Origin of the sequence: uncultured Photobacterium sp., from assembly GCF_947039875.1 — a bacterium.
Taxonomy (GTDB): domain Bacteria; phylum Pseudomonadota; class Gammaproteobacteria; order Enterobacterales; family Vibrionaceae; genus Photobacterium.
The window spans coordinates 1-57671 of sequence record NZ_CAMRAN010000019.1 but is presented as its reverse complement, the minus strand read 5'-3'; the positions used below and the strand labels follow the sequence as shown (position 1 = coordinate 57671).

At 40.7% G+C, this 57671-nt stretch carries 57 protein-coding genes (1 of these 57 running past the window's edge); 20 read left to right on the top strand and 37 right to left on the bottom strand.

Translation table 11 applies throughout. The annotated features are described in order from the left end of the window. The 3 genes in view from napA to napF are tightly spaced (at most 25 nt apart) and all read right to left on the bottom strand, a layout consistent with a single transcriptional unit that may run on beyond the window. A protein-coding gene (gene napA / locus Q0V26_RS08790; RefSeq protein WP_297480771.1) for a periplasmic nitrate reductase subunit alpha crosses the window boundary here: on the bottom strand, positions 1 to 1383 show its 5' portion. The gene continues 1104 nt to the left of window position 1, outside the view; only the first 1383 of its 2487 coding nucleotides appear in the window; it begins with the start codon at positions 1381 to 1383; its stop codon lies beyond the left edge, outside the window. Continuing rightward, entirely contained in the window at positions 1380 to 1652 is a 273-nt protein-coding gene (locus tag Q0V26_RS08785; protein ID WP_045039210.1) for a chaperone NapD, read from the bottom strand. The genes napA and Q0V26_RS08785 overlap by 4 nt, the downstream gene beginning before the upstream one ends. A 25-nt stretch (positions 1653 to 1677) precedes the next feature. After that, positions 1678 to 2160: a ferredoxin-type protein NapF gene (napF, locus tag Q0V26_RS08780; RefSeq protein ID WP_297480768.1), complete on the bottom strand. Its 483-nt coding sequence runs from the start codon at positions 2158 to 2160 to the stop codon at positions 1678 to 1680. 308 nt (positions 2161 to 2468) lie between these two features. Between napF and narQ the strand changes: the two genes are divergently transcribed. Both narQ and Q0V26_RS08770 read left to right on the top strand, forming a co-directional pair. Further along, positions 2469 to 4160 carry a nitrate/nitrite two-component system sensor histidine kinase NarQ gene (gene narQ / locus Q0V26_RS08775; RefSeq protein ID WP_297480766.1) on the top strand — a complete coding sequence of 564 codons (1692 nt, stop codon included), beginning with the start codon at positions 2469 to 2471 and terminating at the stop codon, positions 4158 to 4160. Between the two features lie 4 nt (positions 4161 to 4164). Then, complete coding sequence (locus tag Q0V26_RS08770; protein WP_297480763.1) at positions 4165 to 4791, top strand: response regulator; 627 nt, start codon at positions 4165 to 4167, stop codon at positions 4789 to 4791. Between the two features lie 61 nt (positions 4792 to 4852). Here the strand turns inward: Q0V26_RS08770 and Q0V26_RS08765 are convergent, their stop codons facing one another. After that, positions 4853 to 5134: a helix-turn-helix domain-containing protein gene (locus tag Q0V26_RS08765; protein WP_036795756.1), complete on the bottom strand. Its 282-nt coding sequence runs from the start codon at positions 5132 to 5134 to the stop codon at positions 4853 to 4855. A gap of 245 nt (positions 5135 to 5379) precedes the next feature. On the opposite strand from Q0V26_RS08765, the gene Q0V26_RS08760 reads away from it, so the two are divergent. The 4 genes from Q0V26_RS08760 (at position 5380) to Q0V26_RS08745 (ending at position 7845) form a co-directional block, all read left to right on the top strand. Continuing rightward, the gene (locus tag Q0V26_RS08760) at positions 5380 to 5733 is read left to right on the top strand and encodes an ArsC family reductase (RefSeq protein ID WP_297480758.1); all 354 of its coding nucleotides are present in this window, start codon (positions 5380 to 5382) and stop codon (positions 5731 to 5733) included. Positions 5734 to 5746: 13 nt separating this feature from the next. After that, positions 5747 to 6877: a succinyl-diaminopimelate desuccinylase gene (gene dapE, locus Q0V26_RS08755; RefSeq protein ID WP_297480755.1), complete on the top strand. Its 1131-nt coding sequence runs from the start codon at positions 5747 to 5749 to the stop codon at positions 6875 to 6877. 220 nt (positions 6878 to 7097) lie between these two features. Then, positions 7098 to 7310, top strand: a complete 213-nt coding sequence (locus tag Q0V26_RS08750) for a DUF2897 family protein (RefSeq protein ID WP_297480753.1) — start codon at positions 7098 to 7100, stop codon at positions 7308 to 7310. Beyond that, a complete protein-coding gene (locus Q0V26_RS08745) occupies positions 7303 to 7845 on the top strand; it encodes an NUDIX hydrolase (RefSeq protein WP_297480749.1) in 543 nt (180 codons plus the stop codon). Before Q0V26_RS08750 ends, Q0V26_RS08745 begins: the two co-directional genes overlap by 8 nt. A 63-nt stretch (positions 7846 to 7908) precedes the next feature. Here the strand turns inward: Q0V26_RS08745 and Q0V26_RS08740 are convergent, their stop codons facing one another. From Q0V26_RS08740 to Q0V26_RS08715, 6 genes are all read right to left on the bottom strand, one after another. Further along, complete coding sequence (locus Q0V26_RS08740) at positions 7909 to 9150, bottom strand: glutamate-5-semialdehyde dehydrogenase (RefSeq protein WP_080157194.1); 1242 nt, start codon at positions 9148 to 9150, stop codon at positions 7909 to 7911. A gap of 79 nt (positions 9151 to 9229) precedes the next feature. Continuing rightward, complete coding sequence (gene proB / locus Q0V26_RS08735; RefSeq protein WP_297480746.1) at positions 9230 to 10384, bottom strand: glutamate 5-kinase; 1155 nt, start codon at positions 10382 to 10384, stop codon at positions 9230 to 9232. A gap of 243 nt (positions 10385 to 10627) precedes the next feature. Next, complete coding sequence (gene crl / locus Q0V26_RS08730; protein WP_297480744.1) at positions 10628 to 11038, bottom strand: sigma factor-binding protein Crl; 411 nt, start codon at positions 11036 to 11038, stop codon at positions 10628 to 10630. A gap of 253 nt (positions 11039 to 11291) precedes the next feature. Continuing rightward, positions 11292 to 12551: an esterase FrsA gene (gene frsA / locus Q0V26_RS08725; protein ID WP_297480741.1), complete on the bottom strand. Its 1260-nt coding sequence runs from the start codon at positions 12549 to 12551 to the stop codon at positions 11292 to 11294. A 184-nt stretch (positions 12552 to 12735) separates the two neighbouring features. Then, positions 12736 to 13194, bottom strand: a complete 459-nt coding sequence (gene gpt, locus Q0V26_RS08720) for a xanthine phosphoribosyltransferase (RefSeq protein ID WP_297480739.1) — start codon at positions 13192 to 13194, stop codon at positions 12736 to 12738. A 68-nt stretch (positions 13195 to 13262) separates the two neighbouring features. Then, positions 13263 to 14552 carry an NCS2 family permease gene (locus Q0V26_RS08715; protein ID WP_297480736.1) on the bottom strand — a complete coding sequence of 430 codons (1290 nt, stop codon included), beginning with the start codon at positions 14550 to 14552 and terminating at the stop codon, positions 13263 to 13265. 1090 nt (positions 14553 to 15642) lie between these two features. On the opposite strand from Q0V26_RS08715, the gene Q0V26_RS08710 reads away from it, so the two are divergent. Then, positions 15643 to 17103, top strand: coding sequence for an aminoacyl-histidine dipeptidase (locus tag Q0V26_RS08710; protein ID WP_297480733.1), 1461 nt, complete (start codon positions 15643 to 15645; stop codon positions 17101 to 17103). A gap of 60 nt (positions 17104 to 17163) precedes the next feature. On the opposite strand, the gene dinB is transcribed toward Q0V26_RS08710, so the two are convergent. From dinB to Q0V26_RS08660, 10 genes are all read right to left on the bottom strand, one after another. Beyond that, the gene (dinB, locus tag Q0V26_RS08705; protein ID WP_297480730.1) at positions 17164 to 18252 is read right to left on the bottom strand and encodes a DNA polymerase IV; all 1089 of its coding nucleotides are present in this window, start codon (positions 18250 to 18252) and stop codon (positions 17164 to 17166) included. Positions 18253 to 18517: 265 nt separating this feature from the next. Then, the gene (nqrM, locus tag Q0V26_RS08700; RefSeq protein ID WP_036795773.1) at positions 18518 to 18739 is read right to left on the bottom strand and encodes a (Na+)-NQR maturation NqrM; all 222 of its coding nucleotides are present in this window, start codon (positions 18737 to 18739) and stop codon (positions 18518 to 18520) included. Between the two features lie 11 nt (positions 18740 to 18750). Then, positions 18751 to 19776: an FAD:protein FMN transferase gene (locus Q0V26_RS08695; protein ID WP_080157104.1), complete on the bottom strand. Its 1026-nt coding sequence runs from the start codon at positions 19774 to 19776 to the stop codon at positions 18751 to 18753. 160 nt (positions 19777 to 19936) lie between these two features. After that, positions 19937 to 21160, bottom strand: coding sequence for an NADH:ubiquinone reductase (Na(+)-transporting) subunit F (gene nqrF / locus Q0V26_RS08690; protein ID WP_080157106.1), 1224 nt, complete (start codon positions 21158 to 21160; stop codon positions 19937 to 19939). A 23-nt stretch (positions 21161 to 21183) separates the two neighbouring features. Then, a complete protein-coding gene (gene nqrE, locus Q0V26_RS08685) occupies positions 21184 to 21780 on the bottom strand; it encodes an NADH:ubiquinone reductase (Na(+)-transporting) subunit E (RefSeq protein ID WP_297480723.1) in 597 nt (198 codons plus the stop codon). Between the two features lie 7 nt (positions 21781 to 21787). Then, positions 21788 to 22420: an NADH:ubiquinone reductase (Na(+)-transporting) subunit D gene (locus Q0V26_RS08680; protein WP_065166531.1), complete on the bottom strand. Its 633-nt coding sequence runs from the start codon at positions 22418 to 22420 to the stop codon at positions 21788 to 21790. Beyond that, positions 22413 to 23204: a Na(+)-translocating NADH-quinone reductase subunit C gene (locus Q0V26_RS08675; protein ID WP_297480719.1), complete on the bottom strand. Its 792-nt coding sequence runs from the start codon at positions 23202 to 23204 to the stop codon at positions 22413 to 22415. Before Q0V26_RS08675 ends, Q0V26_RS08680 begins: the two co-directional genes overlap by 8 nt. Next, entirely contained in the window at positions 23194 to 24438 is a 1245-nt protein-coding gene (locus Q0V26_RS08670; RefSeq protein ID WP_199190769.1) for an NADH:ubiquinone reductase (Na(+)-transporting) subunit B, read from the bottom strand. Before Q0V26_RS08670 ends, Q0V26_RS08675 begins: the two co-directional genes overlap by 11 nt. A 3-nt stretch (positions 24439 to 24441) precedes the next feature. Continuing rightward, a complete protein-coding gene (locus Q0V26_RS08665; protein WP_297480718.1) occupies positions 24442 to 25782 on the bottom strand; it encodes a Na(+)-translocating NADH-quinone reductase subunit A in 1341 nt (446 codons plus the stop codon). A gap of 559 nt (positions 25783 to 26341) precedes the next feature. Next, positions 26342 to 26656 carry a BolA/IbaG family iron-sulfur metabolism protein gene (locus tag Q0V26_RS08660; RefSeq protein WP_297480715.1) on the bottom strand — a complete coding sequence of 105 codons (315 nt, stop codon included), beginning with the start codon at positions 26654 to 26656 and terminating at the stop codon, positions 26342 to 26344. Positions 26657 to 26809: 153 nt separating this feature from the next. Here Q0V26_RS08660 and Q0V26_RS08655 point away from each other — a divergent pair, with 153 nt between their 5' ends. The 8 genes from Q0V26_RS08655 to Q0V26_RS08620 all read left to right on the top strand — a co-directional run bounded on the left by Q0V26_RS08655 (position 26810) and on the right by Q0V26_RS08620 (position 33880). Then, the gene (locus Q0V26_RS08655; protein ID WP_297480712.1) at positions 26810 to 27934 is read left to right on the top strand and encodes a methyltransferase; all 1125 of its coding nucleotides are present in this window, start codon (positions 26810 to 26812) and stop codon (positions 27932 to 27934) included. 88 nt (positions 27935 to 28022) lie between these two features. Beyond that, positions 28023 to 28598 (top strand): YajG family lipoprotein, encoded by a 576-nt coding sequence (locus Q0V26_RS08650; protein WP_297480709.1) that lies wholly within the window; start codon positions 28023 to 28025, stop codon positions 28596 to 28598. Beyond that, positions 28598 to 29149 carry a peptidylprolyl isomerase gene (locus Q0V26_RS08645; protein ID WP_297480706.1) on the top strand — a complete coding sequence of 184 codons (552 nt, stop codon included), beginning with the start codon at positions 28598 to 28600 and terminating at the stop codon, positions 29147 to 29149. Before Q0V26_RS08650 ends, Q0V26_RS08645 begins: the two co-directional genes overlap by 1 nt. Before the next feature lie 48 nt (positions 29150 to 29197). Beyond that, complete coding sequence (locus tag Q0V26_RS08640; protein ID WP_297480704.1) at positions 29198 to 29566, top strand: hypothetical protein; 369 nt, start codon at positions 29198 to 29200, stop codon at positions 29564 to 29566. 184 nt (positions 29567 to 29750) lie between these two features. Further along, positions 29751 to 31139, top strand: a complete 1389-nt coding sequence (locus Q0V26_RS08635; RefSeq protein WP_297480701.1) for an MFS transporter — start codon at positions 29751 to 29753, stop codon at positions 31137 to 31139. A gap of 320 nt (positions 31140 to 31459) precedes the next feature. Further along, positions 31460 to 32266: an outer membrane protein OmpK gene (locus Q0V26_RS08630; protein WP_297480699.1), complete on the top strand. Its 807-nt coding sequence runs from the start codon at positions 31460 to 31462 to the stop codon at positions 32264 to 32266. A 107-nt stretch (positions 32267 to 32373) separates the two neighbouring features. Continuing rightward, positions 32374 to 33279: a 2-dehydropantoate 2-reductase gene (panE, locus tag Q0V26_RS08625; RefSeq protein ID WP_297480696.1), complete on the top strand. Its 906-nt coding sequence runs from the start codon at positions 32374 to 32376 to the stop codon at positions 33277 to 33279. Next, the gene (locus Q0V26_RS08620; RefSeq protein ID WP_297480693.1) at positions 33272 to 33880 is read left to right on the top strand and encodes a DJ-1 family glyoxalase III; all 609 of its coding nucleotides are present in this window, start codon (positions 33272 to 33274) and stop codon (positions 33878 to 33880) included. The genes panE and Q0V26_RS08620 overlap by 8 nt, the downstream gene beginning before the upstream one ends. 96 nt (positions 33881 to 33976) lie before the next feature. Here the strand turns inward: Q0V26_RS08620 and thiI are convergent, their stop codons facing one another. The 3 genes from thiI to pomA all read right to left on the bottom strand — a co-directional run bounded on the left by thiI (position 33977) and on the right by pomA (position 37321). Continuing rightward, positions 33977 to 35428, bottom strand: a complete 1452-nt coding sequence (gene thiI, locus Q0V26_RS08615) for a tRNA uracil 4-sulfurtransferase ThiI (RefSeq protein WP_297480691.1) — start codon at positions 35426 to 35428, stop codon at positions 33977 to 33979. 225 nt (positions 35429 to 35653) lie between these two features. Then, positions 35654 to 36550, bottom strand: coding sequence for a flagellar motor protein MotB (locus tag Q0V26_RS08610; RefSeq protein WP_297480807.1), 897 nt, complete (start codon positions 36548 to 36550; stop codon positions 35654 to 35656). Between the two features lie 9 nt (positions 36551 to 36559). Further along, positions 36560 to 37321, bottom strand: coding sequence for a flagellar motor protein PomA (gene pomA / locus Q0V26_RS08605; protein ID WP_080157137.1), 762 nt, complete (start codon positions 37319 to 37321; stop codon positions 36560 to 36562). A 357-nt stretch (positions 37322 to 37678) separates the two neighbouring features. On the opposite strand from pomA, the gene xseB reads away from it, so the two are divergent. Genes xseB through dxs form a run of 3 tightly spaced genes read left to right on the top strand, consistent with a single transcriptional unit; the run spans position 37679 to position 40706 of the window. Continuing rightward, positions 37679 to 37924, top strand: coding sequence for an exodeoxyribonuclease VII small subunit (xseB, locus tag Q0V26_RS08600; protein WP_045037567.1), 246 nt, complete (start codon positions 37679 to 37681; stop codon positions 37922 to 37924). Beyond that, on the top strand, positions 37914 to 38816 hold the full coding sequence (gene ispA, locus Q0V26_RS08595; RefSeq protein WP_297480686.1) for a (2E,6E)-farnesyl diphosphate synthase: 903 nt from the start codon (positions 37914 to 37916) through the stop codon (positions 38814 to 38816). Before xseB ends, ispA begins: the two co-directional genes overlap by 11 nt. Before the next feature lie 24 nt (positions 38817 to 38840). Then, on the top strand, positions 38841 to 40706 hold the full coding sequence (gene dxs / locus Q0V26_RS08590; RefSeq protein WP_297480683.1) for a 1-deoxy-D-xylulose-5-phosphate synthase: 1866 nt from the start codon (positions 38841 to 38843) through the stop codon (positions 40704 to 40706). 85 nt (positions 40707 to 40791) lie between these two features. Here dxs and pgpA read toward each other — a convergent pair whose 3' ends face one another. The 12 genes from pgpA to purL form a co-directional block, all read right to left on the bottom strand. Then, the gene (pgpA, locus tag Q0V26_RS08585) at positions 40792 to 41280 is read right to left on the bottom strand and encodes a phosphatidylglycerophosphatase A (RefSeq protein ID WP_297480682.1); all 489 of its coding nucleotides are present in this window, start codon (positions 41278 to 41280) and stop codon (positions 40792 to 40794) included. A 9-nt stretch (positions 41281 to 41289) separates the two neighbouring features. Beyond that, positions 41290 to 42273: a thiamine-phosphate kinase gene (thiL, locus tag Q0V26_RS08580; protein WP_297480679.1), complete on the bottom strand. Its 984-nt coding sequence runs from the start codon at positions 42271 to 42273 to the stop codon at positions 41290 to 41292. Positions 42274 to 42347: 74 nt separating this feature from the next. Next, positions 42348 to 42821 carry a transcription antitermination factor NusB gene (nusB, locus tag Q0V26_RS08575; RefSeq protein WP_297480676.1) on the bottom strand — a complete coding sequence of 158 codons (474 nt, stop codon included), beginning with the start codon at positions 42819 to 42821 and terminating at the stop codon, positions 42348 to 42350. After that, positions 42821 to 43291 (bottom strand): 6,7-dimethyl-8-ribityllumazine synthase, encoded by a 471-nt coding sequence (ribE, locus tag Q0V26_RS08570; protein WP_036795804.1) that lies wholly within the window; start codon positions 43289 to 43291, stop codon positions 42821 to 42823. Before ribE ends, nusB begins: the two co-directional genes overlap by 1 nt. Positions 43292 to 43493: 202 nt before the next feature. Then, the gene (gene ribBA / locus Q0V26_RS08565) at positions 43494 to 44597 is read right to left on the bottom strand and encodes a bifunctional 3,4-dihydroxy-2-butanone-4-phosphate synthase/GTP cyclohydrolase II (RefSeq protein WP_297480805.1); all 1104 of its coding nucleotides are present in this window, start codon (positions 44595 to 44597) and stop codon (positions 43494 to 43496) included. Between the two features lie 44 nt (positions 44598 to 44641). After that, on the bottom strand, positions 44642 to 45298 hold the full coding sequence (locus Q0V26_RS08560) for a riboflavin synthase (protein ID WP_297480657.1): 657 nt from the start codon (positions 45296 to 45298) through the stop codon (positions 44642 to 44644). Positions 45299 to 45321: 23 nt separating this feature from the next. Next, positions 45322 to 46446, bottom strand: coding sequence for a bifunctional diaminohydroxyphosphoribosylaminopyrimidine deaminase/5-amino-6-(5-phosphoribosylamino)uracil reductase RibD (ribD, locus tag Q0V26_RS08555; protein ID WP_297480654.1), 1125 nt, complete (start codon positions 46444 to 46446; stop codon positions 45322 to 45324). A 27-nt stretch (positions 46447 to 46473) separates the two neighbouring features. After that, positions 46474 to 46923, bottom strand: coding sequence for a transcriptional regulator NrdR (gene nrdR, locus Q0V26_RS08550; protein ID WP_045037560.1), 450 nt, complete (start codon positions 46921 to 46923; stop codon positions 46474 to 46476). 216 nt (positions 46924 to 47139) lie between these two features. Continuing rightward, positions 47140 to 48390 carry a serine hydroxymethyltransferase gene (gene glyA / locus Q0V26_RS08545; RefSeq protein WP_297480650.1) on the bottom strand — a complete coding sequence of 417 codons (1251 nt, stop codon included), beginning with the start codon at positions 48388 to 48390 and terminating at the stop codon, positions 47140 to 47142. A 298-nt stretch (positions 48391 to 48688) separates the two neighbouring features. Beyond that, complete coding sequence (gene glnB, locus Q0V26_RS08540; protein WP_006646656.1) at positions 48689 to 49027, bottom strand: nitrogen regulatory protein P-II; 339 nt, start codon at positions 49025 to 49027, stop codon at positions 48689 to 48691. A 105-nt stretch (positions 49028 to 49132) separates the two neighbouring features. Next, positions 49133 to 49537 carry a hypothetical protein gene (locus Q0V26_RS08535; RefSeq protein WP_080157161.1) on the bottom strand — a complete coding sequence of 135 codons (405 nt, stop codon included), beginning with the start codon at positions 49535 to 49537 and terminating at the stop codon, positions 49133 to 49135. 184 nt (positions 49538 to 49721) lie between these two features. Then, entirely contained in the window at positions 49722 to 53639 is a 3918-nt protein-coding gene (gene purL, locus Q0V26_RS08530; RefSeq protein WP_297480637.1) for a phosphoribosylformylglycinamidine synthase, read from the bottom strand. 396 nt (positions 53640 to 54035) lie between these two features. On the opposite strand from purL, the gene mltF reads away from it, so the two are divergent. Next, on the top strand, positions 54036 to 55523 hold the full coding sequence (gene mltF / locus Q0V26_RS08525; RefSeq protein ID WP_297480802.1) for a membrane-bound lytic murein transglycosylase MltF: 1488 nt from the start codon (positions 54036 to 54038) through the stop codon (positions 55521 to 55523). A 225-nt stretch (positions 55524 to 55748) separates the two neighbouring features. Further along, positions 55749 to 55919: a hypothetical protein gene (locus Q0V26_RS08520; RefSeq protein WP_297480634.1), complete on the top strand. Its 171-nt coding sequence runs from the start codon at positions 55749 to 55751 to the stop codon at positions 55917 to 55919. Between the two features lie 61 nt (positions 55920 to 55980). Here Q0V26_RS08520 and tadA read toward each other — a convergent pair whose 3' ends face one another. After that, positions 55981 to 56514, bottom strand: a complete 534-nt coding sequence (gene tadA, locus Q0V26_RS08515) for a tRNA adenosine(34) deaminase TadA (protein ID WP_297480632.1) — start codon at positions 56512 to 56514, stop codon at positions 55981 to 55983. A 12-nt stretch (positions 56515 to 56526) separates the two neighbouring features. After that, positions 56527 to 57417 carry a LysR substrate-binding domain-containing protein gene (locus Q0V26_RS08510; RefSeq protein ID WP_045037555.1) on the bottom strand — a complete coding sequence of 297 codons (891 nt, stop codon included), beginning with the start codon at positions 57415 to 57417 and terminating at the stop codon, positions 56527 to 56529. Positions 57418 to 57671 lie beyond the last annotated feature (254 nt).

The window sequence follows — 57671 nt, the reverse complement described above, 5'->3', positions numbered from 1 at the left end:
ATAACCCGGTTTAGGTGGAATCGTACCTTCAGGCAACTTCCAAATATTTTCAGCAATAGCACGGTGCTTAGGATTAGTAACTACTAGATCGGCGGGTAAACGGTGAGCAAACGTACCTACTTCACGGGCAGTACCACATGCTGAAGGCTGACCGGTTAATGAAAACGGACTATTACCTGGTGTTGAAATTTTACCGGTTAATAAATGCAAGTTATAAACCAAACTTTGCATCCATACACCACGAGTATGTTGGTTCATTCCCATGGTCCATAAAGACATTACTTTGAGTTTAGGATCGGCATAATATTTAGCTAACTCAACCAGCTTTTCAGGTTCAACACCTGACATTTGTGACGCTTTTTCAAGGGTATATTCCGCAACTGACGCTTTATATTCGTCAAATGTCATTGGGAATAATTCGCCAGAGTTAGGGTTTGTCGCTTGCTTTTGTAATGGATTATCATCACGTAAACCGTAACCTATATCAGTTTGAGCACGCTTAAAGTGGGTATGTTTATTAACAAAATCCCAATTAACCGCATCATTTTCAATAATGTAATGCGCAATATAATTCGCGATAGCTAAATCAGTTTGCGGGTGGAAAATCATGCCGTTATCAGCTAACTCAAACGAGCGGTGTTCATAGGTCGATAACACATTCACTTTGACATGAGGATGACTCAAACGACGATCAGTCATTCGTGTCCATAGCACTGGGTGCATTTCAGCCATGTTTGAGCCCCAAAGAACAAACACATCAGCATGTTCAAAATCATCGTAACATCCCATTGGCTCATCAATACCAAAGGTACGAATAAAGCCAACTACCGCAGATGCCATACAGTGACGAGCATTGGGATCGATATTGTTTGAACGAAAGCCTGCTTTCATCATTTTAGAAGCCGCATAGCCTTCCATGACAGTCCATTGGCCTGAACCAAACATACCAACACCTGAAGGGCCTTGCTTTTTCAGTGCCGCTTTCCACTTCTCAGCCATCACATCAAAAGCGTGATCCCATGAAATAGGCGTGAACTCGCCTTCTTTATGGTACTCACCATCTTTCATGCGTAATAATGGCGCTTGTAAACGATCTTTACCGTACATGATTTTCGATAAAAAATAGCCTTTAATACAATTAAGGCCTTTGTTCACTGGCGCTTGTGGATCACCTTGGGTTGCGACAACTCGCCCATTTTTAGTCCCGACTAACACTGAACAACCCGTACCACAAAAACGACAAGGCGCTTTATCCCATTTAATTTCAGTTTCATCAGAACTCACAATTAAATTCGTCGCTGATGCTGGTAACGAAATACCCGCTACCGCAGCCGCTGATGCTGCAGCATTTGCTTTCACAAATGCTCGTCTTGTCATTTTCATAGCTTACCCTCAGCTTGTAGCTCGTAATTCTCAATATGGTGATAGACCAAAAAAGTGATCAATACATGGTCTAAATTATTAATTTTATCAATTGCATCAGTTACGTAGCCTTGGTTCTCTGTCTCAAGTACTACGATAATTTTACCTTCTTCACTTGTCGCAGGAATTTCAGTGTTCGGTATTGCTAAAATCTGTTGGCTAATCGTTGCTAAATATTGTGGCTTAACGTGAACGATAAGGCTTGAGGTATGCACTTCATGTAATGTCATGTTTACTCTCTATAATTCTTTACATTTAAGGCGTTATCATTTCAATCGCAGCCACCGGACAGCCACTTATACATGCACCACATCCACTGCAATCAGCCTTGTTGATAACAGGCTGAGCAACCTTCGCTACTTGTAAAGAAAAGGTAATTGCTTGTGTTTCACATTGATCACCACAGCTACGGCATTCGACATTATTGAGTGCAATACACGATGAATTAATCGTAGCCACTTGCGTCCATGGAGGTTGAGATTGGGCCTCAAATAAAGGTTCAGGGCACACATCTGCACATTGATAGCAAAAACTACATTCGCCTTCTCCCTGATGAAAATCCACCACAGGAAAACCACCATCACCTTTTATAATCACCTTTGTTTGGCAAGCATCAATACAAGCATTACAACGCAGACAATGATCAGTGAAAGTGTTTTCGTCCTTTATCCAAGGCAAAACTTGCTGCTGGGATGGCTGTTTACGAGTAAATAATCCTCGACGGGAACGATTAATCACAGCCCTCTCCTTTTATGCTTAAACATTAAATAATGGCAAATCATTCTCTTTGTTACCATTCACTTTCTATTAATGTTCTTTTACGTTATTTTTAAATATCGTCATAACTGCGAACATACCCCCTTAGGGGTAATTGCTGATATACTTTGATCCAGATCAATAAAACATAGTGGATAATATCTAACATTTGCAAATTTATCGTTTAATCAGTCAGTGAAAAATTAGCAGACTCAATATAATCCTAATAAATAATACCTAGCATCCCTTTCCATTAATAATAATTCATATTTATAGGTTGGCGGCAATTCATGCAACAGCAAAAAGTTAATTCCGTTACCACCACCATTGGTCGTTCAATGGTGATTATTCTATTTTTAGTTGCGACAACGACGAGCTTAGCGCTATGTATGTTAGTTTCGAGTCTTAACGATGCGGCGGCAATCAACACAGCAGGCTCACTAAGAATGCAAAGTTATCGCTTGGCATTTGATATCGAAACTCAATCGCCATTACTGAACACCCACACCATTGAGTTTGATCAATCACTGACCTCACCAACAATGCAGGAATTACATCGCTGGTATATCCCTAAAACAATACAGCACCATTACACAGAATTACTCTTAACATGGCAGGCTGTACGTTCAGAATTAGATCAAATAGATAAGGATGGCTATTTAATTCAAGTCGCCCCTTTTGTAGAGCGTATCGATCAATTTGTATTTGAATTACAACAATCATCCGAAAACAAATTACATCTTTTAGCACTTATTAGTGCGGTCGGTTTATTACTTATTTTGATGGTCGTATTATTTACAATCCAATTTACACAGCGCCAAATTGTAGCCCCGCTCAATCAATTAATGGCGGGATGTAAACAAATTAAGCAACATCAATTTTCATTAACCATCAATAATAATAGTAAAAACGAATTGGGGATCTTGGCGCGCACATTTACTCAAATGACTGCAGATTTAAATAATTTTTATTATGATTTAGAACAAAGCGTCAATGAAAAAACCCACCGTCTGCGCCATGCTAATGAATCATTGAAAGTGTTATATAACTGCTCGCAACAACTATCAGTTAGCCGTTTAACTCATCACCATTTTCAACAGATGTTAAAAACCCTAATTGCGATTGATGGCTTAACAGCAGTAAAATTAGTTATTGAAGAATCAAATGGTACCACCACCGAAATTACCGTTGGTGAAGAACAATCAACCACTTGGCACCGACAACAATTATTAATTGATGGTGAAACAATGGGGCAACTATGGTGGCAATATCAGCTACCTTGCCCTGATCTGGCATTGATCGAAAATATCGCCAATATTTTAAGTCGTGGAATTTATTACAATCGAACTCAAAAACAGACCGAGCAGTTATTATTAATGGAAGAGCGAGCGACAATTGCTCGTGAGCTACATGACTCATTAGCACAGTCATTATCGTATCTTAAAATTCAATTAACGCTATTAAAACGACAACTTACTAATACCGATGATCGCCAGCAGCAAACCATACAGACTATTGATGAAGAGCTATCAAATGCTTATACCCAATTACGCGAGTTATTGAGTACCTTTAGATTAACCATCAAAGAAGCCAATTTCAGTGAAGCATTAACACAATTATTAATACCCTTACGGGAACAAACACCAGCGCAATTTAACATTGAAAATCACTTACCATCAATGGCGTTAATTGCACATAACCAGGTCCATTTATTACAAATTATTCGTGAAGCAGTATTAAATGCAATTAAGCATGCCGATGCTAATCAAATCAAAATTTCGTGTCATCAACAACACGGCATTATTAATGTTGAAATTGCTGATGATGGGGTTGGGTTTGATCCCTCAAACTCAAAACTTAATCACTATGGCTTAAACATCATGCAAGAGCGTGCTTCTCGCTTAAAGGGCGAATTAACCCTTTCCTCTCAAATCGGCGTTGGTAGTCAAGTTAAGTTACAATTCGCATTATCAGAAGGATAAAAAGATGACATCTTGGAAAGTAATGATCGTCGATGATCATCCATTAATGCGCAGAGGTATTGGCCAGTTATTAAGTTTCGATACTAAATTTGATGTTATTGGTGAAGCCAGTAATGGTAATGAAGCCATTGCCCTCGCCCATAAACTGCCCGTAGATCTAATTTTGTTAGATCTCAACATGAAAGGTATTTCAGGTTTAGATACTCTGATTACGCTTCGTAATGAAGGCATCGATGCTTGTATTGTGATCCTTACGGTGTCGGATAACCATGCTGATATTAAAACACTTATCGATGCAGGTGCTGATGGCTATTTACTCAAAGATACCGAGCCTGATGAATTAGTCGCTTTACTAAAAACCGCACTAACGGGAGGTAAAGCATACAGTGAAGTTGTAACGGCATTTCTTAATAACAATGGCACTGAAAACACATTATTTTCAAGCTTAACCGAAAGAGAAAATCAAATATTACAAGAAGTAGCCAAAGGCCATAGCAATAAGGTTATTGCAGATTCACTGTTTATTTCAGAAGCTACTGTAAAAGTACATATGAAAAGTTTATTACGCAAACTGCAAGTCAAATCTCGTACGGCAGCGACAGTACTTTATCTACAAACCTTAGGTTATTAAGTACATAAAAAACCGCAGTGATAAACACACTGCGGTCATTAATCATTATGATAGTGATAGCTTACAACGCTAAAGATGTAATTAAATCCTGTTCTCGCGATTCAACCCATTGCAGGTCAAAAGGTCCCCAGTCACTTAATTTATAATAACCATCATTATGACGTCGCCCATCTTGAATAAAAGTCAATTCAATACCAAGCCCAGGCAAAGCTTTTAATACATCTTGAATCGTCCGTCGGGGCCAACCTGTTTGCTCAATTAAACGAGGAACATTAGGACGTTCCGTGTGTTCAACAAGTAAAGCCAGATAAAGTCTACGGGCAAAAACCGGATTCAGTTCCATTGGGGCCTCCATAATATACTGTATCTATTATTGCCCGTTCTCAAACAAGGATGTTGCGTTTGATCAACGAGACATTCGGTTTCATCATTATGGATACAAATAAAGGTGAGCTTGCTCTCATTATTCTGATTATCATCGTTCAAGTAAGTTACCGTAAATACTCCCAATAAAAGTACAACGGTTGCGATAACCTAATAATCTCGCTATAAAAGATAATCTACTTATTATAAAAAAGTCAGTCAAATATGAATACTATCGCTTATGGCATTAAAAACTGCGACACCATCAAAAAAATGAAGCAATGGTTTACTGCTGAAAATATCGCTTATCAATTTCATGACTACCGTACTGATGGGCTTGAGCTTGCACTACTTGAAACCTTTGAAGCAGCACTTGGCTGGGAAGCCATGGTCAATAAACGCGGCACAACTTTCCGTCAATTAACCGCAGAACAAAAAGCCAACCTTAATCGAGAGACAGCATTACAATTAATGCTAGAACAACCCGCAATGATTAAGCGTCCGTTATTACAGCATAATAATCATTACTACTTAGGTTTTAAACCTGACCAATATAACGCTATTTTTCTTACTAAATAACAAGGATACAAGGATGTCTGACAGTCCCGTTATTGCACTAGCAAAAGATTTAATGTCTCGCCCTTCAGTCACACCTGAAGACGCAGGTTGCCAACAAGTTATGATCACGCGCTTACAAACATTAGGGTTTAATATTGAAACCATGGTATTTGAAGATACGGTAAATTTGTGGGCTCGTCGTGGCACTCAAGCACCATTGTTTGTGTTTGCAGGTCATACCGATGTTGTGCCTTCAGGTCCTGTCGAGCAATGGCATACTCCGCCTTTTGAACCCACCATTATTGATGGCTATTTACACGGACGTGGTGCTGCTGATATGAAAGGTTCACTGGCCTGTATGGTGGTTGCGATTGAACGTTTTATTGCCCAAAATCCCAATCATAATGGTTCGATTGCACTGCTCATCACTTCTGATGAAGAAGGCCCATTTATTAATGGTACCACTCGCGTAATTGACACCCTTGAAGCACGCAATGAAAAAATAGACATGTGCATTGTAGGTGAGCCATCAAGTACTGATACTGTTGGTGATATTGTCAAAAATGGTCGTCGTGGTTCTATTACAGGTGATCTGCTCATTAAGGGTATTCAAGGCCATGTTGCCTACCCACATTTGGCCAATAATCCGATTCATAAAGCCCTGCCCGCATTAGCTGAATTAGCCGCAACCCATTGGGACAGTGGTAATGACTTCTTTCCGCCAACCAGCTTTCAGATCCCCAATATTGCCGCTGGCACTGGCGCATCAAATGTTATTCCCGGCCAATGTGATATACAGTTTAATTTCCGTTTCAGCACAGAATTAACCGATGTTGATATTAAACGTCGCGTACATTCAATCCTTGACGCACATGGCTTAGACTACGATTTAAAATGGACCTTAAGTGGTCATCCCTTCTTAACTGACAGTGGTACATTAGTTGATGCGGTTGTTGCTGCCATCACTGACATTAACCATACTCCGCCACAATTGCTGACAACAGGCGGTACTTCAGATGGCCGTTTTATTGCTCGTACAGGCGCACAAGTGGTGGAACTAGGACCCGTTAATGCCACTATTCATAAAGTGAATGAATGCGTTAAAGTCACCGATCTTGAACGGCTAACTGACATGTACCAACAGATTCTAAACAATACTTTATAATTACGCTCCACCGACGTTCCTCATCATTAATGCTGTTCAGATAACACTATTGAACAGCTAATAATGCGATATTTGATAGATAATTATGCATTGTTATTATCATGAAACCATCGAAGCTTATCGACATTCTTGATACTCTATAACAATGATTTAGACTCATACTCAATCACGTATATAAGATGCAGTGAATTGATATAGACATTATCGTTGTGAGGTGAATATGGAATGGTTTTTTAATCCTTGGGTTATCTGTGTGATTATTATTGCGGTGATCGCCAGCAATATTGCCGCTTTAAAGTACACTGCTTATATGCGTACAGGACTCAAAAAAAGACACCCGCCGCAAACACCATTTGACGAGTCTCAATCATCACACTCCACGGATACTCATAACACTCACGGCAGCAATCACTCGCAGGATAAAAATGACTGATATAAAAACATTAGATAGCCGTATTGTGTACCAAAATAAATGGATGACAGTACGCGAAGATAAAATCCAGCGTCAAAGCGGTGCCGAAGGCATTTATGGTGTGGTTGAAAAGCCCGATTGTGCCGCTATTTTAGCGATTGATAATGGACGCATTCATCTAGTACAGCAATTTCGCTATAGTATTCAACAACGGTGTTGGGAAATTCCACAAGGCGCATGGGAAGCAAACCCTGATGCGGATCATCTTGATCTTGCTAAAGGTGAACTGCAAGAAGAAACAGGATTAATTGCAGATAATATGATCTACCTTGGCAGCCAATTTATTGCTTATGGTTTTTTAAATCAAACCTGTCACATTTATCTCGCGACCCAACTCCACTCAGCACCAGAGCAACACCGAGATGCTGAAGAAGAAGATCTCATCAGCCAATCTTTTTCTATTACTGAATTTGAAGCAATGATCATTAACTGTGAATTAAAAGATAGCGTCACCATTGCCGCATATGGGCTTGCGAAGCTTAAACAAGCGATCTAACACCAATAAAAAAGCTGCCATTTTATCGGCAGCTTTTTTGATATGTATTATCTTTGTTACTAATTACGGACGGCTGAGGTAATCAGCAATACCGACCCATTTATAGCTGGTCAATTCTTCTAAGCCCATCGGACCTCGTGCATGCAGTTTTTGCGTAGATACCGCAACTTCTGCACCTAAACCAAATTGTGCACCATCAGTAAAACGGGTTGATGCATTCACATATACTGCAGCGGAACCTGCCGCATTAACAAATCGCTCTGCCGCTTGAATATTATTAGTTAGGATTGAATCTGAATGACTAGCATTATGTTTACGCATATGCGCAATAGCTTCATCAACATCAGCAACAACTTTAACGCCTAACGTATAACTTAACCATTCAGTATCAAAGTCACCCGCTTCAGCTTTACGTAATAAACTTGCTTTGCCTTCAAGTAAATTAAACGCAGCATCGTCAGCGACCAGTGTTACTTGGGCTTTATTCATACGTTCCACTAAACGTGGTAAAAAAGTCGCTGCTATCTGTTCGTTAACTAATAACGTATCCAATGAGTTACATGCAGAAGGACGTTGTACTTTCGCATTTTCAACCACATCTAATGAACGGGATAAATCTGCACTGTCATCAACATACATATGGCTAATACCAAAGCCGCCGATGATAACGGGAATAGTGCTATTTTCTTTACACATCTTATGTAAACCAGCACCACCACGAGGAATGATCATATCGACATATTGATCAAGCTTAAGTAATTGCGAAACATATTCACGATCAGGCTGTTCAATATATTGCACAGACGCTGCAGGTAAACCCGCTTTAGCTAATGCAGATTGAATTACTTTTACCAATGCCATATTCGAATGGAACGTCTCACGGCCACCACGCAAAATACTCGCATTACCTGTTTTAAGGCACAGAGCTGCAATATCAATGGTTACATTAGGACGTGCTTCATAAATAACACCAACAACACCTAGCGGTACTCGACGGCGGCTTAAACGCATACCATTTTCAAGTACACGGCTATCAAGTTCTGCACCAACAGGATCATTTAAGTTAATAACATTGCGCACATCGTTGGCAATAGCACAAATACGCTCATCGTTAAGTAATAAACGATCGATTAGCGCATCAGACATACCACTCGCTACAGCAGCGTCCGTATCTTGCTTATTAGCCGCAAGAATAGCCGCTTGGTTTGCTTCTAATTCATCTGCAATAATCGCTAGTGCAGTATTTTTTATCGAGGTTGCAGTGGTCGCTAATTCAAACGCAGCCTGCTGCGCCGCTTGTCCCATTATTTCAAGATTCACAATAATTCCTTACTTAAATTCAAATTCAATGCCTGATAAGTTATCGGGTGAATTATCACGACGACTAAATAACGACCATATCATCACGGTGAATGGCAGCATGACCGTATTCATAACCTAAAACCTGATGAATATCATGGCTGTGCTTACCCGCAATTTTAGTCATATCATCACTTGAATAACGACTAATACCCCGTGCTAGTAAGACGTTTTTGCTATCAAAAATACGGACTACTTCACCACGTTCAAAGGTGCCTTTTACCTGAGTGATCCCTTTAGCAAGTAAACTACTGCCTTTTTGCTGCACTGCGGTTACAGCACCATCATCAATCACAATATCACCCGCTGGCGGTGGACCGGCAAGGATCCATTGTTTACGGCCTTCAAGGGGAGATTCTAACGGCAGAAAACGCGTACCCACCGCTTTACCTGCAGCAAGATCAACGATCACATCAACGCGACGTCCCGCAGCAATAATAACTTCAATACCTGCACGGCAAGCCACTTCTGCGGCTTGTAACTTAGTCGCCATACCACCAGTACCTAATCCACCAACAGTACCACCGGCTAATTTACGTAACTTATCATCGATGGTGTGTACTTCATGGATCAATTCAGCATCAGGATTACTACGTGGGTCGGCAGTAAATAAACCCGCTTGGTCTGTCATTAATAATAGTTTATCTGCACCGCCTAAAATTCCTACCAGCGCAGATAGATTATCGTTATCGCCGACTTTGATCTCAGTCGTTGCAACAGCATCGTTTTCATTAACAACCGGCACAATGCCATTATCTAATAACGCCACCAACATATCGCGCGCATTTAAATAGCGTTCACGATCGTTTAAATCAGCGCGCGTTAATAACATCTGACCAATATTAATGCCATAAATACCAAACAAGGTTTCCCACTCTTGAATTAAGCGGCCTTGTCCAACAGCAGCCAACAATTGTTTACTCGCCATCGTTTTGGGTAGTTCGGGGTAACCTAAATGCTCACGACCAGCCGCGATCGCACCAGAAGTAACAATAATAATTTTATGGCCTTGACTACGTAACATCGCGCATTGACGCACTAACTCAACCATATGGGCACGATCAAGTTTTAGTGTGCCACCAGTTAGCACGCTAGTTCCTAGTTTGACGACAATTGTATGTATTGCTGCACCAGCGGCAACGTCTTGCTGTTGAGCATGAGATTTTTTTGAATCAGCCATGAGATCAAGTAGATTGAAATAATAAATGTTCTTTGTTGTATCAATCCCTATCGAAAAGCACAAGAAAAAAACAATGACAAAATCAATATTAATCGGCTTTAGGAGGTTGTTTAAGCATAAACATCCTTAATGAATCCATCATACTACGTAGCGACAATATCAGTGCATCGTTATGAGAATTTCACAACGGCAGCATTTCATGTCGCCAGTGGTCATTTGAGTCGACTTAAACCATCAATTGGCTTAGCTAGCTGATAACTCAATCAGCGGAGTTTGAATTAATTTTGCGGCGGGAGACAATGTTAATTGACACTCATCAATGATAAAGGGCGTTAATTTTGAGTAAAAATCCGTTAATGTTTTTAATACTGCTTCTTTATGTTTCGTGGGTAATTTACCATCAACCCACTCACCTGCGGCATTAAAGCGACCAAAATCATACTCATATTCATAGCCCGTATCAGTTGCGGTCATCACTAACCACCATCCCCAAAACTCACGTAATTCAGGTTCTTTTTCAGCATTAATACAACTGGCTAAACAATCGAAAAAGAACCGTTGAGGCTGTGACTTTTTTTCGCGAAGATAAGGACCAATTGCTGTCAATTTAGACATTAAACGGCCATGCGGCGGAAAGCTTGTTACTATTGTCATTATTTTATCCATCCATAGTCAAGAGTATTTCATACGTAAGTAATACTTACTACCAGTTCATCATCCATAACGCGTTAGAAGCCCGCATTGCACAATAATAATTTACTATAGTATGAATAGAGTTGAACAAAATAACAAACCATACATGCCACTTTTGTTAACAATATCATGATTATATGTTTAGTTATAAAAAACGGAATCACACCATGGCACGATTCTGTTATTGTTAAATATCATATTATCACTGTAATAATTATTTCATTTTCTCATCAAGCCATTTGACCACTTCAGTCATCACTCGATGATAGCCATCATAAATAGGTTTTGCTGGTAAAGTGATCGCTTTACCACCATAGCTTGATAGCGCAATCAGTTGGTTATCCATCTCAGGGCAAACAGGATCATTTTTTAAACCAATACCAAGCATAGGAATATCAACGCGGCGACGGCCAAGTATTCCTTGGCTTTTTAATGACCATGCAGGTAAATGAGATTTAATACTCGCTTCAGCTTGGCCATTCTTACCCATGCGTGATGCCAATACATCCAAATACATCCGTGGAATTTTATCTAATAACGTTGGCTGAGTAAGGAAACTATTGATTGTACCGCCAATACTAACGCAGGTTTTTAAACGTGTCGGCTCCATAAATCCAAGTCGAATAGCAGCATTTCCGCCCATACGCAACCCTAACATCGCAACATTTCGATTATCAACCCATGGCACATCACGAATTTGTTGTAATAATGCTTGATGCAGGCGACTAGTATCTTCAGTTAAATTCCAACGATCACTATGGCCTATAGATGGCATATCAAGCGTGACCATCGCATACCCTGCGGGACCTAAATAATCTGTATATAAACGCCACAGATCACTTTGTAATGTTGCTAAACCACCACTGACAATAACTGTCGGTAATAACTTGTCAGTGCGAGGAAGATGAATGAATGCCTCAAAGGTCTTATTTTCATATTTAACATCAATCTTACGCATATCATGCGGCCGTAGTTCAATTGCCTCTCGGTAACTTTGATTAGCCTGTAACTCTGCTTGATCAGCCAGTTGATCGCCTTTGATATAAGGATATGCAGCAATGCTATAATGGGTACTGGCTTTAAATAACAGCTCTGATGCTGCTAGCTTCTCGCCATTATTAGCCGCCGTACGGGCTAACTGCTGATAATTAGAAGCTAACTGTGACCATTCATAGATCCAGTTACCCGGACGATAACCAATAACGGTATCAAGTAAATGATCACTGGTACGAGGGGCATTTGAACCCGCAATGCGCGCTAAAACAGCTTCTTGCTCAACAGGATCAACACCTTGCCATATCCATTGCGGGCGACGTAAGACACGATACCATTCAAGCTGACTTTCACCATCAAGAACATTGTTTACATCCCCACTACGGACATGCGCAATCTTAACAATATTCGATGTCTCTTTGCTGGTTTGACGTGGAGCAAATAGCTTCTCTGATAAATTTTGTTTTGATGGTTCCGACACGGCATCCTCCAACGTATATATCACTTATCTTAATAGACCTAGATAATATACCTAAACGGCAGCCAATAACTAAAATCCATAAAAAAAGACGTCAACAACGTGACGTCTTTGATAAAACTTAGTTTTCAAGCTCGATGATTACCACAACATAACTTGTTGCTGAATCAGTGCTGAAATAAACGAATTATTTTTTCGCAATAGGATCAACGAAAGTAACCGCCATATCCCAAGGTTGTTCAATCCAAGTATCTTGTGGAATACTAACAACAAAGTCATCAACTAAATGCTGACCCGCAGGCTTAGCACATACCGTAACAAACTTAGCACGTGGGTACATTTCACGAATTTTTTCAGCAGTACCCCCAGTATCAACCAAGTCATCAACCACGATAAAGCCTTCACCGTCACCATCAGCTTGCTTGATCACTTTCATATCACGCTGGTGATCATGATCGTAGCTTGCGATACATACGGTATCAACATGACGAATACCTAATTCGCGCGCCAAAATAGCAGTTGGCACTAAACCGCCACGGCTAACTGCAATAATACCTGTCCACTGCTCTGCTGGTAGCAATTTTTCTGCTAGCTGGCGCGTGTACATTTGCATGTTATCCCAAGTGATGACGAATTTATTACTCATAGTAAAACAACCTCTGAAACAGCGATTTAAAACCGCATAAATTTATGTAAACGTATATAACATCACGCTTATAAGAAAATAATCTTCGCAAAAAATAGCGCTGAAATAACCCATACACTAATGTTTACTTCGCGTCCCTTACCACTCAATGCTTTTACGACCGCAAATGTGATAAAACCAAGACCAATACCTTCCGCAATCGAATAGGTCAAAGGCATGAGTAAACACACAACCACCACTGGCGCCGCTTCAGTTAAATCTCGCCAATCAATCGATACCAAACCTGACATCATTAAAATAGCAACATAAAACAGCGCACCCGCCGTTGCATAGGCAGGAACCATTCCTGCCAGCGGAGCAAAAAATAAGGCTAATAAGAATAACACGCCAACTGTTACAGCTGTTAGACCTGTGCGGCCTCCAACTGCGACCCCCGACACACTCTCAACAAAAGATGTCGTATTTGACGTCCCCAATAGTGCACCAATCGAGGTTGCAGTACTGTCGGCTAATAGTGCTCGGTTTAAACGCGGTAATTTGCCGTCTTCACCAATTAAGTTTGCTTTAGTTGCCACACCGACCAATGTGCCTGCGGTATCAAACAAATCAACAAACAAAAAGGCAAACACAATTGAAATTAACCCCACTTCCATCGCGCCTGAAAAATCAAGCTGCATAAAGGTTGGAGCAATGCTTGGTGGCATTGACATAATGCCGTTGTAATCCACTTCACCAACAATAATGCTGATTGCAGTTACAATTAAAATCGCAATTAATACCGCCGCTTTAAAACCACGTTGTACTAAAGAAATCGTCAGGAAAAAACCGAGTGCAGCCATTATTGCTGGAAAACTGGTTAAATCACCGGCGGTGACTAATGTTGCAGGACTCGCCACAACAATGCCTGATGTTTGCAAAGCAATGAACGCTAAAAACAGACCAATACCGGCTGAAATACCGATACGTAATGAATGAGGAATCGCGTTGATAATCCATTCACGGACGCGCATAACACTCAATGCAATAAAGCATAAGCCAGATAAAAATACTGCTGCTAATGCCACTTGCCATGTATGACCCATACCTAAAACAACGGTATAAGTAAAAAAGGCGTTAAGTCCCATGCCCGGTGCTTGTGCGACAGGATAGTTAGCATAAAAACCCATCACAAAGCAGCCAATCATTGCCGCTAAACAAGTAGCAACAAACACTGAACCTTGATCCATTCCTGTACTGGCTAGCATAGTGGGGTTTACAAAAATAATATAAGCCATTGTCAGGAAGGTAGTAACACCTGCCATAATTTCAGTGCGCACAGTTGTGCCATTTTCAGTGAGTTTAAATAACTTTTCTAGCATGCTTCTCGGTTCCTTAGAGATACGCAATAAAGTAACAAACAACGCCAAGAAATAGAAAACGATTGCGCAATCCATTTCGGAGCTGATTATAATCATGCGATCACGCAATTTCCAGATTTTATCGATGAAAACCATAAAACAATAACTAACATCATTAACAATTCTTGATGAAATCAAATTTTAATCTTAATTATCATCACGTTAATATAATTATAGGCTTGTTTATTTTTTGAACGTTTACTTTTTTAACCCTAAAATTAAGCGTTAATAAAGACCGATAACTAAAGTAACAAGGGGGGAAATAAGGTAGGAACAAAATACAGCAGCAAAAAAACGCCACTTCAAAGGGAAGTGGCGGCAGAATGTTGCAGATAACTGGATAGTGTTATCGAGATATTCTTAATTTAAGGGGATGAACAAACTTGCATTTGTTTCGTTGAAAGCAACAAAACAATAAAATCTAATTAGTAACGGTACGGCGTTGGGTAATGGAAGTTACTTGTATATACAGTACGGTTATTCCAAAAATGTGTCATTGAAGAAAAAATTTTCATTTAAATCACCTTAGTCATAAGTACACCAACGTCATCGTTAGTGGCTTGCCATCGCGGCTCACTTATTCTCGGTTCCTTGGAGGCGATATCTCGGGTTCATCCTGAACATGTCGTGTTAATCATTGTGCCTATCAATTAGGTATGACTAAACTATAGTCAAAATGAAATAAATTTACAACGTTTTTTTAAGTAGATCACACTTTCTGCTTTTTTAACTTGAGATATGGCTTTTCGTGTAAATTTATTACATTATTATTTGGTTATATTTCAATCCCTCTCTTTTTGGATGTTTTTCAGCACATTTGATCATATAAAAGACATAACCACAATTATGATTGAGGATAACGGCATCAGTGCCGTAATAATCGCAGAAATCAGTGCTATAAGATTTTATTATTTGCCCTATCTCCCCTAAAGGCAGAGTGATATGCTAAAACCAAAGCGATAAAAACACTCGCTACCTATTTTGTCATTTTACGGCTAAGACCCTACAAAATGACACTAGCCCAGTCTCGTATATTAAAAGGAAGGCTACCGTGTCTGAAATTACTCAACTATCACCAAAAGCTGTTTGGCATTTCTTTGATCAGATTTGTTCAATCCCTCACCCTTCTAAATATGAAGAGCAACTAGCACAATACATTGTGTCGTTCGCACAGGCGGAAGGATTAGATGTTCGTCGTGATAATACCGGCAACGTTATTATTAAAAAACCAGCAACAGTTGGCATGGAAAACCGTAAAGGCGTTGTACTTCAAGCACACATTGATATGGTGCCACAAAAAAATGAAGACACTGTCCACGACTTTACTCAAGATCCAATTCTGCCATTTATTGATGGTGAATGGGTAACGGCGACAGGCACAACACTAGGTGCAGACAATGGCATGGGTATGGCTACCTGCCTTGCCATTCTAGCGGCTAAAGACATCGAACATGGTCCATTAGAAATATTATTAACCATCGATGAAGAAACAGGCATGACAGGTGCTTTTGGTTTAGAAGCAGGCTGGCTTGAGGGTGATATTCTATTGAATACTGACTCTGAGCAAGAAGGCGAAGTTTACATGGGTTGCGCAGGCGGTGTTGATGTTGCGTTGACCGTTGATATTCAACGCGAAGCTGTTCCGGCTGAACATCAAGCAATTAAATTAGTTGTTAAAGGCCTAAAAGGCGGTCACTCAGGCTGTGATATTCATACTGGTCGTGGTAACGCGAATAAAATAATGGCGCGTTTCTTAGTGGGTCATGCTAATGAGCTTGATTTACGTATCAACAATTTCACTGGTGGTAGCTTACGTAATGCCCTACCACGTGAAGCAAGCGTTGTTGCAACATTACCAGCGGCAAATATCGATAAGCTTAATACGTTATTTGCTCATTACCAACAAATCGTTAGTGCTGAATTAGGCCATGTTGAAACTGACATTACCTTATTTACTGAAGCATGTGCACAACCTAGCGATGTTATGGTACTGGCTGACCAAACACGTTTAATGCATACGCTAAATGTTTGTCCTAACGGTGTTATTCGCATGAGCGATGATATTGAAGGCGTAGTAGAAACATCATTAAACATGGGTGTAATCACGACTGAAACAAACACAGTAACGATCCTATGTCTGATTCGTTCATTGATCGATTCTGGTCGTAGCTACGTTGAAGGTATGTTGCAATCATTAGCGGCACTTACTGGCGCACAGTGTGTTTCATCTGGCGCATACCCAGGTTGGAAACCTGATGCTGATTCTGAAATCATGCAAGTATTCCGTGATACCTATCAGCAGATGTATGGAAATAAACCTAACATCATGGTGATCCACGCCGGTCTTGAGTGTGGCCTATTTAAAGAACCATACCCAGAAATGGATATGCTATCTTTTGGCCCAACAATCAAATTCCCTCACTCTCCAGATGAGAAAGTGAAAATTGATACCGTACAAATGTTCTGGGATCAAATGCTAGCGATTCTGAAAAATATTCCTGTTAAAAAATAACTCGAATAATTGAAGTATGAATTCAAAACGGGCCTCGTGCCCGTTTTTTATTGGGGTGTATTAATCTTTATTATTATCAAAACTAAATGATAACTGCTGGGCTTTTAATCCTTGCTCTAAACCCACACTTAATCCAATAAGACGAATTTCTCGTCCTTGTTGACGTGTCAGTGCTTCTGTTAACAGTGGTATAAATTGCTGTTTATCCAATAACGGGTAACTATGCTCTACTGTTGTTTGCTGAAAATCGGCAAATTTTAATTTTACCCCTTGTTTAGCAATATTCAGTTGCGGCCGTACTTTTCGCAACCGCTGTTCAAGCTCTAAATGTAAGTGCTCAATTACCTGCCAACATTCGTCATAACTGGCTATATTTTTACTAAACGTACGTTCAACGCCAACAGATTTTCGCTGACGTTCCACAATCACTTCACGCTCATCGATACCATGGGCACGTAACCATAATGATTGTCCAAACTTACCGAACTGTTGCAGTAGCTGCTGTTGTGCATAATTTTGAACATCACGGCCGACATACAATCCTTGTTGATGTAGTTTTTGAATAGTGACTTTCCCAACCCCTGGAATTTTCTCCAGTTTTAGCTCGGCGACAAAGTCATCCACTTGTTCGGGGGTTACTACATATTGACCATTGGGCTTATTAAGATCAGATGCTACTTTTGCAATAAATTTAACCGGAGCAATGCCAGCAGATGCCGTTAGTTGCAACTCTTGTTCTATAGCTTGTCGAATATGTTGTGCAATCAAGGTTGCAGAGCCGTGCAACATCTCACAATCACTGACATCTAAATAAGCTTCATCTAATGATAACGGTTCAATTTTATCGGTGTAGCGAGCAAAGATAGCCCGTATTTGCTGAGAAACTTGACGATATATTTCCATTCGTCCATGCACTAACGTTAAATGCGGGCACAGTTTCATTGCTTGTGCAGTCGGCATTGCTGAATGCACCCCATATTTACGGGCGAGATAATTACATGTGCTCACCACCCCTCGTTGCTCAGAACGCCCACCAATAGCGATTGGAATATCACGTAAAGCCGGGTTATCACGCATTTCAACAGCTGCATAAAAGCAATCCATATCAACATGGATAATTTTACGTTGGATAGACAATGGATTGGTCACAGCAAATACTCATTAATGAACACAGCAAATAACTGTTTTTATATACAGTCATTATACGACAATTTACTGAATCAGTGCCAATATAGCAATGACCATTTTTCCAAATGGGGCGATGGAGAATGTAACAGAAGCTACATCACAGCACTTTTTTATCGGCTTGGATTTCATTTAAATTACACTCATAAAAAAACCCAGGTATGACAATTTCGTTGTCGTACCTAGGTTTCAAAGTAAGTAATAACTTACATTGTGTGATTAAAACCGATTATATAATCTGATTTTTCTTCCATTCAGCCTGACGTGCAGCACGAGCTTCTCGTTTTTTACGTGCATCACACGGTTCAGGACAATCACATTCTTTTGCGATACCAATGCCGTCTAAACCGCCACAACTACCACTAACAGACTTACGCTGAAAAATATACCCTACTGCCATTGCAATAATAACCAGTAGAAAAACAGCAAATGTTACTAAATAAATTGCCATGGAAGCCTCTATTATTTTTTATCTACGTATTGCTCAAAAGTCTTTGATTTGTATTCAACAAAGCCATCTTTGGTTTTTACAATCAACATAACAGGAATATTTTCTTGGTTTGCGAGTGCAATTGATTCATCCTCACCCATTACAGAGAAGGTTGTCGCATAAGCATCTGCCGTCATGCATGATGGCGCAATAACAGTTACCGACACTACATGATTATCAATAGGACGGCCAGTTTTAGGGTTAATCAAGTGTGAATAACGTACGCCATTTTCATCAAAGTAATTGCGATAATCACCTGATGTTGCAATCGCCATATCACCCGCCTGAAGAATTTCTTGTACCGCACGTTCATTCTCTACTGGTTTTTCAACAGCAATACGCCATAAAACATTGGCTTGATTTTTACCTTGCAAGCGAAGCTCACCACCGACATCAACCATGAAGTTTTTAACGTGTAAATCATCTTTTAGATAATCAGCAACCACATCAACACCATAGCCTTTAGCGATTGATGATAAATCGACATATAACTTAGCTTCATCTTTAATAAGTTTATTATCAGGTAAAACTTTCACATGCTGATAACCCACTTCAGATAAGCGAGTCGTCACTTCTTTATCGGTTGGAATTGATTCAGGGCGTGCTTCAGGGCCAAAGCTCCATAAATTAACCACAGGTCCAACAGTCACATCATAAGCACCATTACTAACCTTAGAGATACGTAAGGCTTCAGTGATCACTTTCGCGGTTGCCGCAGAGACAGGAAAAGCTTTATTAGCTGGCGCTTGATTAAATAAACTTAATTCTGAATTTGGGCGGTAAGTCGACATTTGATCGTTAACTAACTCTAAACGACGATCGATCTCTTTTTGAATTTCTTTTGCTGTTGGCAAACCATCTTGATTTATTATTTTAATTGAATAATAGGTTCCCATTGTCGAGCCATTAATAGTGATTTGCTGACGCTGATCACTACAGCCGGCAAGCGCTAACAATGCTGTAATCACAAATACAGCCCGAATAAGGAACATTTTCATTCAACTACTCCAATGAAATAAAGGTAATTTTTACTCTAGGGACCATAGTTAGTCATTACTAACTGATAATAACCACAATAAAAATAACATTATTATTCATTAATAATGAAAAAGGCTGACCTTAATAGGCCAGCCTTCTTTCAAGGCGAAGGGCTAGTAATTAGCCACCGAAATCATCCAATAGAATGTTTTCATCTTCAACACCAAGATCTTTCAGCATGCTGATAACAGCTGCGTTCATCATTGGTGGACCACACATGTAGTACTCACAATCTTCAGGTGCTTCATGATCACGTAAGTAGTTTTCATAAAGAACGTTGTGAATAAAGCCAGTGTAACCATCCCAATTATCTTCAGGCTGTGGATCTGATAGCGCACAATGCCATACAAAGTTAGGGTTCTCTGCAGCTAGTGCATCAAAATCCTCTTCATAGAACATTTCACGCTTAGAACGTGCACCGTACCAGTAAGACATCTTACGCTTAGAGTGTAGACGCTTAAGTTGGTCGAAGATATGTGAACGCATTGGCGCCATACCTGCACCACCACCTACGAATACCATTTCATTTTCAGTGTCTTTCGCGAAGAACTCACCGAAAGGACCAGAAATAGTACACTTGTCACCTTCTTTCAGTGACCAGATGAATGATGACATTTGACCAGGAGCGACATCAGGATTATTCGGCGGCGGCGTAGCAATACGTACGTTTAGCAAAATAATACCGAACTCTTCTGGGTAGTTAGCCATTGAGTAAGCACGGATGATATCTTCATCAACCTTAGACTCGTAGCGGAACAAGTTAAACTTATCCCAGTCGCCACGGTACTCTTCTGGTACATCAAAGTCTGAGTATTTAATGTGGTGAGCCGGTGCTTCAATCTGAATGTAACCACCAGCACGGAAAGGTACTGTTTCGCCATCAGGAATTTGAAGCTTAAGCTCTTTAATAAAGGTTGCTTTGTTATCGTTAGAAATAACAGAACATTCCCACTTCTTCACACCAAAAATTTCTTCAGGAAGCTCGATGTCCATGTCAGATTTAACGTTAACCTGACACGCTAGACGTTCGCCTTCACGTGCTTCACCTTTAGAAATGTGATCAAGCTCTGTTGGTAAAATATCACCACCACCAGATTTAACTTTTACACGACACTGACCACAAGAGCCACCGCCACCACATGCTGATGATACGAAAATACCGTTAGCAGAAAGTGCATTCAGTAGTTTACCGCCCGCACCTGTGGTGATCGCTTTTTCTGGATCGCCGTTTACTGAGATAGTAATGTCACCTGATGGTACTAGCTTAGATTTAGCGAATAAAATCACTAAAACTAGAGCCAGGATAATCAAGGTAAACATGCCTACGCCAAGAATAATATCCATTGACTATTCCTTCCTTATCCTGATTACAGCTGTACGCCAGAGAAAGACATAAAGCCTAACGCCATAAGGCCAACAGTGATAAAGGTAATACCTAAACCACGTAGACCCGCAGGTACATCTGAGTATTTCATCTTCTCACGGATACCCGCAAGCGCAACAATTGCCAACATCCAACCAACACCAGAACCGAAGCCATAGACGATTGATTCAGCGAAGTTGTAATCACGTTGCACCATGAAAGATACACCACCGAAGATTGCACAGTTAACTGTGATCAACGGTAAGAAAATACCTAATGCGTTGTATAGCGGCGGGAAAAAACGATCAAGAACCATTTCAAGGATCTGAACCAATGCCGCGATCACACCAATGAACGTAATAAAGTTCAAGAAAGAAAGATCAACACCTGGGAAAATCGCACCATCTTTAAGTACATAGTTGTACACAAGATTGTTTAACGGTACAGAAAGTGTCAGTACTACGATAACCGCAACACCTAGACCAAAAGAGGTCTTAACTTTCTTAGATACCGCTAGGAAAGTACACATACCCAAGAAGAAAGATAATGCCATGTTCTCGATAAAGATCGAGCGAATCAATAGGCTAATATAATGTTCCATATTCCTCTTACTCCTTCGCTTCTACTTGTTCTGGACGGAAAGTACGAATAATCCAGATCATGAAACCAATTAGGAAGAACGCAGAAGGAGCCAACAGCATTAGACCGTTCGGGTGATACCAACCGCCATCAGAAGCCAGTGGCAATACCTGCATACCAAATAACTTACCAGAGCCTAAAAGCTCACGGAAGAAAGCTACAGTAATAAGTACAAAACCGTAACCTAAACCGTTACCGATACCATCAATAAATGCTGGTACTGGTGCCGATTTCATTGCGTATGCTTCCGCACGACCCATTACGATACAGTTAGTAATGATCAAACCAACAAATACAGATAATTGCTTTGATACATCGTAAAGGTATGCACGTAATACTTCGTCAACCACGATTACTAATGATGCAATAATCGCCATTTGCGCAATAATACGTACGCTGTTTGGAATTTGATTTCGAACTAATGATACGAAAAAGTTCGAGAATGCAGTTACCAATGTTACTGCAATTGTCATTACAAACGCAGTTTCTAACTTAGTAGTTACCGCTAGCGCTGAACAAACACCAAGAATTTGTAATGCAATTGGGTTATTGCTGATAAAAGGTCCAAATAGGATCTTTTTCATTTCTTTAGTATCAGCCATTATTCAGATCTCCTGCACGTAACTTAGCAAGGTAAGGACCAAAGCCCTGTGCACCGAACCAGAAATCGAAGGTATGCTGTACGCCATTACTTGTTAACGTTGCACCAGAAAGACCATCAACACCGTGCTCGCTACCTGCAGGCGCGCCACCTTTAACAATTTTAATTGCAGGCTTGAAGTTCATATCATATAACTTCTTACCAACAAACTGCTCACGCCATGTTGGGTTTTCAACTTCAGCACCCAGTCCCGGAGTTTCCGCCTGATCATAGTAAGTGATACCGTCAATAGTGTTACCATCAGTTGCAACCGCAACGAATGCGTACATCATTGACCATAGACCGTTACCATGAATAGGTAGAATTACTTTCGTAGTCTGACCCGCTGCATCTTTAACAAGATAAACAGTCGCCACGTTTGCACGACGAATGATCTTTGCTAAATCTTCGTTAGCTGGAAGCGAAATAGATTCAGCTGGATTTTTCGCAGCACTACGTTGGTTATATTGCGCGGCATTTTGACCATCAACTTCAGCAACATAATTACCAGTATCAATGTTTACAAGCTTAGGCTCGATAAATTGGTTATATGTTTGCTTAATGTTAGTGTCTTTATTTAGCAGACCTGCAACAGCAAGAATGTTGCGTTGTACGTCAAGTACTGCATTTTCTTGCTGTTTTGGACGCAGAACAACTGCTGCTGTAGATACGATGATTGAACACACAAGGCTCAATACAACTACAAAAATCAGCGTTCTAGAGAAGCTATCCTTATTACTTGCCATGACGAGCCAGTCTCCGTTTGATGTTGCCTTGAACAACTAGGTTGTCAAATAGAGGTGCAAATAGGTTAGCAAATAGAATCGCTAGCATCATACCTTCTGGATATGCAGGGTTAACTACACGTACCATTACAGCCATTGCACCAATCAGTGCGCCATACCACCATTTTGCTTTATTGGTGAACGCAGCCGACACTGGGTCTGTCGCCATAAACATCATACCAAACGCAAAACCACCTAGAACTAGGTGCCACTGCCAAGGCATGTTGAACATTGGGTTAGTATCAGAACCAATGATATTAAATAGCGTTGCAGCAACGATCATACCAATCATTGTACCAGCGATAATACGCCATGAAGCAATGCCCATAACAACAATAAACAGGCCACCAATAAGGATAGCGAGTGTTGATACTTCACCAATTGAACCTGGAAGATGACCAACGAATGCGTCCATCCAAGTGATTGATTGACCAGTAATAGTGTTAACTACGTCTGCTTGGCCACCTTGAGACCACTGACTTAGTGGTGTCGCGCCAGAAAAACCATCCGCCGCATTCCATACTAGGTCGCCAGAAATCTGACCTGGGTATGCGAAAAATAGGAAAGCACGACCAGCAAGTGCAGGGTTAAGGAAGTTGCGACCAGTACCACCAAAAATTTCTTTTGCGACAACGACACCAAAAGTAATACCTAAAGCGGCTTGCCAAAGTGGTAGTGTTGGCGGAACGATCAATGCGAAAAGAATAGAAGTTACAAAGAAACCTTCATTAACTTCATGCTTACGCACCATACAGAACAACACTTCCCAGAAACCACCTACAGCAAAAACAACTGCATAGATAGGTAAGAAGTAAGTTGCACCAAGTAGCATCTTGCTACCCCAACCAGCAGTTGCTGATAGCGTGCCACCTAACATCTGGGTAAACCAGTAATGCCAGTCAGCAGCGATGACTGCTGTTAGTTTGTCTGCTGTGTATAAGTGGTTAAGACCAGCAATAGCTTGATCACCTACGTTATACATACCCCAGAACATTGCTGGGAATACCGCAAACCATACCATGATCATGATACGTTTTAGATCGATGCTGTCGCGAACGTGCGCAGATGAACGCGTCACTTGTCCTGGCGTATACATAAGAGTGGCAAACGCTTCATATAACGCAAACCAACGCTCATGCTTACCACCTGGTTCAAAGTGGTGCTCAATACTTTCGAGGAAATTCTTGAAACCCATGAATTACCCTTCCTTCTCAATTTTGTCCAAACACTCACGCATCATTGGACCAAACTCATATTTACCAGGACACACGAACGTACATAGTGCTAGATCTTCTTCATCTAGTTCTAGAAGGCCCAACTGTTGTGCACTGTCAATATCACCTGCACAGATATCGCGCAGTAATAATGTTGGTTCAATATCAAGCGGCATTACTTTTTCGTAATTGCCGATTGGCACCATGGCACGCTCACTACCATTTGTCGTTGTTGTCATGTTGAACAACTGACCAGGGAAGAACTGGCTCATGAAGGCACGAGTAACCGAAAACTTGTTTTTACCAGGAACAATCCAGCCTAAGAATTCTTTCTCATAGCCTTCACGTAAAGCAGAAACTTGTAAGTGGTAACGACCAAGGTATCCATGAACACCTTCAGCTTTAACACCGTTAAGTACTGAACCTGATAGCACGCGTAGTTGACCTGGCATCATTTCTGAATCAGTTAAGTCAGAAATAGAAGCACCAATCTGAGTACGTACTAAACGAGGATTCGTCACTACAGGGCCAGCTAACGCAACAATACGATCAGTGAAAATTTCACCAGTCAGGAATAACTTACCGAACGCAATCACGTCTTGGTAATTGATATTCCATGCAATATTATTCACGTCTGCACCGAACAACATATGAATATGTGTACCGGCTAGACCTGCTGGGTGTGGGCCGTTAAATACATGCTCTTCAACATTCGCTTCTGCTGAACGAGGTAGGCTTGCACCTGATTTACATACGTAAACTTTGCCGCTGGTTAAACGTGAAAGCACAGTTAAACCTGCAATGAACGCTTCATTTTGCTCATTGATGATAACTTCAGGGTTAGCCGCTAATGGATTGGTATCCATTGCAGTAACAAAAATCGCTTTCGACTCTGAACCAACAGCGGGTACTTTACTGAACGGGCGCGTACGAAGCGCTGTCCACATACCTGATTCAACTAATTGATCAACCACAACAGCACGGCTTAACTGTGCTAATTGCGCTGCATCATATTTGTTAAATGTGATTTGCTCATCACCTTCTACATCAATAACAACTGATTGTAGAACGCGCTTAGCACCACGATTAACTTCTATTACCTTGCCGCTAGCTGGTGCAGTGAATTTAACGCCAGGATTCTTTTTATCTTCAAAAAGAACCTGACCTTTTTTCACTACATCCCCTACGCGAGTATGCATTGTAGGACGCATACCAACATATTCTTCGCCTAGCAAGGCGACTTTAGAGATGGTATTACCATCATGTATCGCCTGGGCTGGAGTCCCTGAAATTGGGATATCCAAACCCTTTTTTATTGTAATCATACGCACTTGCACTACATTAAAGGGAAAAAAGAATTTTCATATTGCGTAATTTAAGATACTACGTTCCTTGGCCTGATATCGATGAACAGGCAGTGGCAGAAACCACTGAACGACTCCGTATCGCAACATCCAGTTAACTATCGCGCCACAAACATTAATGCGCGAGTAATTTTTCAGCCCGCGATTCTACCATTAATTAACTCGTTTTTTCTATGGTAATCCACGCGATTCAGTGTGAAAACCAAGCAACAAATAAGACGCAATAGGTTTATTAACTAATAAACATGATCAACTGCACATTTACGGGATTTTTTACATAAATATTAAATTTCAAATCCACTCCTTTATTTAACATTATTATAAAAAAAACCCCCCAATAACACATCATGTCAACATAAATACAAACTTATCAATAAACATGTGATAGTTGGTTGTATTCCAACCATACCACTAACAACAAAGTAACAACATAGCTAAGTGGCAGCCAAAACAGTAACCATTTCAAACCGTCGTAAAAAAACCGTTTTGTTAACAATTTTTATTGTTATAGACATCATTATCAATTATCTAATGTTGAACCTCCATGACAATGTGGTGATGCAGGTGCATGTAGTTGCTGCTGCCATTCTGATTCAGTATAAGTATGAACCGCAAGTGCATGAATATGATTTTCTAATTCATCAGCTAAACACTGATTTACCGCGCGATGACGGGTAATAAGACGCTGGCCTTCAAACTGGGCACTTACGACAATAACTTTAAAATGGCTTTCTGAACCTTCAGGGACGTTATGCATGTAACTTTCATTAATAACATCAAGATGCACTGGACTAAAATGGTGGTTTAACTTTGCTTCGATTTGGGGTTGAATCATAATGTCCTCAACTAAAAAAGCGGCTTTTCAACGCTAATAATAACAATTCTTCATTATTCTACTGTTATCTTGCTAGATTTCCTTTCAAGCTTTTCACTGTTCTGCGAAAATGCTCTACTATCTCTTCGTCAACATACTCGAAAGTTATTCTTAATGAAACCAGAGCTAACCTTGCATCAACGTACATTAACGTTAACCCGTTTCCCTGTACGAAAAAATGAAACCCTGCAAGCATGGGATGCCGCAGATGAATATTTGATCAATCATTGTCATACGATAGATCTTGACCCTCAACGGCCAGTACTGATCCTCAATGATAATTTTGGAGCATTAAGTTGTTGGTTTGCAAATCAAGCACAAGTAACAACAGTGACGGATTCTTTTATTACTCAGCAAGCTATTATTAATAACCTAAGTGTTAATAATTTGCCTGCTGCCACTATTATTGATTGTCTCGCTGATTTACCTGCTAATCCACAATTAGTACTAATTAAGCAGCCCAAAAACAACCGTCTACTGAGTTGGCAATTACAACAACTTTGCCACTTATTACCCCAAGACTGTATTGTTATTACTACGGGTAAAGTAAAAGAAATTCACTCTTCAACCTTAAAATTATTTGAAAAATATCTAGGTGAGACAAAAACATCACTGGCAGTAAAAAAAGCACGTTTGATTTTTACTACAGTAAATAAATCATTAGCTGTACCAATGCCACATCCTACAAGCTGGACAGTACCAGAACATGCTCTAACGATGACTAATTATGCCAATGTCTTCTCAAGTGATAGCTTAGATATTGGTGGTCGTTTTTTATTAGATTTCATTCCATCAAAGCCACAATATAACGACATTATTGACCTTGGATGCGGTAATGGTGTGATAGGTATTAAAGCAGCTCGATTAAACCCACACGCCAATGTTACCTGTGTTGATGAAAGCTTTATGGCAATTGCATCTTGTCGTGAGAATGCGCAGCTAAACCTGCCAACAACAGAGAAATTTAACGTAATAGCATCAAACTGCTTAGATAACTTTGACAATCAAAGTGCGGATCTAGTGTTATGCAATCCACCATTTCATCAAAACAACACCATCACTGATCATATTGCTTGGCAAATGTTCTGTGATGCTAAGCGAATATTACGTCAACACGGAGAGCTAATTATCATTGGTAATCGTCAATTAAAATACCATGAGAAATTAAACCGTATTTTCGCAAAAGTCGACACTATTGGTAGTAATGATAAATTTGTCGTATTACGTGCAATAAAATAGCCCAAATTTATCGTCGTCTAAATTAATATTTAAACGGCAGCTATGACCTTTTTATTAACATTAACGACATAAGCAAAGGGAATGCTTTATGATAAAAAAATACGTTGTTCTAGTATCAGCATTAGTATTAAGTGCATGTGCAGCGACACCACCGGCGCCCGTTGCATTAATGCCTACGGCTGTCTTTACGTCACAGCCGTGGGCAAAGAACAAAACACTTAATTTAACTTGTGTTGATCAAGCCCCAAATAGTTACATTGCCGTTATTGATAATGGCAGTACTGAAAATGTGCAGGTTATTCAACCTCAACAGCCATTATCATTAACATTACGTCAAGCATTAGCACAACAACTAACAGGGCAAGGATTTAGCATTACTAACAATGCAGCTTCCACTATGGCAGTTAAAGTTGAAAAAGCATTGATCACTGTAAAACAAGGATTGATGACATATAATATGCGCAGTGAACTGCAATTACAGCTGATGGTAAATACGCCTGATGGTCAATTTACTAAACGTTATTCTGGCCGTTCAAGTCGTGAGGATGCACTCACTGCATCAAATAAAGATATTGCAACAAGTATGAATAAACTCATGAATTCTGTACTTAATGAAATCGCTAATGATAGTGAACTAAATAAATACCTTAAGGAGAATGTATAATGTCGCGTTTTTTATTAGCTTTATGCTTATTGGTTGCATTACCGGTTAGTGCAGCTACAAAAGTATTGATTACCACCAACTTAGGTAACTTTACCGTTGAATTAAATGAAGAAAAAGCACCGACCACCACCAAAAACTTCTTACGTTACGTTGATGACGGTAGCTATGTTGGTACTATTTTTCATCGAGTTATTCCTGGTTTTATGGCTCAAGGTGGCGGTTTTGATAAAGCATTAAAACAGCGCCCAAGTTACCCTCCGATCAAAAATGAAGCAGACAATGGTTTACCAAATAATATGGCAACCATCGCAATGGCTCGTACCCAAAATCCAAACTCAGCCACACGTCAGTTTTATATCAATCTTGCAAATAATGATTTCTTAAATACCCAAGGCAACCAAACAGGCTATGCTGTATTTGGAAAGGTAATAAAAGGCTTCCCTGTTGTTGAACAAATGGCAACGATACCGACAACCTCAAACCCACAAACAGGTATGAGCGACGTACCACAACAACCGATTATTATTGAAGCCATGAAAGTCATTAAATAATGTGATTACGTCACCTGTACGTGATCACTCACGTAACAGGTGACGTCTATGTTAACACTTGCTTATAATCGCGCCGCTATTCCGGCTCAAGAACACTATTTACAACAATTTATTATCGATAATGCTCCCGTCTTAGCGCTCAATGCTATTGCTGCTAGCCACGGACAAATTACTTATATCCAACTGCAAAATTTATTTAACCGCCAATTAGCCCAATGGTGGACACTTCCTTATGATAACCCACAGTCGGCTAACCAATATGAAGCCAGTTATTGGTCATTAATTCAGACATTGAGCGGTATTAGCGATTATCAATTAATGGGGGATCGTTTTATCCAACATAAGATTGCTATTCTTAGTTGCTACTTACTCAATATTGGATCCAGCCCTAAAATTACATTGATAAATCGCCCTTAATAGTATTTATTTGCGTAAATAACGCTAAAAATAGAATTAAATTGTAAAATATTTGTCTGATAACCATCAAGTCGATGCGTAAAAATTTTAGAGCTGCTAAGCTTTCGTTTTATAATAAAATTTTTCAAAGATTCAGTACGCTAACGATAAGTGAGTATTGTTACCTTGGTTTCCAGAGGAATATATGGATAAAGCGACACCTCAAGAAAACACCCAAGGTTGGCGAGTTTACGCCAACCCTAAAGCCTTAATCATGTTAGCTCTTGGATTTTCATCAGGATTACCGATTTTATTGGTATTTGGTACTCTGTCTTTTTGGCTACGTGAAGCTGATGTGAGTAAAACAAGTATTGGATTTTTCAGTTGGGTCGCCTTAGCTTATGGCTTTAAATGGGCATGGTCACCGCTGGTCGATCGTTTCTCATTACCCATTTTTTCACACTTATTTGGCCGTCGTCGCGGCTGGATGCTATTTTCACAAATTGTGATTATTTTATCATTGTGCGGTATGGCATTAAGTAACCCACAAACGGATCTGTTTCAATTTGCCCTTTTTGCCATCATGGTTGCCTTTGCTTCTGCAACGCAAGATATTGTTATCGATGCTTTCCGTATTGAGCTTGCAACAGAGCGTATGCAAGCAGCATTATCAGCAACCTATTTAGCTGGTTATCGTTTAGCTATGATCATGGCAGGTGCTGGTGCTCTTGCCTTTGCTGCCTGGTTTGGTTCTGATTCTGGTTACGATCCTAGTGGTTGGAAAAGTGCCTATTTCATCATGGCAGCAATGATGCTTATTGGTGTGATCACCACGCTTATCGTCAAAGAACCAACCATTGATAATAGCGCCATCAACACCATTGAAACCAATTACAAACAACAACTTATTAATAAAGGCTATAATAAGCATCACGCCAATTTAAGTGCATGGTTTTATACCGCCGTTATTATGCCATTTCGAGATTTCTTTCAACGTTATGGTAAAAACGCCCTACTCATCTTGTTATTAATCAGCTGTTACCGTATTTCAGATATTGTAATGGGCGTAATGGCTAATGTGTTTTATGTCGATATGGGCTTTACTAAAAGTGAAGTCGCGTCAATATCAAAAGTATTTGGGGTCGTGATGACCATTGCAGGTGCAGGATTAGGCGGTATTTTAGTCAGCAAGTTTGGGACGCTAAAAATACTGGCATTAGGCGCACTATTATCAGCCACCACTAATTTATTATTTATTATGTTTAGCTATGTGGGTAATAACATTGAAATGCTAACACTGGTTATTTCTGTTGATAATCTTGGGGCAGGTATTGCAACTGCAGCATTTATCACTTTTATGTCAAGTCTAACCAATGTCGCATTCTCAGCTACTCAATATGCGTTATTTAGCTCGATAATGGTATTATTTCCTAAATTCCTTGCAGGTTTTTCTGGCGTCTATATCGATCACTTTGGTTACAACGTATTTTTCTTAACCACTGCCTTAATGGGAGTGCCCGTATTAATACTAATCCGTATATTAGCCAAGAATTCAGCACTTAATATTATAGCTGAGCCTACCCGCTCATCTTAATAAAATTATCAATTTAATTTATCTTATCTCGAAAGCTAGCCCTTGCTGCTAGCTTTCGATAGTCTCCGCTAAAAAACCAACAATTTATATCGCGTTGCCGTTAGTCTATCAAGACTGATTAAAGTTCATTCTTATTGATATTCAATGGATAAAGATCACATTTCTAGTCAATGCAATCGATTACACTGGATCGCGATCACAAATGGTAAAGGATTGCGCAAACGTTTCATTCCCAAACGTGCAATAAAGCACTAGAATCAGCGCCAACAAACGGGGCGGCCAAATCCCACCATCTAGATCAACATGAGCGAGATAACAAGATGCGCAAATCACTAGTAGCATTCAGCATTTTAGCAGCAACAGCACTTCCTTCGTTAGCTAATGCAGCAGATTACTCTGACAACATCCATAAAAATGATTATAAGTGGATGCAATTCAACTTAATGTACGCGCTAAAAGAATTACCTCGCCCAGCAGATGCGCATTCAGGTCACGATTACCTAGAAATGGAATTTGGTGGTCGCTCAGGAATCTTTGATCTTTATGGCTATGTTGATGTATTTAACCTAACTAACTCTGATAGTAGCGATAAAACATCAGCAGACGATAAAATGTTCATGAAATTTGCACCACGCATTTCTCTTGACGCATTAACAGGTAAAGACCTATCTTTCGGCCCAGTAAAAGAACTTTATGTAGCAACACTATTTAACTGGGGCGGTAATAACGGCGGCGTAAATAACTACTTCGTTGGTCTAGGTTCTGATATCGAAGTGCCATGGTTAGGTAAAATGGGCTTTAACATTTACTCTCTATATGACATGAACGTTAAAGACTGGAATGGTTACCAAGTATCAACTAACTGGTTCAAACCTGTTTACACCTTTGAAAACGGAACATTCATTTCTTACCAAGGTTACATTGATTACCAATTTGGTATGAAGAAAGAATACACATCAGCAAGCAATGGTGGCGTGATGTACAACGGTATCGTATGGCATTCAGATCACTATGCTGTCGGTTACGGTCTAAAGGCTTACCATAATGTATACGGTATTGATGATGGTACTTTCGGTCTGAAATCATCCGGTGTTTCACAATACTTCAGCCTGTCTTACAAGTTTTAAGCTGACGGTATAACACCATAAAAAAGGCGCTAATGGCGCCTTTTTTGATCGTCTCAATTGGCCACAATGTTATCATGCAATAAATTAGGCTAATAACGGATTGGACTGTGAACATAACCTTGGTCGGAGCTGGTGCTATTGGTACATTATGGGCCATAAAATTAACTCAACAGCAACATAACGTACAATTGTGGACCAGAGATTCAACAGCAGAAATAACAGTGCATTTTAGTGAATTAAATTCACCAACAATCACGACTGATTACATTTTTAGTTGCAATGACTCGCATGATCTAACTACCAGTGAGGTGGTTATTATTACTGTCAAAGCCTTTCAAGTCACCGCTGCACTCACACCACTATTACCTTATTTAACCCCTGATTGTATTGTGGTAATTATGCATAATGGCATTGGTAGCCAGCAACAAGTTCAGCAATTATTACCCCATAATCCAATTATCTATGCCACTACCTCTCAAGCAGCCTTTAAACCCACCCAGACAACCATTCAACACACTGGTTTAGGGCAAACATCACTGGGGGCTATCAATGATTATGCGCAATCTCTGTCCCATATCGCCACTCTGTTTGATGTTGCTTTAGCACCAACCCAATGGCAAGCTAATATCTATCAGCCGCTATGGCAAAAACTGGCCATCAATTGTGCTATTAACCCTCTGACAGCTATCCATCAATGTTGTAATGGTGATTTAACACAAGCTTGTTATCAATCACAGCTAGATTCTATTTGCTTAGAAGTAGCACTGATCATGACAGCGGAAGGCTTTGTGACGACTCAACAACAGCTACGCCACCAAGTTGATAATGTAATTAAAGCGACAGCTAATAACTATTCATCCATGAATCGTGACATTTTTCATCATCGACTCACTGAAATCGATTATATTAATGGGTATTTAGTTCAACAGGCCCAACGCCATAATATTGATACTCCAATTAATTATCAATTATGGCAGGCTATTAAACACATGGAGTCATTAGACCATGCCTGAGTTATGTCCTCGCGTCGTTGTTTGTATTGCCCCAGGCAGTGAAGAAATGGAAGCAGTTAATACTATTTCTATTTTAAAACGGGCTCAATTTGAGGTTATTGTTGCCAGTGCAGCAGAGGATGGCGCCTTAATTGTTGAGGGGTCACGCGGCATTAAACTGGTTGCGGATACCGCACTAATTACAATAGCCGATGAACAATTTGATGCAGTGGTATTACCCGGAGGCGTTGCAGGAGCAGAGCATTTTCGTGATAGCCCGTTAGTGGTCGAATTTGTAAAACAACACCATTATGATGGTAAATTGATTGCCGCAATTTGTGCCACACCAGCCATCATGTTTGCCGCCAATGATATGTTTCCTAAAGCACTAATGACTTGTCACCCTGCTTTTCATGATCAAATTCCAGTACCTCAATTACGCCCTAAACGTGTTGTGTATGATAAGCATGCTCGCTTATTAACCAGTCAAGGCCCCGGTACAGCACAAGAGTTTGCGCTTGATATTGTTACTCAGTTAACCAATAAAGCCAAAACAGCAGTTATTGCTGAATCAATGGTGGTGTGGCCAAACATGCATTACGATGTTATGCCGGAACGTTAATGGTACCATCGGCATAAAAAAGCCCTCAATGATCAGATCATTGAGGGCTTTTTTGATGTCATAAACACGGCATAAGATCCGCGCACATGGCATTAATTATAATGGGCGATATACTTTTACGTTCTCAAAGCCATTCTCTTTCAAGTATAGCGCTTGTAAACGGCTCATCACACCATGAGCACAGTAAAGTAAGTAAGTCTTCTCTTTTGGTAAATCACCAAACTGAGTCGCTAACTTGTAGAATGGAATATGTTTAACTTCCACACCATCAAGTTCTAGCGGGCTTTCATCTTCTTCATCTGGGCTACGAATATCAAGTACAACAGCATCCGCTGAGATATGCTCGACTAATTCAATTTCAGGGGCTTGTTCTTGGCTCTGTTTTTCGATTTCACGAATATCCATCACTCGTGCCTCATCTATAACGCGATCAAGAATAGTAAAATCAAATTTCGCTTCTTCAATCTCAAGCTTTGATTTTACCGCTTTGACTGTTGGGCTCTTTGAAATCACACCACAGAATTCAGGCATGGTTGCAGCAAAGTCTTCGGTACCAATCTGACGAGAGACATCGATAATATCTTCTTTGTCCCAGTTGATCAGCGGACGCAGAATCAAAGTATCAGTCACGTTATCAATATGACGTAAATTCGTTAGCGTTTGGCTTGAAACCTGACCTAACGCTTCACCTGTTACTAATGCCTGAATACCAAACTTCTCAGCGACACGACCGGCTGCACGCATAAACATACGTTTTAGGATCACACCCATTTGGCCATCATCGACTTTTTCTAAGATCTCACCAACAACAGGATCAAAATCAACAGCGATAAATTTAACTTTGGCAGATGAACCGTATTTTTTCCATAAGAAGTGTGCAACTTGCTTAACACCAATCTCATGGACAGGACCACCAAGATTAAAGAAGCAGTAATGTACTTTACTACCACGCTTAATATGAAGGTAACTTGAAACACCTGAGTCAAAGCCACCAGAAATAAGGCTTAATACGTCTTCTTGAGTACCTAAAGGAAAACCACCTAGACCTTTATGGCGGAATAACACTTGGTTAAGCAAATTATGCTCAATCTCAATGTTAACGGTAATATCAGGCTTTTTTAGTCTAACTTTTGCAGATTCAATCGCTTGGTTAAGACCACCACCAACATAACGCTCAGCTTCAATTGAGGTAAAGTCATGTTGACCAACGCGTTTAGCGCGAACACAGAATGTCTTACCTTCAAGGCTATCACCAACAAGGGCAAGTGTTTGCTCAAAGATATTATGAAGATCAGTAAATTCCGTCTGTTGAACTTCAAGTGAATGGTGAATACCAGGTGTTTGCGTTAAAGCGGCAAGCACCATCTCACGTTTAGTTTCATCAGGTTCGTTCACTTCTAATGAAAAGCGACGATTGTAAACACTAACAGACTCAGACTGACGCTTTAAAATAATGCGCAGGTTAGACTCAAGAATTTTGATAAAACGCTTACGTACTGAGTCACTTTTAACAAAAATCTCTGGATGTGGTTTAACTATAAATTTCATAACACACTTCGCTTTACTGGGTCTAAAGTACCAAACAGAATAAAGTACCAAACGGAATTAAAGGCGCGAATTATACAGCAAGGTGTCTGCCACTGGAACAAGGATATACGAACAGCACAACTTATCTTAATCAGTCACGCACTTATTATTGGTGTTTATACTGTTTTTACCTTAGTCACAATCACACCAACCAGCAAATACCATGATGAAAAAAAGACCACTCACTTATTTTGCTTCAACGCTCATTTCTTCAGAATAATGAGGTCGCCCTTGTACAATTGAAATTTCAACCCGTCGATTTCGACTTCGCCCTTGAGCTGTTTTGTTATTCGCAATTGGCGCAGTATCAGCCATCCCCACAACTTGCATTCGCTTGCGATCAAATCCTTTCACTTGTTCCATAACCTGAGCGACGGATACCGCTCGTTGTGATGAAATATCCCAATTTGAACGATAAAGCTCAGAATCTAATGGCAGATTATCAGTATGGCCACTAACACGAATAATGCCTGGAACATCTTTGACTAACTCTGTAACTTGTTTAATAAGAGGAATAAATTTGGGTTGTAAAAATGCAGAACCTTCAGGAAATGCACCTTTTTCTTTAATTCGAATCACCAATTGCTGCCCAAACGCTTCAATCTCTACTGTATTATCAGTGATCTCTCGCGCTAAGGCTTGGGTTAAGACTTGAGCCATTTGCGACTGCGCTTGCATTTGTGCTTGTTGTTCAGAATGGTCACTAGGGCCATTATTTGACGTTGTATCCTCTTTACGCACTCCACCATCACGTTCATTGATACCATCATGAAAATCTAAAGAGCGTTTAGTAATATCAATGGTCTGCTGCATAATCACAACTATTGGGGTTGGTTCTGGTCGTCCAGGTCGAAACTCTTGCGCAATAACACTGGTACCTTTGGGAATATCATTCACGTTTAATACATTTTGAACCCCAAACGCATTTTTCATCGATCCGGCAATTTGCTGAAATTTAAGTACATCCATTTCAGAGAACGACAACAATAATACGAAAAAGCACATCAACAAGGTCGCAAGATCAGCAAAAGTAGCCATCCATGCTGGTGCACCTTTTTTCTGTTGTGGTGGTAAAGAATCCATCATTGACCCTTACTCATCAAAATTGATACGACGTTTTTTCTCATGCAGATAATTTTTCAAATAACTATCAATCACACGTGGATTTTGACCTTCTTGAATCGCTAACACACCATCAAGAATCAACAACCGATTCAGCCGCTCTTCATTTTTACGCAGCATTAATTTATCCGCGATGGGTAATGCCACCATATTAGCCAAAATAGAACCGTATAATGTGGTTAACAATGCCACTGCCATTGCTGGCCCAATTGACTTAGGATCATCCATATTCGATAGCATCGCCACTAAACCTATGAGTGTTCCTATCATTCCCATTGCAGGTGCAACATCCCCTAACGCAGAAAAAATACTTGCCCCTTGTTCATGACGCTCATTGGTCAATGCAATGTCTTTTCTTAATATCATCCTTACTGTATCAGCATCATGACCATCAACCAGTAAATCAATGCCTTTACGCAAAAATGGGTTTTCTACTTCCATCTCTTCCAATGCAAGAAAACCACCTTTACGAGCAGAATCGGCCATAGTTACAATTTGCGCAATAAGGTCATCGGGTTTATCGGTTTTAAATATAAACGCTTTAGCCGCAATTTTAGCTGCGCCAAAAAACTGACTGATGTTGTATTTCATCAGCACGATAAACAAACTGCCGCCAAAAACGATCAATACCGAGGAGGTATCGGCAAACATCACCAAATCGCCCCCCACCAACATTGCCATTAAAATAAAAGCAAATGATCCAACCAATCCGATAAGCGTCGCTAAATCCACGCAAAAACTCCTTTACTGCCGTTTTTAATGTTTAATTTAACGATCTGACAGCCAATTAACATAGGACAAAAATTTATAAGAACAATGTTCGCTGTTCATTAAACAGCAATGCCATATCGTCCCATAGAATAAAACCTTGCGATCATAGGATAAAACGTCAACAGCACTATCTATCGCAAACTAACTCTTTATCGACCATAATCTCGTTTAATTTAGGGTTTTATTTCCATCATTGAGTAATATTTATTGATCCCAACGATGAAAATTACTGTCTGTGGCACAGATTACTGTGACATAATTTGACCTTAGATAGTCACTACGTTATTTTTCTTGCACTTAGATAAGAGTAAAAATGATATGGCAGCAAAAAAACCTGAAAATATGGCATTCGAAGCCGCACTTGATGAGCTAGATGCCATTGTCAATGAACTAGAATCGGGTGATATCCCACTGGAAGATGCGTTGAAGAAATTTGAGCGTGGTATTTCATTGGCTCGCAACAGTCAGTTAAAGTTAACCCAAGCAGAACAGCGCGTAGAAATTTTATTACACGCTGATGATAATGCACCATTAACTGACTTTGAGCCAAGCCATGACGAATAGTGTACCGCTATCGCAGACGCTTAAAACGCTGCAACAACGTAACAACCAATGCCTAATAGATTGGTTAACTAAACAACCTTTTTCAGGCCAAACCCTACTAAAAGCCATGAAGCATGGTACCCTGTTGGGCGGAAAACGTGCTCGTCCTTATCTGACATACGTCACTGGTGAAATGTTGGGTGTCGATTATGATGATCTTGATACTGCCGCTGCGGCCGTTGAATGTATTCATGCATATTCGTTAATTCATGATGATTTGCCCGCAATGGATAACGATGCACTGCGTCGCGGCCAACCCACTTGTCATATCGCTTTTAATGAAGCGATCGCTATTTTAGCTGGTGATGGATTACAAACGTTAGCCTTTGAAATTATAGCTCAAGGCCGCTTAAGTCCAGAAGGACATCAACAACGTATTGCCATGGTTAGCGAATTAGCGCAAGCCTCTGGTGCGGCAGGTATGTGCCAAGGACAAGCTCTCGATTTAGAAGCTGAAGGCCAACACGTTGGACTAGAGCAACTAGAATTAATTCATAAACACAAAACAGGCGCCTTGATCCGTTGTGCGGTTCGCTTAGGTGCACTGGCTGCTGGTGAAAAAGGACGGGAAATTCTGCCACAGCTCGACAAATATGCCGATGCCATAGGCCTTGCATTTCAAGTTCAAGATGACATTTTAGATGTAATCAGCGACACTGAAACGCTAGGTAAGCCTCAAGGTTCAGATCTTGAGTTAGATAAAAGTACCTACCCAGCACTACTTGGGTTAGACGGAGCGCAACAAAAAGCGCAACAACTTTATCTAGAAGCGCTACAAGCATTAGCAGCAATACCTTACAATACCTATCAATTGGAAGTTTTTGCCCGATATGTTATCGAGCGCAACAACTAAAATCAGTAAAAGCGCCGAACTGTTATGACTTTGGATATATCAAAATACCCGCATCTCGCATTAGCTAACACGCCAGATGAATTACGATTATTGCCCGCAGAAAGTCTGCCTCAAGTCTGTGATGAGTTACGTACTTATTTACTCAAGACGGTTAGCCAAACCAGCGGTCACTTTGCCTCCGGACTCGGTACAGTTGAGCTTACCGTTGCGCTTCACTATGTCTATAATACTCCGTTTGATCATGTGATCTGGGATGTTGGCCATCAGGCTTACCCACATAAAATTTTAACGGGTCGTCGCGATCGAATGTCGACCATTCGCCAAAAAGGTGGATTACACCCTTTTCCTTGGCGTGATGAAAGTGAATACGATGTCTTATCTGTCGGCCACTCATCAACATCAATCAGTGCTGGTTTAGGCATGGCGATTGCGGCTGAAAAAGAAGGCCTTAACCGTAAAGTTGTCAGTATTATTGGTGATGGCGCAATTACCGCAGGCATGGCATTTGAAGCCATGAACCATGCCGGTGATATACATAGTGATATGTTAGTCATTCTTAATGATAATGAAATGTCGATTTCTGAAAATGTAGGCGGTTTAAGTAATCATTTAGCCCATTTATTGGCAGGTAACTTTTACGCTTCTATTCGTGAAGGTGGTAAAAAAGTACTCTCTAATGCACCGCCAATTAAAGAAATCGTTAAACGTGCAGAAGAACATATTAAAGGCATGGTTGTTCCAAGCACAATGTTTGAAGAGCTTGGTTTTAATTACATTGGTCCAATTGATGGCCATGATATTGATGAGTTAGTGAAAACGCTCAAGAATATGCGTCACCTTAAAGGGCCGCAATTTCTGCATATTATGACTAAAAAAGGCAAAGGCTATGCGCCAGCAGAAGCTGACCCAATCAATTACCATGCAGTTCCAAAATTTGATTTAAGTGAAAAACCACTGCCAAAAGCAAAAAATACCAGCCCAACTTTTTCTAAAATTTTTGGTGATTGGCTATGCGATATGGCGGCAGTTGATGACAAATTGATGGCGATTACTCCTGCCATGCGTGAAGGTTCTGGCATGGTACGCTTTTCAAAACAATACCCAGAGCAATATTTTGATGTTGCTATTGCAGAACAGCACGCGGTTACACTCGCAAGCGGCATGGCAATTGGTGGTTATCACCCTGTTGTAGCAATTTACTCTACCTTCTTGCAACGTGGCTATGATCAACTGATTCATGATGTAGCTATTATGAACTTACCTGTCATGTTTGCGATTGATCGTGCAGGTTTAGTCGGTGCCGATGGTCAAACCCATCAAGGTGCATTTGATATTAGCTTTATGCGCTGTATTCCGAACATGGTGATCATGGCACCAAGCGATGAAAACGAATGTCGCCAAATGCTTTATACTGGCCATCAACACCAAGGTCCAACAGCCGTACGCTATCCGCGTGGTTGTGGTCTTGGCACTGATGTAGAAACCACGATGACAGCAATTGAAATTGGTAAAGGCATTATCCGCCGTCAAGGTGAGAAAGTGGCCATTTTAAACTTTGGTGCAATGCTGGGTTATAGCTTAGATGCAGCTGAAAGCTTAAATGCAACCGTTGCCGATATGCGCTTTGTTAAACCGCTTGATGAAGCATTAATTCTTGAACTAGCAGCGAATCATGACGTGTTAGTCACTGTTGAAGAAAATGCGATTTCTGGTGGCGCAGGTAGCGGTGTGATTGAGTTTCTAATGCAGCAAAAATGCATTAAACCAGTATTAAACATTGGTCTGCCCGATCGATTCATCGAACAAGGGACGCAAGCTGAATTACACCATATGTTAAAAATCGATGGTGTCGGCATTGAAAAACAAATTATTGAATATCTTGCTAAATAAGCATTAATTTACGCTCACAGTAATCAAAAAAGCCATGAAGCATACACTTCATGGCTTTTTTATTGCTTGCTCATTAAACTGAAACTTAGAAACCTAACCAGTAACCAACAAACCACAATGAGATCATTGCCATAAAACCAGCTAACACATCATCAATCATGATCCCAAAACCACCTTCGACATGTTTATCTAACCAGCTAATCGGCCATGGCTTTAACATGTCAAAAAAGCGGAATAGAATAAAGCCCGCTAATATCCACTGCCATGATACGGTTGGTGCTACTGCCATTGTGATCCAAAAACCAACGAACTCATCCCACACTATACTGCCATGATCATGAACCTTCATGTCCGTCGAGGTAATATGACAAATACGGATCCCGATCAGAGCAGCAACCAAAACCGCCACTAAATACCAACCAAAAGGCAATTGAGCAAGAATAAGGTATAACGGAATGGCGGCCAGCGTTCCCATCGTACCAGGAATATATTTTGCTAAACCACTGCCAAATCCTGTGGCTAATAAGTGCCAAGGATTATTCATTTTTAATAAATCTTTTGGATTTGTACTCACGTTAATACCCTAATTATTTGTTACACCAAAATGATCCCAACCGGATAATTTCCAACTCAATGGCTTACCTAACTGTAATAACGATAAACCACGACCCGTAGTCACTTGACCAATACAGCTATATTTAACATTAGTATGCGCTAAAGCCATCACTAATGCATCTCGATTAGCTTTTGAAACAGTAAAGCAAAGCTCATATTCTTCACCACTGGTTAAAGCTAACTGTTGTGCTTGTTGACGGTCACCATTACAGAATGTCAGTAAATCAGCAGATAATGGTAATTTTTCAACATCAATCTCAATCGCAACTTGAGAGCGGTCACCAATATGGGTTACATCCGCAATCACGCCATCAGAAATATCTAATGCCGCAGATGCAATGCCTCGTAAAGCCTCACCCACATTCACTCGAGGTTGTGCTTTAAAATGGCGTTCAACTAATACCGTTGCGAGAGATGGTTCACATTGAGACTGATTTAATATCAAAGCAAGCCCTGCGGCACTATCACCAAGATCACCCGTTACATAAATATCATCACCCACTTGTGCGCCACTGCGAGTTAATGCCTGACCTCGTGGCACTAAGCCTTGTACGGTTAAGGTAATACTTAACGGGCCTTTAGTGGTATCACCACCAATTAATTGAATATTATATCGATTAGCAAGTTCAAAAAAACTATGGCAAAAAGGCGCTAACCACGCTTCATCAATAGTCGGTAATGTTAACGCTAAGGATACCCATGCAGGCGTGGCTCCCATTGCAGCTAAATCACTGATATTAGATGCTAATGCTTTATAAGCCACTAACGCAGGATCGGCATCAGCTAAAAAGTGTGTGTCTGCAACTAATGAATCGGTACTCACTGCAATATGGTAATTGGTGGGAACATCCACTAGCGCACAATCATCTCCGATCGCTAACACAACATCATCACGCTGCTGTTGTTGGTGTGCGAAATACTGTTTGATGATATCAAATTCACTTTTTACCATGATTTTCTATTCCTTTAATAAAAAAAAAGCCAGCTAATAAGCTGACTTCTTTCATCGTACTTAACGTGAAAAAATTATTTATCTTTTTTACGTAAAGATGGTGCAGCTTTATCTAACACACCATTGACGAATTTGTGGCTATCTTCAGCACCGAAAAGTTTTGCTAATTCGATGGCTTCATTGATCACAACTTTAAATGGTACGTCTTCACGCTTAACCATTTCATACATTGCAAGACGAAGTAAAGCAAGTTCCATCTGGTCAAGATCCTGAAGTGGACGAGACAAGTATGGGCGCATTTTGCTATCAAGTTCTTGATGGCTTAATACAACACCTGCGAATAAATCACGGAAGTAGCTAACATCAGTCTCCGGCGCTTTACACATAGGTGCATCAGCTTGATGTTCTTCTTCTTCAAACTTATCGCCTGAAAGGAAATATTGCTCAATATCCGCAACATTACCTTTAGTAAGTTGCCAAGAATAAATTGCTTGTACAGCAAATTGACGTGCATTACGACGCGCGGCTGGTTTCACAGTAACCCCCATTAGGATTCGATTTGGGACAGGACATTTACCATTTCGAGCGCGCTTAGTGCAGCCTCTGCCCCTTTATTACCAGCCTTGGTACCGGCACGCTCAATGGCTTGTTCTATAGAATCAACAGTCAACACACCGAAAGCAACTGGAGTATTATACTCTAGTGCAACTTGTGCTAGACCTTTATTACACTCACCGGCAACATAGTCAAAATGAGGTGTTCCACCACGAATAACAGAGCCTAAAGCTACGATAGCATCATAGCGATCACTCTTCGCGACTTGCTGGGCAACAAGCGGTAGTTCATAAGCACCAGGGCAACGAACAACAGTGATATTATCTTCACTAACCTGACCTTGACGTTTCAGCGCATCTAATGCACCTGAAAGTAAACTTTCGTTAATAAAGCTATTAAAGCGTGCAATTACGATAGCAATTTTTGCGTTTGGTGCCGCGATGGCGCCTTCAATTACCTTCATGGGCCTTCCTGTGACTATGTCTTTCCAGTTTGAGAAACCGCGGGAGTCTAACACACTTTGCGATATGTCTGCTACGCACAACCGTCGGTTTCAGTGGATTTGTTAATATTTATTGCTTATTCGTTGTAGAACCAACCAATAAGTGTGCATTATCAATAATAATAATGCTCCGTGAATTCATCTCAGCAAATACAATGCGCTATTATTCGCAAATATATTCAACCACCTCAAGGCCAAAGCCTGATAGTGAATGGTAACGTTGTGTACTTGATGACAATAAACGCATTTTACCAATACCTAAATCAGATAAAATTTGCGAACCGATACCTACTTGGCGTGAAGGGTTATATGGATTCGCCTTCACTTGTGGGCGCCCTTCATTTTCAGCCGCAATATTTTTCACTTTATTGACAATACTATCGGTAGACTCTTGTTTACTCAATACCACTAGTACGCCATTCTCAGCACTAATACGTTGCATTGCTGCAGGCAATGTCCACTGAGTAGCACCTGATTGAAGAATATCTTTAAAAATATCTTGTAAATGCACTCGAACTAATGTGGCAGCATTTTCTTCAACGTCGCCTTTACGCAACGCATAATGAATTTGATCATCAATTTTATCGCGATACGTGATCATATCAAACTCACCAAACTCGGTATTAAGCTTACACTCGCCAACACGCTCAATCGTCGTTTCATGCAGATTACGATATTCAATAAGGTCAGCAATTGTACCTAATTTTAAGCCATGCTTTTCAGCAAACACTTCTAATTGTGGGCGACGCGCCATAGTGCCATCGTCATTTAAAATTTCGACAATAACACTTGATGCTTCAAGACCAGCTAAACGTGCAACATCACAACCCGCTTCAGTGTGTCCAGCTCGTGTAAGTACACCGCCTTCTTGCGCCATTAATGGGAAGATATGACCAGGCATAACAATATCAGCCGCGGTTGCATCAGCAGCCACAGCAGCTTGTACTGTGCGAGAACGGTCAGCCGCTGAAATACCCGTTGTAACCCCCGTTGCAGCTTCAATAGAGATAGTAAAAGGCGTTCCAAATTGTTCAGTGTTATCTTGAACCATTAATGGTAAGCCTAATTTCTGACAACGGGTTTTACTTAATGTTAAGCAAATTAAGCCGCGGCCATTTGTCGCCATAAAGTTAATCGCTTCAGGGGTGATATGCTGTGATGCAATAATAAGATCGCCTTCATTTTCACGATCTTCATCATCCATCAGGATAACCATTTTTCCTTGGCGAATATCATCAATGATTTCTTTTGCACTACTTATCATAATACTACCCTTAATCTTATGTTGCTTTATTGAGCATAAAGCAATGCTTAACCGAGAAACCCAGTTCTCGCCAATAAATCCATCGTTACTTGAGATTGCTTTTCCGCCGCTTTATCACCGAGCATTAATCGCTCAAGGTAGCGCGCGATAACATCAACCTCAAGGTTAATTTTTCGACCAACATGGAAATCAGCCATGGTCGTTTCTGCGGCAGTATGCGGCACAATAGTTAATTTAAACTCGTCGCCACGCACTGCATTCACCGTTAAGCTAATGCCATCAACAGCCACAGAGCCTTTCTCTGAAATATACTTAGCAAGTTGCGGTGGCACTTTAATCCAAAATTCAATCGCACGACCAATATGTTGACGCTCAATCACTTCAGCAACAGCATCAACGTGGCCTGAAACCATATGGCCACCAAAACGCGTCGTTGCCAACATCGCTTTTTCTAAATTAACCACTTGGCCTGCTTTATAATTCACAAAAACAGTACGGTTTAATGTTTCCAATGAAAGATCAGCAACATAACCTTTACCCGTTAATTTAACGACGGTAAGGCAAACACCGTTAGTCGCAATACTATCGCCTAATTTAACATCTGATAAATCCAGCGTTCCTGAATCAACAGTAACAGAAACATCAGCACCTTTTGGTGTCATGGCTGATATTTTACCGACAGCTTCTATAATTCCAGTGAACATGATAAACCCTTAATTTCACTATTTTATTTATTATTTTGTACTGTTGCTATAATACGAATATCATCACCAACCAACCCCACATCAGTAATGGTTAACAGTGGAGTTTGTGCCATTGATGTCAACCCAGTGATATCAATCAAGCCACGGCTATCACTGCCCATTAGTTTAGGGGCCTGATATAGAATCAAACTATCAACCAATTGCTGTTGCAATAATGCTCCTGCCAAACTAGCCCCCGCTTCAACCCAAATATGATTTATGCCATAGTCGGCTAACCGCGACAATAAAGCCACCAGATCAAGTTGGTTACTGTTGGGTTGGGTTGGAATTTGCCATTGCTGCACAGAGTCGGGCCACGCTTCAGTACCGAGCGTAGTGCGGGCAAGAATGGTTTCCCCGGGTAAGTTGAAGAGTTGATATTCAGGCGTCAATCTATTCTGACTATCAATAATAACCCGTATAGGCTGGCGTAACGCTGACTGAGGGTATTGTTGCTGAACAGATGTATCAAGCTCATTCCAGCGTACATTAAGTGAAGGATCGTCAGCAATAACCGTCGCACTGGTCGATAAAATAGCCCCTGCACAGGCACGAAATTGTTGAACATCCGATCGCGCTTTAGGGCCGGTGATCCATTTACTGGCCCCATTTGCTAACGCAGTTCGCCCATCTAAACTCGCTGCTAGTTTGAGCTCAACATAGGGCATTTGATGGGTCATTTGTTTAATAAAGCCTGGATTCAATGCTTGTGCTTGCGAAGCTAAAATACCGACATCCACTTGAATACCCGCAGCTTGCAATAAGGTAATACCCCGCCCAGCGACGGCGGGATTAGGATCCACCATCGCACACACAACCCGTGCCACTTTGGCATTGATTAATGCTTCAGCACAAGGCGGCGTTCGCCCATAATGAGAACATGGTTCTAAGGTAACATAGACGGTCGCCCCTTGAGCACGTTGTTGTGCCTGCCGTAATGCAAACACTTCAGCATGAGGTTGTCCTGCTTGATAATGATACCCTTCACCAACAATGTCGCCATTATTTACAATCACGCACCCCACCTTAGGATTAGGTGCTGTGGTATAACGACCGCGCTGAGCCAGTACTATTGCTCGCGACATCATTTGTTGATCAGTGTGTGTCATTATTGTTGGTCTTAACAATTATTTGTTTTAACGTTCCAGCTTAGCGATTTCTTCACCAAACTCACGAATATCTTCAAAACTACGATAAACAGAAGCAAAGCGGATATAAGCGACTTTATCCAATTCTTTTAAAGCTTCCATCACTAAATTACCAATCATCTCAGATGGCACTTCACGTTCACCGGTTGCTCGAAGACAAGATTTTATACTATTTACCGCACGTTCAATGTCGTCAGTACTCACGGGACGTTTTTCTAGCGCACGTTGAATACCACCGCGTAATTTTTCTTCATTAAACGGATCACGGTTACCATTAGTTTTTACTACGCGAGGCATTACAAGTTCTGCCGTTTCAAACGTAGTATAGCGTTCATTACACGCTAAACATTGGCGACGTCGGCGCACTTGGTGGCCATCTGCAACCAATCGAGAATCGATTACTTTGGTGTCATTTGCACCGCAAAAAGGACAATGCATTTAGCCTCCTACATTTAATCGACTCAGTGTAACTCATTTCATCACTTTAATGAGACTATCCCCTCCCTTTTTTATAATAAATAACTTTTAAAGTAATAATTATCATTAATAATGGTACATTTTATGTTATTCACAAAACAAAAAGGCTTACCTATAAACAGGTAAGCCTTATCTTAATATGCAATAACGGGTCTTTAATATCGCATCGTGATTAACTTATGCGTAAACGGGAAGACGCTTACAAATTTCAAGTACTTTCTCTTTCGTCGCTTCAATAACAGCAGCATCATTGATGTTATCTAAAACATCACACATCCAGCCTGCAAGTTGACGAGCATCATCTGCATTAAAACCACGACGAGTAATTGATGGTGTACCTACACGAATGCCTGAAGTTACAAATGGGCTACGTGGATCATTGGGTACACTGTTTTTGTTAACAGTGATATTTGCTGCACCTAGTGCCGCATCTGCTTCTTTGCCAGTGATACCTTTATCAATTAAATCAACAAGGAATAAATGGTTTTCTGTACTACCAGAAACGATGTTATAACCGCGCTTAATAAATTCAGCTACCATTGCTTTAGCGTTCACAACCACATTTGCTTGGTAAACTTTAAACTCAGGTTCCATCGCTTCTTTAAAGGCCACCGCTTTCGCTGCGATAACATGCATTAACGGGCCGCCCTGACCACCTGGGAAAACAGCAGAGTTAAGCTTTTTGTAAAGATCTTCGCCTTCGTTTGACAAAATCAAACCACCACGAGGGCCAGCTAATGTTTTATGGGTTGTTGTAGTAACAACATGTGCATGAGGCACAGGGTTTGGATAAACACCGGCCGCAATTAAGCCCGCAACGTGTGCCATATCAACGAATAAGTAAGCGCCAATTTTATCAGCGATTTCACGCATTCTTGCCCAATCAACCACTTGCGAGTAAGCCGAGAAGCCACCAATGATCATTTTTGGTTTATGCTCTAACGCCAATGCTTCCATTTCTTGGTAGTCAATTTGACCATTTTCATCGATACCGTAAGGAATGATGTTATATAACTTACCCGAGAAGTTTACAGGTGAGCCGTGCGTTAAGTGACCACCGTGTGCCAAACTCATGCCTAATACCGTATCACCCGCATTCAATAATGCCATGTAAACCGCATTATTGGCTTGAGAGCCAGAGTGTGGCTGAACGTTCGCGTATTCTGCACCAAATAGCTGACACGCACGGTCAATCGCAAGTTGCTCAGCTTTATCGACAAACTCACAACCACCGTAGTAACGCTTACCAGGATAACCTTCAGCATATTTATTTGTTAGCTGAGAACCTTGTGCTTCCATTACACGTGGGCTGGTGTAGTTTTCAGAAGCAATCAACTCGATGTGTTCTTCCTGACGGGCTGTTTCTTCCTGAATAGCTGCAAATAGTTCCGCATCATAATCAGCAATATTCATATCGCGCTTTAGCATCTGTATCTCCTGACTCGGCAAAGTTTTATACTATTTTTAGTGATGAACGAAAAGTCACAAACCTAGACGCCACGCGGGCGCAATCGTTTCCGTTTTCATTTCTTATCTGCAGTCTATATTACATAAATTGATCTAAATCAGAAAGTCCTAAATGTGGTTTTCTTTGTTGTAACAGTAATCAGTTACTAAATTGACGTCATGATTCAATGGTTATTTATTGACATAAAATACAGCCATAAAAAAGGAGCTGCACTGTGGCAACTCCTCTTGATGTTTCATCATGATTAACCATCACAAATTAAATAGCATCTTCATCTTCTTCGCCGGTACGAATACGTACCACACGCTCAATATCAAACATGAAGATTTTACCATCGCCAATTTTACCTGTTTGGGCTGTTTCTACGATGGTGTCGATACATTGCTCTGCAACTTCATCAGTCACTACAATTTCAATTTTCACTTTAGGTAAAAAATCGACCATGTATTCGGCACCACGATAAAGCTCAGTATGGCCTTTTTGACGACCAAATCCTTTGACTTCTGACACTGTCATGCCTGTGATACCCACTTCCGCTAACGCTTCGCGAACATCATCAAGTTTAAATGGCTTAATAATGGCTTCAATTTTTTTCATTATCATCATCCTTTGCTGAGCAGAAGATCGGGATCGTGATTACGAACACCGACTTGATTAAATTAAAGCTATTATCACAGATTCAATGCAGTAATTTAATACCATTTAATATTCTTTAATGTAATTAGTCTCCATTCGTCGCAAAAGTAGCGACACGGAGTACAGTAATACCAAGCCATTGATCACCATAATAACAATATCATGATGTTTAACCGGAAAAATATTAGGTATAAAAGGAATTAAACTCACCTGAAGAAATAACGTTGCAGCAGGAATGTAAAAATAAAGTGGTATAAATCCCCATTTCTTACCTCGAAATAATCCAATACAAGCAAGTATTCCTGAGATCAATACCAATATAGTGACACTCATTGGTACCATGCTAAGTAAATCAAAGCGTAAGGCTTGAATGATCATATCAAAATGTTGAATAAGACCAATAACAACTAACACTGCAAGTAATTTAGTTGCACCGATTAGACGGTAACTACTGGGAACATCCCATCCCATTGTTTCATCCTTGTAACGACGCCGTGGTCATTTTTACGTATTCGTTACGTTAATTATCCCAATGTTCCTTCCCGGTTAATGTGATCAATATCAACTTCATATTTAAATTTATAAGTGTCACAGTTACAGTATAAAAAAAGCTGCCAATAAATGACAGCTTCTATATGTTTAATGAATGTATCTATTAGCCTAGGTTAACCCGCGCATTACGGAACATTCGCATCCAAGGACTGTTTTCACTCCAATCATCTGGGTGCCAAGAGTTAGCCACGGTGCGGAATACTCGCTCTGGGTGCGGCATCATAATCGTGACTCGTCCATCTTGCGTAGTTAAACCTGTAATACCGTTTGGCGAACCATTAGGGTTAGCTGGGTAATTTTGAGTAACATTGCCGTAGTTATCAAGATAACGCAGCGCAATCGTGCCTGACTGCTCAATCGCCGCCAAATGCTCGCCATTACGTACTTCAACTCGACCTTCGCCATGTGAAACTGCGATTGGCATCCGTGAACCTGCCATTTCATTAAAGAACAATGAATCACTCTTTTGTACTTCAACTAAACTAAAGCGCGCTTCAAAACGTTCTGATTCGTTACGCACAAAACGCGGCCATAAATCAGCACCTGGAATCAGCTCGTGCAGATTAGACATCATCTGGCAACCATTACACACCCCTAATGCCAAAGTATCTGAACGAGTAAAGAATGCAGCAAATTGGTCACGGGCAATATTGTTAAATAACACTGATTTTGCCCAGCCTTCACCCGCGCCTAATACGTCACCGTAAGAGAAGCCACCACACGCCACTAAACCATTAAAGCCATCAAGTTGTACCTTACCGCTAAGAATATCACTCATGTGAACATCTTTCGCTTCAAAGCCTGCACGATCAAACGCAGCCGCCATTTCAACGTGAGAGTTAACACCTTGCTCACGTAGAATTGCCATCTGTGGTTTCGCACCAAAATTAATCGCTGGTGCAATAAATGGCGCTGCAACATCTTCATTAATATCAAATGTTAACTGAGTATGTAAGCCTGGATCTTGCGTATCTTTCTTGGCTTCAAATTCTTGTAATGCACCCGTTGGATTATCACGCATCGCTTGCATTTGGTAAGTTGTTTCTGCCCAAATCGCACGTAATTCAGTGCGGTTTTGCTCAAGTACTACATCGTTACCATTCCAAATACGGACGGTATCTTCATCAATCACAGTACCAATAATATGACTACAAGCAGCTAAACCATTAACGGCTAATACCGCTTGTACGGCTTCAACATCATCACTACGCACTTGAATCACAGCACCGAGTTCTTCACTAAAGAGCGCTGCTAATACGTCATCACATGCATCAGTTGCAGCAGTATTAATATCAACTTCAACCCCAGTGTGACCTGCAAATGCCATTTCAGCTAACGTGACATATAAACCACCATCACCACGGTCATGGTAAGCCAATAGCTTCTCATCACGCACCAAGGTTTGCATCGCATAGAAGAAGCCTTTCAATAATTCAGGGCTATCAACATCCGCCGCTTTATCACCCAGTTGTTTATAAACCTGAGCCAACGCAGTCGCACCAAGGCGGTTTTGACCACAACCAAGATCCACCAGCAATAAACTTGATTCGCCTTTATCTGTACGTAATTGTGGGGTCACTGTTTTACGAACATCTTCAACACGACCAAACGCGGTGATCACTAATGACAATGGTGATGTCACTTGTTTCTCTTCACCATCCTGTTGCCACTTAGTCTTCATCGACATGGAATCTTTACCGACAGGGATCGTTAACCCTAATGCGGGACATAACTCTTCACCAATGGCTTTTACTGCTTCATACAAGCCAGCGTCTTCACCCGGATGACCTGCTGGTGACATCCAATTAGCCGATAAATTAATTCGCTTCATATCACCGATATAAGTACCTGCAATATTGGTAATTGCTTCGCCTACAGCTAAACGCGCTGATGCGCCAAAGTTAAGTAATGCCACTGGCGTACGCTCACCCATCGACATCGCTTCACCGTGATAGCTATCATAGCTTGCCGCTGTTACCGCACAGTTCGCTACCGGCACCTGCCAAGGACCCACCATCTGATCACGAGCAACCAATCCAGTCACACTACGATCACCTATGGTGATCAAGAATGTCTTTTCCGCGACAGCAGGTAAACGTAAAACTCGCTCGGTTGCATCTTCAATAGTTATTTCACTGCGATCAAGCGGCTGCCCTGCCACTGTTAATGTTGTGGCCTCACGGTGCATTTTTGGTGCTTTACCCAACAGAATATCCATTGGCATATCAATGGGGGTGTTATTAAAATGGCTATCTTCAAGGCTTAAATGACGCTCAGCAGTTGCTTCACCAACCACCGCATAAGGGGCACGCTCACGCTGACAAATAGCATCAAACGTAGCCATATTTTCAGGTGCAATTGCTAATACATAACGCTCTTGTGATTCATTACACCAAATCTCAAGTGGGCTCATGCCTAGTTCATCATTAGGCACATCACGTAATTGGAATTTACCACCACGCTCACCATCGTTAACTAATTCAGGTAAAGCGTTAGAAATACCACCTGCGCCAACATCATGAATAAAAGCTATTGGGTTATCATCCCCCATCTGCCAACAACCATCGATCACTTCCTGACAACGACGTTCCATTTCTGGGTTTTCACGCTGCACTGAAGCAAAATCTAAATCTTCTGCTGATTGTCCTGATGCCATTGATGACGCCGCACCACCACCAAGACCAATGTTCATGGCGGGCCCACCCAGCACAATTAACTTGGCGCCAACAGGTATTTCTTTTTTCTGCACATGATCAGCACGAATATTACCCATGCCACCCGCAATCATAATTGGCTTATGGTAACCACGGATTTCTTCACCAGCGTGAGAAGTGACTTTTTCTTCGTAAGTACGGAAATAACCCAGTAGATTAGGACGACCAAATTCGTTATTAAATGCTGCGCCACCCAGTGGGCCTTCTAGCATGATATCAAGTGCAGTCACGATACGATCTGGCTTACCAAAATCGGTTTCCCATGGCTGTTCAAAACCCGGCACGCGTAAGTTCGATACTGAAAATCCGACTAAGCCTGCTTTAGGTTTGCCACCAATACCGGTTGCGCCTTCATCACGAATTTCACCGCCAGAGCCTGTTGCTGCGCCGGGCCATGGTGAAATTGCTGTTGGGTGGTTATGGGTTTCAACTTTCATCAAAATATGGGTATCTTCTTGATGATAAGTATATTGACGTGATTGTGGTTCAGGGAAGAAACGCCCTACATGAGAACCTTTCATAACCGCAGCATTGTCTTTATAAGCAGACAGCACGTATTCATGGTTATGCTCGTAGGTGTTTTTGATCATTTTAAATAATGATTTTTGTTGATCGACACCATCAATCGTCCAATCGGCATTAAAGATCTTATGACGGCAATGCTCTGAGTTCGCCTGAGCAAACATCATTAATTCAATGTCATTGGGATTACGCTCAAGCTTGGTAAAATTTTCAACCAAGTAATCAATTTCATCTTCAGCCAATGCAAGGCCTAAGGTGAGATTCGCTTGCTCTAATGCTTGACGGCCACCCGTTAGAATATCAATACTTTTCACTGCTGCCGGTTGCGCTTGTATAAATAATGCACTCGCGGCTTCAACATTATCGGTCACCACTTCCATCATCCGATCATGAAGCAGCTCTTTTAAGTCATCCAATTGTGCAACCGTAAGTGGTAATGATGATTCAATATAATATGCCGTACCGCGCTCAAGACGTTTAATTGCGGTTAAACCACAATTACGCGCAATATCGGTCGACTTTGAAGACCAAGGAGAAATCGTGCCAGGACGAGGAGTAACAAGTAGCAATAAACCTTTAGGCTCGTGCTCTGCAATCGTTGGACCGTATGTGAGTAGACGGGTAAGTTTAGCTTGTTCATCAGCAGTTAGCGTTGTCACCACATCAGCAAAATGGGCAAACTCAGCATAGATATGAGTAACTGGCAGATCTAACTCATGACAACGCTCAAGTAACTTATTAACGCGAAACTCAGACAAAGCGGGTGAACCACGCAAAATTTCCATGTGCAAAGGTCTCTCAATTAGCAGATTAAAAAAAGTGATATTGAGGTAAATTTCAAACCGTAGAAACTTATCTCAATAGCACCTAGTACAAGACTATTCACTGCTTAACTATCACAACGTTATTCACGAGTGCCTAGTATAAGGGAAAAAAATTTGTGACGTAACACCTGACGCAACCGTTTGCGTGTTTTTTTTTCAATCTTAATCAAAATATCAAAAAAAACCTTTTTGCTATTATTTTTGGGTCATTTTTTAACCGTAAAATAGAATAATCTCACTTAATCTATTCCGATCTCTAAATTATGATCATAAACTGAACAGTTCAACTTTGCGCAATTAACAGGGTTTGATATAAAGAACGTTAATATTCAGATTCGGTTCGCTTAGTTGATAAATATTCAGTTGCTCACTCTACTACGTCGTTTTATAAGTCTGCTGTTACTTGCGATGTTAACCAATGGCTGTCAATGGCAAGAGAACACGCCCACCAGCCTTGAGAAAATTCGAGATAGTGGTGTATTACGAGTCGGAACATTAAATAATCAGCTGTCTTATTATATTGGCGCAGACGGTCCAACAGGATTGGATTATGAATTGGCACAGGGTTTTGCTAAAAAACTGGGGGTTAAACTTGAAATCACCGCTATGTTTACTCTTTCTGAATTATTTCCCGCATTAGAACGTGGCGATATTGATATTATTGCCGCAGGACTCACGGTAACGCCCGCTCGTCTTCAAGGCAATCATCCAGCCCCGGCCTATTACTACACTAGCCAAATCGTGGTCTATAAAAAAGGCCAACGTCGACCAAGAAATCTTAATGAATTGGCTAAAAGTAATAAACGCTTAGCAGTTGTAAAAGGTTCAAGTCATGAGCAAAAATTAAAGCTTATTCGTGATACCCATCCAACCTTGAAATGGCAGTCAATTCCAGAATCAGACATTAATGATCTGTTAATCAAAGTTGCTACAGGTGAACTTGATTATACCGTTGCTGATTCCGTAGATGTAGCGTTACTGCAACGCATTCATCCTGATATTGCTATCGCACTTGAACTGACGCAAGACGAACCTGTAAGTTGGTTTGTTAAACAAAGTGGTAACGATAGCTTGTATGCGTTAATGATTGAGTTTTTTGGTCAAATGAAACAAAACGGCACCATGACACGACTAGAAGAGAAATATTTAGGTCATATTGATCAATTTGATTATGTCGATACTCGTGCATTTTTACGCGCAGTCAACACCACCTTACCGCAATGGGAAGCCTTATTTAAACAATATGCCAACGGTTTTGATTGGCGTTTATTAGCCGCCCTCTCTTACCAAGAGTCGCATTGGGATCCACAAGCTATTTCTCCAACTGGTGTTCGAGGTATGATGATGTTAACGTTACCGACGGCTGAATCAGTGGGGGTCACCAACCGTTTAGATCCAGAGCAAAGCATTCGTGGCGGCAGTGAATATCTGCGTAAGATGATCGCTCGCGTACCAGACAGTGTCGAAGAGCATGAAAAAGTGTGGTTTGCCCTCGCCTCTTATAATGTCGGGTTTGGACATTTAATGGATGCTCGCCGACTCACCAAAGCACAAGGTGCAAACCCTGATACTTGGGTCGATGTCAAACAACGCTTGCCATTATTAGGGCAACGTAAATACTACATTCAATCACGTTATGGCTACGCACGTGGTAGTGAAGCCCTTAATTATGTTGAAGGTATTCGTCGTTATTATCAAAGTATTATTGGCTATGAACGTGCTCATAGTCGTCAATTTGAAAGTAAAAATTTAAAAATTGTTGATGGCCTACAAACCATTACCCCGAACGCCATCACCACCAACAGCCATGATAAAGTGATAATCCAATCATCAGTATCAGACTAGTAATTTGACCGCATTCATTGGCGTAGATTTAGAATAATCGACGCCTTTTTACACAATGAGAGTTTGATCAACGTTTGATTATTATCCTATAAAGATTACTATCAAAAAATGCACCACCATGCATAATAAACAGCATATATAAACAATGACACTATTAACGGCGACAGCGATATTTTATGCGCTGATGAATACGTTGACCGTTATATTGACGTTATGGATGGAATCATGAAAGTAATCAGATTAAGATCAAAAACACCGCACATTGCTAAACATCTCACGACCGCAGCAACACGTCGCAAACGCCTAAGCAGTAATATCCGTAAAAAAATTCTATGGCGTCAGCGCAGTTGTATTCTAACGGCAACGGCAGAACATAGAGTCCAAGCTATTAGCTAATAAGCTTGGGATCATTTATCTAATAATAAATCACCACCAAGCTTATTCGATTTAACTGAATTCAATCATCATGTTGCTGTTGTCTTGCTAATAATTTAGTGGCTTTTTTCTCTGCTCGACGACGCTTAAAAAAGGCTTGTAACTGCGCTCGGCATTCCGGTGCTAATACATCACCTTGGAGCAGTACATGATGATTAACACCTTCATAACTAAGCAAATTCATAACACTGCCCGCCGCCCCAGTTTTAGCATCATGAGCACCAAACACCACTTTGCCAACGCGACTATGAACAATAGCCCCAGCGCACATCGGACACGGCTCTAAAGTGACATACAATGTCGTATCAATAAGACGGTAGTTTTGTAGCATTTGTCCTGCTTGACGTAATGCCATCATTTCAGCATGGGCGGTCGCATCATGATGACCAATAGAGCGATTCCAGCCTTCGCCAATGATCACTCCATCATGTACCACAACCGCACCAACAGGCACTTCGCCTTCAGCTTCAGCTAGAGCGGCTAATTCCATTGCACGACGCATAAAAACATCATCTGTTGCTGCTGAATCCTCAGCATCTAATTCTTTATTTAACATCCGTATAAGTACTTACAAATCATAATGGCTAATGTGAGGTAATTGCTCTGCAAGGTAATCCACCAACATTCTCACTTTGGGTGATAAATGACGGTTATGTGGGTAAAGCGCCCAAATACCTTCATCAGGCTCTTGGTAATTTGTCAAAATCGGAACAATAGCCCCTGATTCCAAATCCTTATCTATATAATAGTCAGGTAATTGCGCTAAGCCGATCCCTTTAATCACCGCATCACGTAAACCATAACCACTATTACAATTAAGGGTACCGCTAACACGAATACTTTTCTCTTTACCTGACTCTTGGAAGCGCCAGTGATCGTAGTTACCAATCAAGCAATTATGCTGACGTAATTCAGATAATGAATGTGGAATACCAAATTTCTGTAAATAAGCGGGTGAAGCACAAACATACATGGTGCGGCTGGTTAAACGCTTCGCCATCATTGATGAGCTGGTCAAACGCCCTAAACGAATTGCGAGATCAAAACTGCCTTCCACTAAATCAACTTGACGGTTAGTTAAATCAATCGTCACTTCCACTTCAGGGTATTGCAGCATAAAATCATTAACCAACGGCATAATGTATTTTTCGCCATAAGTCACAGGTGCAGTTAATTTAATCAACCCTTGTGGCTTACCGCGTAAATTACTGATTGCACGCTCAGCATCTTCAAGGCCGTCTAATACTTGACGACAATGTTGATAATAAACATTGCCCTCTTCCGTTAATGAAACCTTACGTGTAGTACGGTAGAATAGCTTGGTATTAAGTCGGTTCTCTAACGCACTGACTTGGCGACTCACTTGCGCAGTCGAAATACCTAATCGTTTTGATGCTGCAGTAAAACTTTCCGTTTCCGCAACAGCAACAAACTCGGTCACCCCTTCCCATAGAAACATTTTAAATACCTATTACTAACATGAACGATCGCAAAAATGACGATTACGCTGCTTATTATTACACACATGTAAAAGTAATTTGCACTTTTAGGTAATTATCATTATTCAAGAAACAAATACAATAGCTAACATCGAAACGGGGCAATAAAATAATTATTTTTCCTTTTCACCCAATTTTCATCTACTTTTGACAAAGTAGAAATAAATACAACTAGAGTGAAGATTATGACTGACAAATTTATCAAATCAAAAGC

Coding starts and splice junctions, on each gene's coding strand:
- Q0V26_RS08785 (WP_045039210.1), bottom strand. CDS start 1,652: ATGACATTACATGAAGTGCATACCTCAAGCCTTATCGTTCACGTTAAG.
- narQ (WP_297480766.1), top strand. CDS start 2,469: ATGCAACAGCAAAAAGTTAATTCCGTTACCACCACCATTGGTCGTTCA.
- Q0V26_RS08770 (WP_297480763.1), top strand. CDS start 4,165: ATGACATCTTGGAAAGTAATGATCGTCGATGATCATCCATTAATGCGC.
- Q0V26_RS08765 (WP_036795756.1), bottom strand. CDS start 5,134: ATGGAACTGAATCCGGTTTTTGCCCGTAGACTTTATCTGGCTTTACTT.
- Q0V26_RS08760 (WP_297480758.1), top strand. CDS start 5,380: ATGAATACTATCGCTTATGGCATTAAAAACTGCGACACCATCAAAAAA.
- dapE (WP_297480755.1), top strand. CDS start 5,747: ATGTCTGACAGTCCCGTTATTGCACTAGCAAAAGATTTAATGTCTCGC.
- Q0V26_RS08750 (WP_297480753.1), top strand. CDS start 7,098: ATGGAATGGTTTTTTAATCCTTGGGTTATCTGTGTGATTATTATTGCG.
- Q0V26_RS08745 (WP_297480749.1), top strand. CDS start 7,303: ATGACTGATATAAAAACATTAGATAGCCGTATTGTGTACCAAAATAAA.
- Q0V26_RS08740 (WP_080157194.1), bottom strand. CDS start 9,150: ATGGGACAAGCGGCGCAGCAGGCTGCGTTTGAATTAGCGACCACTGCA.
- proB (WP_297480746.1), bottom strand. CDS start 10,384: ATGGCTGATTCAAAAAAATCTCATGCTCAACAGCAAGACGTTGCCGCT.
- crl (WP_297480744.1), bottom strand. CDS start 11,038: ATGACAATAGTAACAAGCTTTCCGCCGCATGGCCGTTTAATGTCTAAA.
- gpt (WP_297480739.1), bottom strand. CDS start 13,194: ATGAGTAATAAATTCGTCATCACTTGGGATAACATGCAAATGTACACG.
- Q0V26_RS08715 (WP_297480736.1), bottom strand. CDS start 14,552: ATGCTAGAAAAGTTATTTAAACTCACTGAAAATGGCACAACTGTGCGC.
- nqrM (WP_036795773.1), bottom strand. CDS start 18,739: ATGGCAATTTATTTAGTAACATTTGCTGTTTTTCTACTGGTTATTATT.
- Q0V26_RS08695 (WP_080157104.1), bottom strand. CDS start 19,776: ATGAAAATGTTCCTTATTCGGGCTGTATTTGTGATTACAGCATTGTTA.
- nqrF (WP_080157106.1), bottom strand. CDS start 21,160: ATGGATATTATTCTTGGCGTAGGCATGTTTACCTTGATTATCCTGGCT.
- nqrE (WP_297480723.1), bottom strand. CDS start 21,780: ATGGAACATTATATTAGCCTATTGATTCGCTCGATCTTTATCGAGAAC.
- Q0V26_RS08680 (WP_065166531.1), bottom strand. CDS start 22,420: ATGGCTGATACTAAAGAAATGAAAAAGATCCTATTTGGACCTTTTATC.
- Q0V26_RS08675 (WP_297480719.1), bottom strand. CDS start 23,204: ATGGCAAGTAATAAGGATAGCTTCTCTAGAACGCTGATTTTTGTAGTT.
- Q0V26_RS08670 (WP_199190769.1), bottom strand. CDS start 24,438: ATGGGTTTCAAGAATTTCCTCGAAAGTATTGAGCACCACTTTGAACCA.
- Q0V26_RS08665 (WP_297480718.1), bottom strand. CDS start 25,782: ATGATTACAATAAAAAAGGGTTTGGATATCCCAATTTCAGGGACTCCA.
- Q0V26_RS08660 (WP_297480715.1), bottom strand. CDS start 26,656: ATGATTCAACCCCAAATCGAAGCAAAGTTAAACCACCATTTTAGTCCA.
- Q0V26_RS08655 (WP_297480712.1), top strand. CDS start 26,810: ATGAAACCAGAGCTAACCTTGCATCAACGTACATTAACGTTAACCCGT.
- Q0V26_RS08650 (WP_297480709.1), top strand. CDS start 28,023: ATGATAAAAAAATACGTTGTTCTAGTATCAGCATTAGTATTAAGTGCA.
- Q0V26_RS08645 (WP_297480706.1), top strand. CDS start 28,598: ATGTCGCGTTTTTTATTAGCTTTATGCTTATTGGTTGCATTACCGGTT.
- Q0V26_RS08640 (WP_297480704.1), top strand. CDS start 29,198: ATGTTAACACTTGCTTATAATCGCGCCGCTATTCCGGCTCAAGAACAC.
- Q0V26_RS08635 (WP_297480701.1), top strand. CDS start 29,751: ATGGATAAAGCGACACCTCAAGAAAACACCCAAGGTTGGCGAGTTTAC.
- Q0V26_RS08630 (WP_297480699.1), top strand. CDS start 31,460: ATGCGCAAATCACTAGTAGCATTCAGCATTTTAGCAGCAACAGCACTT.
- Q0V26_RS08620 (WP_297480693.1), top strand. CDS start 33,272: ATGCCTGAGTTATGTCCTCGCGTCGTTGTTTGTATTGCCCCAGGCAGT.
- thiI (WP_297480691.1), bottom strand. CDS start 35,428: ATGAAATTTATAGTTAAACCACATCCAGAGATTTTTGTTAAAAGTGAC.
- Q0V26_RS08610 (WP_297480807.1), bottom strand. CDS start 36,550: ATGGATTCTTTACCACCACAACAGAAAAAAGGTGCACCAGCATGGATG.
- xseB (WP_045037567.1), top strand. CDS start 37,679: ATGGCAGCAAAAAAACCTGAAAATATGGCATTCGAAGCCGCACTTGAT.
- ispA (WP_297480686.1), top strand. CDS start 37,914: ATGACGAATAGTGTACCGCTATCGCAGACGCTTAAAACGCTGCAACAA.
- dxs (WP_297480683.1), top strand. CDS start 38,841: ATGACTTTGGATATATCAAAATACCCGCATCTCGCATTAGCTAACACG.
- thiL (WP_297480679.1), bottom strand. CDS start 42,273: ATGGTAAAAAGTGAATTTGATATCATCAAACAGTATTTCGCACACCAA.
- nusB (WP_297480676.1), bottom strand. CDS start 42,821: ATGGGGGTTACTGTGAAACCAGCCGCGCGTCGTAATGCACGTCAATTT.
- ribE (WP_036795804.1), bottom strand. CDS start 43,291: ATGAAGGTAATTGAAGGCGCCATCGCGGCACCAAACGCAAAAATTGCT.
- Q0V26_RS08560 (WP_297480657.1), bottom strand. CDS start 45,298: ATGTTCACTGGAATTATAGAAGCTGTCGGTAAAATATCAGCCATGACA.
- ribD (WP_297480654.1), bottom strand. CDS start 46,446: ATGACACACACTGATCAACAAATGATGTCGCGAGCAATAGTACTGGCT.
- nrdR (WP_045037560.1), bottom strand. CDS start 46,923: ATGCATTGTCCTTTTTGCGGTGCAAATGACACCAAAGTAATCGATTCT.
- glyA (WP_297480650.1), bottom strand. CDS start 48,390: ATGCTAAAGCGCGATATGAATATTGCTGATTATGATGCGGAACTATTT.
- glnB (WP_006646656.1), bottom strand. CDS start 49,027: ATGAAAAAAATTGAAGCCATTATTAAGCCATTTAAACTTGATGATGTT.
- Q0V26_RS08535 (WP_080157161.1), bottom strand. CDS start 49,537: ATGGGATGGGATGTTCCCAGTAGTTACCGTCTAATCGGTGCAACTAAA.
- purL (WP_297480637.1), bottom strand. CDS start 53,639: ATGGAAATTTTGCGTGGTTCACCCGCTTTGTCTGAGTTTCGCGTTAAT.
- Q0V26_RS08520 (WP_297480634.1), top strand. CDS start 55,749: ATGAAAGTAATCAGATTAAGATCAAAAACACCGCACATTGCTAAACAT.
- tadA (WP_297480632.1), bottom strand. CDS start 56,514: ATGTTAAATAAAGAATTAGATGCTGAGGATTCAGCAGCAACAGATGAT.
- Q0V26_RS08510 (WP_045037555.1), bottom strand. CDS start 57,417: ATGTTTCTATGGGAAGGGGTGACCGAGTTTGTTGCTGTTGCGGAAACG.